This window comes from Enterococcus sp. AZ167 (assembly GCF_051714025.1).
GTDB lineage: Bacteria > Bacillota > Bacilli > Lactobacillales > Enterococcaceae > Enterococcus_D > Enterococcus_D casseliflavus.
The window spans coordinates 2,324,114-2,381,784 of sequence record NZ_JBIORB010000001.1 but is presented as its reverse complement, the minus strand read 5'-3'; the positions used below and the strand labels follow the sequence as shown (position 1 = coordinate 2,381,784).

Annotated in this window: 58 protein-coding genes, 2 pseudogenes and 1 other annotated feature (1 of these 61 cut by a window edge); of the genes and pseudogenes, 42 read left to right on the top strand and 18 right to left on the bottom strand. The window is 44.2% G+C overall.

All coding sequences use genetic code 11. The features are described from left to right. Window positions 1-286: 286 nt before the first annotated feature. The 4 genes from IGJ05_RS11190 to IGJ05_RS11175 are packed head-to-tail and all read right to left on the bottom strand — an operon-like array spanning window position 287 to window position 2,782. Window positions 287-1,057, bottom strand: coding sequence for an Asp23/Gls24 family envelope stress response protein (locus IGJ05_RS11190; protein ID WP_010748461.1), 771 nt, complete (start codon window positions 1,055-1,057; stop codon window positions 287-289). 25 nt (window positions 1,058-1,082) lie between these two features. After that, on the bottom strand, window positions 1,083-1,274 hold the full coding sequence (locus IGJ05_RS11185) for a DUF2273 domain-containing protein (RefSeq protein ID WP_005226258.1): 192 nt from the start codon (window positions 1,272-1,274) through the stop codon (window positions 1,083-1,085). A gap of 7 nt (window positions 1,275-1,281) precedes the next feature. Further along, entirely contained in the window at window positions 1,282-1,851 is a 570-nt protein-coding gene (gene amaP / locus IGJ05_RS11180) for an alkaline shock response membrane anchor protein AmaP (protein WP_005226259.1), read from the bottom strand. 37 nt (window positions 1,852-1,888) lie between these two features. Then, the gene (locus tag IGJ05_RS11175; protein ID WP_005226260.1) at window positions 1,889-2,782 is read right to left on the bottom strand and encodes an SDR family oxidoreductase; all 894 of its coding nucleotides are present in this window, start codon (window positions 2,780-2,782) and stop codon (window positions 1,889-1,891) included. A gap of 256 nt (window positions 2,783-3,038) precedes the next feature. Here IGJ05_RS11175 and IGJ05_RS11170 point away from each other — a divergent pair, with 256 nt between their 5' ends. The 5 genes from IGJ05_RS11170 to IGJ05_RS11150 all read left to right on the top strand — a co-directional run bounded on the left by IGJ05_RS11170 (window position 3,039) and on the right by IGJ05_RS11150 (window position 5,804). Further along, window positions 3,039-3,491: a DUF2188 domain-containing protein gene (locus IGJ05_RS11170; protein ID WP_151196092.1), complete on the top strand. Its 453-nt coding sequence runs from the start codon at window positions 3,039-3,041 to the stop codon at window positions 3,489-3,491. 350 nt (window positions 3,492-3,841) lie between these two features. Further along, the gene (locus IGJ05_RS11165) at window positions 3,842-4,309 is read left to right on the top strand and encodes a DUF5626 family protein (RefSeq protein WP_005226262.1); all 468 of its coding nucleotides are present in this window, start codon (window positions 3,842-3,844) and stop codon (window positions 4,307-4,309) included. A 16-nt stretch (window positions 4,310-4,325) separates the two neighbouring features. Continuing rightward, window positions 4,326-4,844, top strand: a complete 519-nt coding sequence (locus IGJ05_RS11160) for a helix-turn-helix domain-containing protein (RefSeq protein WP_005226263.1) — start codon at window positions 4,326-4,328, stop codon at window positions 4,842-4,844. 395 nt (window positions 4,845-5,239) lie between these two features. Beyond that, a complete protein-coding gene (locus IGJ05_RS11155) occupies window positions 5,240-5,479 on the top strand; it encodes an ATP-binding cassette domain-containing protein (RefSeq protein ID WP_143348747.1) in 240 nt (79 codons plus the stop codon). 19 nt (window positions 5,480-5,498) lie between these two features. Beyond that, window positions 5,499-5,804, top strand: coding sequence for a hypothetical protein (locus IGJ05_RS11150; protein ID WP_081116714.1), 306 nt, complete (start codon window positions 5,499-5,501; stop codon window positions 5,802-5,804). Between the two features lie 385 nt (window positions 5,805-6,189). On the opposite strand, the gene mnmG is transcribed toward IGJ05_RS11150, so the two are convergent. Continuing rightward, the gene (gene mnmG / locus IGJ05_RS11145) at window positions 6,190-8,082 is read right to left on the bottom strand and encodes a tRNA uridine-5-carboxymethylaminomethyl(34) synthesis enzyme MnmG (protein WP_081116713.1); all 1,893 of its coding nucleotides are present in this window, start codon (window positions 8,080-8,082) and stop codon (window positions 6,190-6,192) included. Between the two features lie 33 nt (window positions 8,083-8,115). Then, window positions 8,116-9,513 carry a tRNA uridine-5-carboxymethylaminomethyl(34) synthesis GTPase MnmE gene (gene mnmE, locus IGJ05_RS11140; protein ID WP_081116712.1) on the bottom strand — a complete coding sequence of 466 codons (1,398 nt, stop codon included), beginning with the start codon at window positions 9,511-9,513 and terminating at the stop codon, window positions 8,116-8,118. A 238-nt stretch (window positions 9,514-9,751) separates the two neighbouring features. On the opposite strand from mnmE, the gene IGJ05_RS11135 reads away from it, so the two are divergent. Then, window positions 9,752-10,081 carry a heavy metal-binding domain-containing protein gene (locus IGJ05_RS11135; protein WP_016608917.1) on the top strand — a complete coding sequence of 110 codons (330 nt, stop codon included), beginning with the start codon at window positions 9,752-9,754 and terminating at the stop codon, window positions 10,079-10,081. A 203-nt stretch (window positions 10,082-10,284) separates the two neighbouring features. Here IGJ05_RS11135 and jag read toward each other — a convergent pair whose 3' ends face one another. The 4 genes from jag to rpmH form a co-directional block, all read right to left on the bottom strand. Further along, on the bottom strand, window positions 10,285-11,043 hold the full coding sequence (gene jag / locus IGJ05_RS11130) for an RNA-binding cell elongation regulator Jag/EloR (RefSeq protein WP_081116711.1): 759 nt from the start codon (window positions 11,041-11,043) through the stop codon (window positions 10,285-10,287). A 17-nt stretch (window positions 11,044-11,060) separates the two neighbouring features. Then, the gene (locus IGJ05_RS11125) at window positions 11,061-11,885 is read right to left on the bottom strand and encodes a YidC/Oxa1 family membrane protein insertase (protein WP_010748469.1); all 825 of its coding nucleotides are present in this window, start codon (window positions 11,883-11,885) and stop codon (window positions 11,061-11,063) included. 18 nt (window positions 11,886-11,903) lie between these two features. Further along, the gene (rnpA, locus tag IGJ05_RS11120; protein ID WP_015510644.1) at window positions 11,904-12,239 is read right to left on the bottom strand and encodes a ribonuclease P protein component; all 336 of its coding nucleotides are present in this window, start codon (window positions 12,237-12,239) and stop codon (window positions 11,904-11,906) included. Between the two features lie 147 nt (window positions 12,240-12,386). Further along, entirely contained in the window at window positions 12,387-12,521 is a 135-nt protein-coding gene (gene rpmH, locus IGJ05_RS11115; protein ID WP_002356012.1) for a 50S ribosomal protein L34, read from the bottom strand. A 511-nt stretch (window positions 12,522-13,032) separates the two neighbouring features. On the opposite strand from rpmH, the gene dnaA reads away from it, so the two are divergent. The 14 genes from dnaA (at window position 13,033) to IGJ05_RS11045 (ending at window position 29,308) form a co-directional block, all read left to right on the top strand. Continuing rightward, window positions 13,033-14,370, top strand: a complete 1,338-nt coding sequence (gene dnaA / locus IGJ05_RS11110; RefSeq protein ID WP_015508676.1) for a chromosomal replication initiator protein DnaA — start codon at window positions 13,033-13,035, stop codon at window positions 14,368-14,370. Between the two features lie 159 nt (window positions 14,371-14,529). Next, window positions 14,530-15,660, top strand: a complete 1,131-nt coding sequence (gene dnaN / locus IGJ05_RS11105; RefSeq protein ID WP_081116710.1) for a DNA polymerase III subunit beta — start codon at window positions 14,530-14,532, stop codon at window positions 15,658-15,660. Between the two features lie 222 nt (window positions 15,661-15,882). Continuing rightward, window positions 15,883-16,122 carry a S4 domain-containing protein YaaA gene (gene yaaA, locus IGJ05_RS11100; RefSeq protein WP_015508677.1) on the top strand — a complete coding sequence of 80 codons (240 nt, stop codon included), beginning with the start codon at window positions 15,883-15,885 and terminating at the stop codon, window positions 16,120-16,122. After that, complete coding sequence (gene recF, locus IGJ05_RS11095; RefSeq protein ID WP_010748471.1) at window positions 16,109-17,221, top strand: DNA replication/repair protein RecF; 1,113 nt, start codon at window positions 16,109-16,111, stop codon at window positions 17,219-17,221. The genes yaaA and recF overlap by 14 nt, the downstream gene beginning before the upstream one ends. A gap of 5 nt (window positions 17,222-17,226) precedes the next feature. Further along, window positions 17,227-19,176: a DNA topoisomerase (ATP-hydrolyzing) subunit B gene (gene gyrB / locus IGJ05_RS11090; protein WP_015508678.1), complete on the top strand. Its 1,950-nt coding sequence runs from the start codon at window positions 17,227-17,229 to the stop codon at window positions 19,174-19,176. Between the two features lie 23 nt (window positions 19,177-19,199). Beyond that, window positions 19,200-21,725: a DNA gyrase subunit A gene (gyrA, locus tag IGJ05_RS11085; protein ID WP_016608933.1), complete on the top strand. Its 2,526-nt coding sequence runs from the start codon at window positions 19,200-19,202 to the stop codon at window positions 21,723-21,725. Between the two features lie 263 nt (window positions 21,726-21,988). Beyond that, on the top strand, window positions 21,989-22,288 hold the full coding sequence (gene rpsF, locus IGJ05_RS11080) for a 30S ribosomal protein S6 (RefSeq protein WP_005226363.1): 300 nt from the start codon (window positions 21,989-21,991) through the stop codon (window positions 22,286-22,288). A 43-nt stretch (window positions 22,289-22,331) separates the two neighbouring features. Further along, entirely contained in the window at window positions 22,332-22,856 is a 525-nt protein-coding gene (gene ssb / locus IGJ05_RS11075; protein ID WP_005226365.1) for a single-stranded DNA-binding protein, read from the top strand. A gap of 23 nt (window positions 22,857-22,879) precedes the next feature. Then, the gene (gene rpsR / locus IGJ05_RS11070) at window positions 22,880-23,116 is read left to right on the top strand and encodes a 30S ribosomal protein S18 (RefSeq protein ID WP_005226367.1); all 237 of its coding nucleotides are present in this window, start codon (window positions 22,880-22,882) and stop codon (window positions 23,114-23,116) included. Window positions 23,117-23,356: 240 nt separating this feature from the next. Then, the gene (locus tag IGJ05_RS11065; RefSeq protein WP_015508681.1) at window positions 23,357-24,805 is read left to right on the top strand and encodes a DHH family phosphoesterase; all 1,449 of its coding nucleotides are present in this window, start codon (window positions 23,357-23,359) and stop codon (window positions 24,803-24,805) included. Between the two features lie 15 nt (window positions 24,806-24,820). Beyond that, window positions 24,821-25,273 (top strand): 50S ribosomal protein L9, encoded by a 453-nt coding sequence (rplI, locus tag IGJ05_RS11060; RefSeq protein WP_005226371.1) that lies wholly within the window; start codon window positions 24,821-24,823, stop codon window positions 25,271-25,273. A 108-nt stretch (window positions 25,274-25,381) separates the two neighbouring features. Continuing rightward, window positions 25,382-26,752 carry a replicative DNA helicase gene (dnaB, locus tag IGJ05_RS11055; protein ID WP_005226374.1) on the top strand — a complete coding sequence of 457 codons (1,371 nt, stop codon included), beginning with the start codon at window positions 25,382-25,384 and terminating at the stop codon, window positions 26,750-26,752. A gap of 247 nt (window positions 26,753-26,999) precedes the next feature. Further along, a complete protein-coding gene (locus IGJ05_RS11050; protein ID WP_005232916.1) occupies window positions 27,000-28,292 on the top strand; it encodes an adenylosuccinate synthase in 1,293 nt (430 codons plus the stop codon). Window positions 28,293-28,432: 140 nt separating this feature from the next. Then, complete coding sequence (locus tag IGJ05_RS11045; RefSeq protein ID WP_081116709.1) at window positions 28,433-29,308, top strand: DegV family protein; 876 nt, start codon at window positions 28,433-28,435, stop codon at window positions 29,306-29,308. A gap of 101 nt (window positions 29,309-29,409) precedes the next feature. On the opposite strand, the gene IGJ05_RS11040 is transcribed toward IGJ05_RS11045, so the two are convergent. Beyond that, complete coding sequence (locus IGJ05_RS11040; RefSeq protein ID WP_005226380.1) at window positions 29,410-31,032, bottom strand: ABC-F family ATP-binding cassette domain-containing protein; 1,623 nt, start codon at window positions 31,030-31,032, stop codon at window positions 29,410-29,412. A 208-nt stretch (window positions 31,033-31,240) separates the two neighbouring features. On the opposite strand from IGJ05_RS11040, the gene IGJ05_RS11035 reads away from it, so the two are divergent. After that, window positions 31,241-32,059, top strand: coding sequence for a ZIP family metal transporter (locus tag IGJ05_RS11035; protein ID WP_005232914.1), 819 nt, complete (start codon window positions 31,241-31,243; stop codon window positions 32,057-32,059). Window positions 32,060-32,114: 55 nt separating this feature from the next. Here the strand turns inward: IGJ05_RS11035 and IGJ05_RS11030 are convergent, their stop codons facing one another. Then, on the bottom strand, window positions 32,115-32,318 hold the full coding sequence (locus IGJ05_RS11030; RefSeq protein ID WP_010748476.1) for a hypothetical protein: 204 nt from the start codon (window positions 32,316-32,318) through the stop codon (window positions 32,115-32,117). A gap of 150 nt (window positions 32,319-32,468) precedes the next feature. On the opposite strand from IGJ05_RS11030, the gene IGJ05_RS11025 reads away from it, so the two are divergent. Next, window positions 32,469-32,870 (top strand): DUF4809 family protein, encoded by a 402-nt coding sequence (locus IGJ05_RS11025; RefSeq protein WP_015508682.1) that lies wholly within the window; start codon window positions 32,469-32,471, stop codon window positions 32,868-32,870. A gap of 102 nt (window positions 32,871-32,972) precedes the next feature. Here the strand turns inward: IGJ05_RS11025 and IGJ05_RS11020 are convergent, their stop codons facing one another. Then, window positions 32,973-34,217, bottom strand: a complete 1,245-nt coding sequence (locus IGJ05_RS11020) for a glutamate-5-semialdehyde dehydrogenase (RefSeq protein ID WP_081116708.1) — start codon at window positions 34,215-34,217, stop codon at window positions 32,973-32,975. Beyond that, a complete protein-coding gene (gene proB, locus IGJ05_RS11015) occupies window positions 34,214-35,029 on the bottom strand; it encodes a glutamate 5-kinase (protein ID WP_005226390.1) in 816 nt (271 codons plus the stop codon). The genes IGJ05_RS11020 and proB overlap by 4 nt, the downstream gene beginning before the upstream one ends. A 189-nt stretch (window positions 35,030-35,218) precedes the next feature. Between proB and IGJ05_RS11010 the strand changes: the two genes are divergently transcribed. The 13 genes and pseudogenes from IGJ05_RS11010 to IGJ05_RS10950 all read left to right on the top strand — a co-directional run. Then, window positions 35,219-35,728, top strand: coding sequence for a hypothetical protein (locus IGJ05_RS11010; protein ID WP_010748479.1), 510 nt, complete (start codon window positions 35,219-35,221; stop codon window positions 35,726-35,728). 44 nt (window positions 35,729-35,772) lie between these two features. Next, window positions 35,773-37,143: a DNA repair protein RadA gene (gene radA, locus IGJ05_RS11005; RefSeq protein WP_081116707.1), complete on the top strand. Its 1,371-nt coding sequence runs from the start codon at window positions 35,773-35,775 to the stop codon at window positions 37,141-37,143. 168 nt (window positions 37,144-37,311) lie between these two features. Beyond that, entirely contained in the window at window positions 37,312-38,451 is a 1,140-nt protein-coding gene (locus IGJ05_RS11000; RefSeq protein ID WP_005226396.1) for a PIN/TRAM domain-containing protein, read from the top strand. Window positions 38,452-38,620: 169 nt separating this feature from the next. Beyond that, window positions 38,621-40,078: a glutamate--tRNA ligase gene (gene gltX / locus IGJ05_RS10995; protein WP_016608945.1), complete on the top strand. Its 1,458-nt coding sequence runs from the start codon at window positions 38,621-38,623 to the stop codon at window positions 40,076-40,078. Next, window positions 40,075-40,273, top strand: a binding site (T-box leader). Its footprint overlaps the gene before it by 4 nt. Before the next feature lie 65 nt (window positions 40,274-40,338). Next, on the top strand, window positions 40,339-40,875 hold the full coding sequence (epsC, locus tag IGJ05_RS10990; protein WP_026008130.1) for a serine O-acetyltransferase EpsC: 537 nt from the start codon (window positions 40,339-40,341) through the stop codon (window positions 40,873-40,875). Then, window positions 40,868-42,280 (top strand): cysteine--tRNA ligase, encoded by a 1,413-nt coding sequence (gene cysS, locus IGJ05_RS10985; protein ID WP_015508686.1) that lies wholly within the window; start codon window positions 40,868-40,870, stop codon window positions 42,278-42,280. The genes epsC and cysS overlap by 8 nt, the downstream gene beginning before the upstream one ends. Continuing rightward, window positions 42,277-42,699, top strand: coding sequence for a Mini-ribonuclease 3 (locus IGJ05_RS10980; protein WP_015508687.1), 423 nt, complete (start codon window positions 42,277-42,279; stop codon window positions 42,697-42,699). The genes cysS and IGJ05_RS10980 overlap by 4 nt, the downstream gene beginning before the upstream one ends. Continuing rightward, window positions 42,665-43,504, top strand: a complete 840-nt coding sequence (gene rlmB / locus IGJ05_RS10975; protein WP_081116706.1) for a 23S rRNA (guanosine(2251)-2'-O)-methyltransferase RlmB — start codon at window positions 42,665-42,667, stop codon at window positions 43,502-43,504. The genes IGJ05_RS10980 and rlmB overlap by 35 nt, the downstream gene beginning before the upstream one ends. Then, a complete protein-coding gene (locus IGJ05_RS10970; RefSeq protein ID WP_005226413.1) occupies window positions 43,501-44,019 on the top strand; it encodes an NYN domain-containing protein in 519 nt (172 codons plus the stop codon). The genes rlmB and IGJ05_RS10970 overlap by 4 nt, the downstream gene beginning before the upstream one ends. A 95-nt stretch (window positions 44,020-44,114) precedes the next feature. Continuing rightward, window positions 44,115-44,677 (top strand): annotated as a pseudogene (locus IGJ05_RS10965) (sigma-70 family RNA polymerase sigma factor). A gap of 87 nt (window positions 44,678-44,764) precedes the next feature. Then, window positions 44,765-45,010 carry a Veg family protein gene (locus tag IGJ05_RS10960; protein ID WP_005226417.1) on the top strand — a complete coding sequence of 82 codons (246 nt, stop codon included), beginning with the start codon at window positions 44,765-44,767 and terminating at the stop codon, window positions 45,008-45,010. A gap of 61 nt (window positions 45,011-45,071) precedes the next feature. Further along, complete coding sequence (locus IGJ05_RS10955; RefSeq protein WP_225000675.1) at window positions 45,072-45,314, top strand: GNAT family N-acetyltransferase; 243 nt, start codon at window positions 45,072-45,074, stop codon at window positions 45,312-45,314. 12 nt (window positions 45,315-45,326) lie between these two features. Next, window positions 45,327-45,524: pseudogene (locus tag IGJ05_RS10950) on the top strand (GNAT family N-acetyltransferase); the annotation flags it as partial. 95 nt (window positions 45,525-45,619) lie between these two features. Here IGJ05_RS10950 and mscL read toward each other — a convergent pair. Further along, the gene (gene mscL, locus IGJ05_RS10945) at window positions 45,620-46,066 is read right to left on the bottom strand and encodes a large conductance mechanosensitive channel protein MscL (RefSeq protein ID WP_005226421.1); all 447 of its coding nucleotides are present in this window, start codon (window positions 46,064-46,066) and stop codon (window positions 45,620-45,622) included. Between the two features lie 161 nt (window positions 46,067-46,227). Between mscL and yfmF the strand changes: the two genes are divergently transcribed. From yfmF to rny, 7 genes are all read left to right on the top strand, one after another. Then, a complete protein-coding gene (gene yfmF, locus IGJ05_RS10940) occupies window positions 46,228-47,496 on the top strand; it encodes an EF-P 5-aminopentanol modification-associated protein YfmF (protein ID WP_081116705.1) in 1,269 nt (422 codons plus the stop codon). Continuing rightward, window positions 47,489-48,787 carry an EF-P 5-aminopentanol modification-associated protein YfmH gene (gene yfmH, locus IGJ05_RS10935; RefSeq protein ID WP_074934338.1) on the top strand — a complete coding sequence of 433 codons (1,299 nt, stop codon included), beginning with the start codon at window positions 47,489-47,491 and terminating at the stop codon, window positions 48,785-48,787. Before yfmF ends, yfmH begins: the two co-directional genes overlap by 8 nt. A gap of 464 nt (window positions 48,788-49,251) precedes the next feature. Continuing rightward, the gene (locus IGJ05_RS10930; protein WP_016608952.1) at window positions 49,252-50,154 is read left to right on the top strand and encodes a helix-turn-helix domain-containing protein; all 903 of its coding nucleotides are present in this window, start codon (window positions 49,252-49,254) and stop codon (window positions 50,152-50,154) included. 132 nt (window positions 50,155-50,286) lie between these two features. Then, on the top strand, window positions 50,287-50,868 hold the full coding sequence (gene pgsA, locus IGJ05_RS10925; protein WP_005226440.1) for a CDP-diacylglycerol--glycerol-3-phosphate 3-phosphatidyltransferase: 582 nt from the start codon (window positions 50,287-50,289) through the stop codon (window positions 50,866-50,868). Between the two features lie 127 nt (window positions 50,869-50,995). Continuing rightward, window positions 50,996-52,234, top strand: coding sequence for a competence/damage-inducible protein A (locus IGJ05_RS10920; protein WP_266166290.1), 1,239 nt, complete (start codon window positions 50,996-50,998; stop codon window positions 52,232-52,234). Window positions 52,235-52,336: 102 nt separating this feature from the next. Beyond that, window positions 52,337-53,380, top strand: coding sequence for a recombinase RecA (gene recA, locus IGJ05_RS10915; protein WP_005226448.1), 1,044 nt, complete (start codon window positions 52,337-52,339; stop codon window positions 53,378-53,380). Window positions 53,381-53,622: 242 nt separating this feature from the next. Continuing rightward, a complete protein-coding gene (gene rny / locus IGJ05_RS10910; RefSeq protein ID WP_005232891.1) occupies window positions 53,623-55,197 on the top strand; it encodes a ribonuclease Y in 1,575 nt (524 codons plus the stop codon). A gap of 298 nt (window positions 55,198-55,495) precedes the next feature. Here rny and treR read toward each other — a convergent pair whose 3' ends face one another. The 3 genes in view from treR to IGJ05_RS10895 are tightly spaced (at most 54 nt apart) and all read right to left on the bottom strand, a layout consistent with a single transcriptional unit that may run on beyond the window. Next, window positions 55,496-56,212, bottom strand: a complete 717-nt coding sequence (gene treR / locus IGJ05_RS10905; protein ID WP_005226457.1) for a trehalose operon repressor — start codon at window positions 56,210-56,212, stop codon at window positions 55,496-55,498. A 54-nt stretch (window positions 56,213-56,266) separates the two neighbouring features. Beyond that, window positions 56,267-56,917: a beta-phosphoglucomutase gene (gene pgmB, locus IGJ05_RS10900; RefSeq protein WP_015508694.1), complete on the bottom strand. Its 651-nt coding sequence runs from the start codon at window positions 56,915-56,917 to the stop codon at window positions 56,267-56,269. Window positions 56,918-56,931: 14 nt separating this feature from the next. Continuing rightward, window positions 56,932-57,671, bottom strand: the 3' portion of a protein-coding gene (locus IGJ05_RS10895; RefSeq protein ID WP_081116702.1) for a glycoside hydrolase family 65 protein. The gene runs 1,888 nt beyond the window's last position; the window shows 740 of its 2,628 coding nt (coding positions 1,889-2,628); the start codon falls outside the window, past its right edge; its stop codon occupies window positions 56,932-56,934.

Sequence of the window (57,671 nt, the reverse complement as noted above, 5' to 3'; positions counted from 1 at the left end):
TCTATTTTGTGAAACAGAAAAATGTTTCACAGACTAGTTCCTACTTTAACGCAAAAAGCAATGTGATGCAATAGCCAGACATTGCTTTCTAGGAGAATTTACCATTTTTTAACTGGGGCTTTAAGGTTGGTTTAAGGCAGAGGAATTATACTCATTTCAATCCAAAAAACTTTTTTCATTTTTCCTTGACCAGCGAGGCTGCCAACCCTCCTGGTCAGCTTTTTTCTCAAAGAAACAAGCATTGATCACAGGATCAATGCTTGTTTTTGTTTCATATGAAACTTTTTTATTTCACCCGGGGCTCGTTGTATTCTTCGATACGATCAGACGCGCGGGAAGCCGCATGTTTGGCTTTGTTGGTTTGACGTGAAGCAAAGTCGCCGGTTTTAGATGCAGCTGACGATACTTTGTCTTGAACCGTTTCTTGTTCCTCTTCGTATTCAGCGATCGTTTTTACATCTACAACATTGATGTTGACTTCGATAACTTCTAATTGGGTCATTGTCGTTACTTCTTTTTGGATGACTTCTTTGACTTGGTCAGCGATTTCTGGGATGTTGCGGTCGTATTCAACCACGATATCTAAATCAACGGCTACTTGTTTTTTCCCTACTTCGGTATTGATACCCGCAGTCACATTGTCTGTATTGACTAATTTTTCCGCAATGTTAGAGAAGAAACCACCATCGACCGTCAACAGACCATCCACGTGTTCTAATGCGATCCCGATGATTTTTTGGATCACTTTGTCATCATAGGTCAATGAACCATGAACAGGTGCGTCGCCAGTTGGTCCTTCAAAATCGTTGTGACCAGGTTTTGGCGGTGCTGGATGATGTCCTGCTGGATTTGGATTTCCTGGTGCTGGATGATCCCCTGGTTTTGGTCCGTTTTGTTGTCCTGCTACTGCTTTTTCAGCATTTGGTACCACTGGATCTGGTGCTTCAGTCATTGGAATCGCATTTTCATTTGCTTGATGATTGGTGTTAGGAACCACTGGATCTGGATGTGCGCTGACTTTTTTATCATTGTTTAATTCGTTTTTATCGTTATTCATTAAAAATTCCTCCTATTAAAATGCGTTATTGTTGGTTAAAAAATTCGTCGATGATACCGGTACGTTGGAGATACAATCCTAACGCAAAACCCAAACCTGTTAGGAGTAGAATCAGCAATGTTTTGAAAAAACCGATCGTTACAAACAACACAGCCAGAACAAGGCCGATTGCTCCAAAAATCAATGGGATTTTGTATTGTTGTAGTTCGTTCATCATAGCCCTCCTATTCTACTCGCGGGTTTTCCGGAGTCTCATTTTGTTCAAAATTCGCGTAGTTGACTTCGACTTTGACTTTCTCACTTGAACCAAGCACTCGTTGGACATCTTGTTGGATTTCCGCCATTAAGTTTTCGGTTTTGCCGACTAAGGCAGACGTCCGTTTCAAGCGTCCTTTGATTTTAATCAAAATTCGATTTTTGGTCGCCTTGACATGAACTTTTGGTCCTTCAACAAATTCTTTTTCATTTACTTTCGTACGTACAAGTCCTTCGATTGCTTTCTTATCGATCGTCAATGCGCCCTTATCCTCTTTCAAAACAAAGGTCGTTTTGGTTTTTGGATAAAAAAGCACGACTAAGATCACAATCAAGAATAAGGCGATCAAGACAACAGCTACCCAAAACATATATTGACGCATAAACAAGTTGTCAAAGAAATACGTGACGACATTGCCTCTGCTGTCCAAACCAAATGGCAGCTGCATATAAGGATTACTCATTAATACGATTGGTAATAAGACAGTGATAAAGATCAACGAAACGATGATTGATACGATTTTCCACCCTTTACTCATAGGACACCTCCTCCTTTTTCTCCAATTTTCGATAAGCTTACAAGTTGATGGCTTCTCCGCCGGTAACACCATAAATCTGTGCTGTCACATAGCTAGCTTTATTCGAAGCTAAAAAGACATAGACAGGTGCCAGCTCAGCTGGTTGTCCTGCCCGCTCAAGTAACGCTTGCTGACCAAATTCAGGCAGCTGGTCTTGCGGTTGGCCATGATCTAACTGTAATGGTGTCCAGATCGGTCCTGGGGCTACCCCATTGACGCGAATTCCTTTTTCAGCAAATTGTTTCGCCAAGCTGACTGTAAAACTGGCGATCGCCGATTTGGTTGCCGCATAATCCATTAAATGGGCACTTGGACTAAAGGCTTGGACAGAAGTCGTTGTCACGATCGCTCCTCCAGCCGGTAAGTGCGGCTCAGCAGCTTTGACTAATGCAAACATGGAGATAATGTTTACCATAAAGGTATCTTTCACTTGTTCAATCGGTAATTCTGCAATCGATGGCCGCGTGATTTGCTGTGCTGCGTTCAATACTAATGTATCTAACCCACCTAATGCTGCCACCGCTTTGTCAACGATCTCTTGTGGTGCCGCTTCGTCTCGCAGGTCATAGGGGAGCAAGATCACTTTGCGCCCAGCTTCTTTGATGTACCCTGCAACTTCTTCGGCATCTTCTTCTTCTCCTGGGAAAAAGTGTAGGGCAATGTCTGCTCCTTCACGGGCGAAGGCAATCGCTGCTGCTCGTCCGATCCCAGAATCCCCACCGGTGATCAGTACTCGCCGGTTTTCTAACTGCTGACTTCCCTCATAAGATTCTTCACCACAATCAGGTTTTGGTCGCATTTCTTCTTGTAAAGCAGGCGTATCTTGTTCCTGTTTGCTGTATTTACCCGTGTGATAAAGTTCCCGTGGATCAGTCAAAATAGGTTCACTCATTCTTACGTCCTCCTTTTCTCTATAATAAAATTCTAAACCATTCATTTTTTTTTGGGAAATATAACGCTTTGTTAACAAAAATAAATCTACGTTTATTAGAAAATGAAAAAAGAAAGTGCCCTCATTTTTGACCAGAAATCAAATAATTTCCCTTTTTTATAGAAGGGGGTAAACTAATAAGTAGTAACTGGTAGTACCTGTAAAAGGGAACCCCTAAGAAAATGACCTTGGATCAAGAAAAAGGAGGAAACAAAGAATGCCTTGGAATGTCCGTGATTATCCTGCGTCAATGAAGAATCTAGACCCCTTAGTTCGTAAAAAAGCGATCGATATCGCCAATGCCCTGCTAGCCGATGGCTATTCGGATGATCGGGCAATCCCGATCGCCACGAGTCAAGCAGAAAAATGGTATGACAATGCAGATGAAGAGGAGAAGAAAGCTTTTCAGAAAGAGAAAAATCCGCAAAAAGACGATGCCCATCAAACCAATAAGAATGCGGAAAAATTAATGGATGCGGATGTAGAAGTTGTGTATGAAGACGACCAATGGCAAGTCCGTTCCAAAGGAGCGAAACGTGCCAGTGACCATTTCGACAAGAAAGCAGATGCCATCGCCCGTGCCAAAGAAATCGCCGAAAACAAAGAATCCGTGGTGAACGTTTATAAGAAAGACGGCGACCATCAAAAGGATATTGATTTGAGAGAATAAAATTGGCTGCAAAAAAGCGGAAGGATGTCTTACCTTTGTCGTTTGAGCTGCGCGAAACGTTGCCTACTCTTTCGCTTTTTTGTTTCCTTTCACAGCTAGGTTTGATTAAAACTAAAGCAACCGTTTCTTTGACGTTTCTTTTAAAAAGCAGCGGTTCGTTGTCAGAAACCTAAAAAACGAAGACCTTTTGAATGAACCATCACTTTTAAAATTTCTCGACATCCTAAAAAATAAGCCTGTGAAATGCTGATCTAGCAACAGTTGTGAACCATCCGTTACCTCTGTAAACTAGCTTGTGCTTTCTTTAACTAAATAAACCTTGTATACTTGAATTATTAAAAGTACAAGGAGTGGTGTTTGTGAAAAAATTATTTTTTGTGCCGTTTATTTTTCTTTGTTTCCTCTTTGCTCTCCCAGCTGCCGCCCAGACAGTGGAAGAACCTGAACTCGTTTATGACTTAGCATCAGATAGTCCCTATGAGCAGCTGATCACGGTAGATGAAGAAGGCAACGAGGTGATTTTGACCATTGAAAAATTGCCGTCATTCCGAGCAAATCTGGCAGCGGGAACGTATCGTGTGTCAAAAACATCCGCAGGTAATTGGACCGCTAGTTATAATGTAACGGTCAATAGCCGCAATCAATTTACAGGCACTTCGAATTTAAGTTTAGTTGCTCACAGAGGAAGTATCACTTCTAGTTCATTAACTCACACGTCCACCAAAGCCACCTGTACGTTTAAGCAAAAAGCAGGTATAATCACTACCAATGGGAGTGTCGTAACCACGATCTCAAATGGGAAGCTAGTTGTTAAATAGCAGATAGGAGCATACATTGGCTTTAGCAGAACAATTAAAAAGCTGTCGCGAGTCTTCAGGATTGTCGCAAACAGCAGTCGCAGAAAAATTACAGATTTCACGCCAGTCGATTTCAAAATGGGAAAATGGGCGCGGCTATCCAGATATTGAGAATTTGATTTTGTTGAGCGATCTCTACCAAGTCTCGATCGATGAGCTTTTACGTGAGAACGAAGCCTTAAAAGAGCGGATCGAAACCAACAATCAAGAAATCAACGACAAGAAAGAAAAATTGTCGTTACTCCAAAGAACGATGGCAGCAGATAAAGATGAAAGTCTGCTCTTGCTACTGTTAGCTGGAATCGGCTCCTTTCTTTTTCCTTTAGGACTGATCTTAGATGGCTTTGTTTTATGGCGTAACAAAAAAGCCAATAATTTTTATGTATTGATCTATATCGTCTGTGCCTTCTCGATTTTCTTGAATTTGTACGATGGCTATGTCCATCTCAGCAACATCATGAATTGGGGAACCACTACGATTGAAAAAGTGGAATAACTTTAAACTCTGAACAAAACCATCCCTATGTGATTCGTCTCATAGGGATGGTTTATTATATAGTTTTCTGTCAAATTCAATACAGAATTCAAGCAATCGAATGAATGTTTTTATGGTTCAACTGAAAACCAAGAAATTTTTTATCTTCTTAATAAAAAAGAAAAAAAACCTTGATATCAAGCCTTTCTGAAGCTTTTGCAATTTTCCCTTGCTCGATGGTACTATTGAATAGTGGAAGATCATCAGTTGGCACATTGATTAATCTGGTGGGAGAGTATCAAGATTGCTCAGTAAGTATAAATAGGTTCAAAATTTTAACAAAGACTGGCAAATCTATACAGAGGATTTAAAAATTCGCAATATTGAACCCATAGCGTTTTTAATGTTGATGAAGAATTGACCAAGAAAAATATCCAGGTATACCTGGTGGGGAAAAACAAAAAATTGATCTATTGAGAGCTTTTGTAAGGGATAGGAAAGTAATTATTTTAGATGAGCCTACATCTGGTTTGGATCAGAAAGCTATCAAAAAATTATTAGAATACCTTTCCGAAACTAAACATGACAAAATACACTTTTTAATTACACATGAGTATAATTTTGATCATTTAGCAAATAAGGTGATCCAATTATAAATTCAGTAGAGGTGATAACATGCTTTTTATGTTACTTATAGGGATACTACTTATAAGCGTAGGCATCCAATTTAGACGGGGAAAATGGTACCGTTTAATTGCTGGAAATACTTTTAACGACAAACCTATAAAAATTCAGAAAAATGCTGCAAAAGGTGCATCGAATATTGCATTTATTGTGGGAGCCCTTCAGATTTTCTTTTTTATTTTTATTAAAATGAAACTTAACACTAGATTATTAATAATTGTCGTTGTGATACCTCTTGTTTTATACGCCTTTTATATGATTTTTCATTTTCTCAAAGACTTTATCAAAAATGGCTGATAGGTACACTAAGCACCTTTACTCGATATATAGCTTTTTTGGTTATCCTTGAATGCTATGGTTTAGAAGTCATGTAGCTAGAAAACTTTTTCCTGTTTTATCTTTTGGGTGTCGCTAACCATAATATATCGATAAAAATTTTAGTTGATTTGTGTCCCAGCCGTTGTGATACCTTATTAAACAAATAACATTTTCGAAAATAAAGAAGCCCTTTTTCTTAGACCGTAACTTTCATGATTTACGTTTTAGAAAAGAGCTTCTTTATTTTTGTCCAAATTAGATTGTCGATGTTCTAGAAGTATTTTAAAATTTTCTAACGAATAAGCATTTAACAAATTATAGCCTTTTGGTGTTAAACACCAAAAGGCTATAATCCTGGCTTTTATTAGTTAACCTTGGCAATCTTCCCTTGCTCGATATACACCATCAAAATACTGATATCAGCTGGGTTTACTCCGCTGATACGGCTCGCTTGGGCGATGGTTTCGGGTTGGATTTTTTGCAGTTTTTGTTTGGCTTCTGTTGCCAAGCCATTGATAGCGGCATAGTCGATGTTTTCAGGAATGCGTTTGGCTTCCATCCGTTTGAGTTTCTCCACTTTTTCGAGAGCTTTTTTGATATAGCCTTCGTATTTGATTTGGATCTCGACTTGTTCGATCTCTTTTGGCTTCAATGCTTCATTGGCTTCGATAAATTGTAGCATTTCGGCATACGTCACTTCAGGCCGACGCAAGAATTCATTTGCTAAAACGCCATCTTTCAAGGTAGCCGTCCCTTTAGCAGTCAAATACGCTTGTACTTCTGGCGTTGGTTTGATGCGGATCTTAGATAAACGTTTAATTTCTGCTTCAACAGCTTCTTTTTTCGCTACATACGCTTCGTATTGTGCTTCTGGGACGAGCCCGATTTGATGTCCCACTTCGGTCAAACGCAGATCCGCATTATCATGACGCAGCAATAAGCGGTATTCGGCACGAGAGGTCAATAAGCGGTAAGGTTCATTGGTTCCTTTGGTCACCAAATCATCGATCATCACACCGATATAACCGTCGCTGCGTTTCATAATGAAGGGCTCTTTGCTTTGAATTTTCAAAGCGGCATTGATGCCTGCGATCAAGCCTTGACCGGCCGCTTCTTCATAGCCACTGGTTCCGTTGGTTTGTCCTGCCGTAAAGAGGTTTTCGATGACTTTGGTTTCTAATGTTGGACGCAATTGATGAGGCACCACGACATCATATTCAATGGCGTAGCCCGTCCGCATCATTTCCGCTTTTTCTAAACCTGCGATGGAATGCAGCATTTGGACTTGGACATCTTCTGGCATAGAAGTAGAAAGCCCTTGAACATACACTTCTTCGGTGTTCAACCCTTCTGGTTCCAAGAACAATTGGTGACGAGATTTGTCTGCAAAACGCACGATTTTGTCTTCGATAGATGGGCAATAACGAGCACCTACTCCTTCGACGATCCCTGTAAACATCGGCGCCCGGTGTAAATTCTGGTTGATGATTTGGTGCGTCCCTTCGTTCGTATAGGTCAACCAGCAAGGTTCTTGGTTTTGATTGTAGGCTTCATCGGGTGTGCTGTAACTAAAGTGATTCGGTTGTTCATCGCCAGGCTGGATCTCCGTTACCTCATAGTTGATGGTGCTGGATTTCACCCGCGGTGGTGTACCGGTTTTAAAACGAGCGATCTCTAGGCCAAGCTCTTTCAAATGATCGGCTAGTCCAATCGATGGCTGGGAGTTGTTTGGTCCAGAAGAATACTTCAACTCTCCAATGATGATCTCTCCTCGCAACGCTGTTCCCGCAGTGATCACTACAGCTTGGGCTTGGTAACGAGCGCCTGTAGAGGTCACGACGCCACGGCATTCGCCTTCTTCAACGATCAGCTTTTCAACGATTCCTTGGCGCAGTGTCAGATTGGCTTCTTTTTCGATCGTTCGTTTCATTTCAGCCGCATAAGCATGTTTATCGGCTTGCGCCCGCAAGGCCCGCACAGCGGGACCTTTTCCTGTATTGAGCATCCGCATTTGGATGTAGGTTTTGTCGATATTTTTGCCCATTTCTCCGCCTAAAGCATCGATTTCGCGCACCACGACGCCTTTTGCTGGTCCGCCGACGGAGGGATTACAAGGCATGAATGCGACCATGTCTAAGTTGATGGTCAGCAAGAGGGTTTTTGCTCCCATTCGGCTGGCTGCCAAGGCAGCTTCTGATCCGGCATGGCCGGCACCAACAACGATCACGTCATAACTTTCTGCTTGATATTCTTGCATGGTGTTCTCCTTTTTGCGCCAGTGGCGCATTCTTTATTTTCCTAAACAAAACTGACTGAACAATTGGGTGATCAACTCATCTTGGACACTGTCGCCGACAACTTCTCCTAGATAGTCCCAGCAGCGTGTCATATCGATTTGAACCAAGTCGACAGGCATTCCTGCTTCGATCCCTTGGATGACCTCAGACAACGACTGAACGGCATTTTCTAATAAGGCAATGTGGCGAGTATTAGAAAGATAGGAAGCATCCTTATCGGTGGTCTTGCCCCCAAAGAATAGATCGGCAATGGCTTGTTCCAGTTGGTCTAAGCCTTCGTTGGTCAACACAGAGACAGAAAAAATCGGTTCATCTGCTGCGTACTGCGCTAGCTCAGCGGGTGCTAATTTTGGCTCAAGGTCGGTCTTATTCAATAAGATGATCCGACGGCTGCCAGCAGTCAGCTCCAGCAATTGTTTGTCTTCCTGGGTCAATCCTTCGCTTTGGTTGAGAACCAGCAAAATCAACTCCGCTTCTGCCAATGCTTTGCGGCTGCGTTCGACCCCGATTTTCTCAACGACATCTTCTGTTTCGCGGATACCAGCCGTATCGATCAGTTTCAACGGTACCCCGCGAACATTGACATACTCTTCAATGACATCTCGAGTCGTACCAGCAATGTCTGTCACGATGGCTTTTTCTTCCCTTAATAAATGGTTCAATAAGCTGGATTTACCGACATTCGGCCGACCGATGATCGCGGTACTCAAACCTTCTCGCAAAATTTTTCCTTGTTGGGCAGTCGCTAATAAGGCTTGGATCTGCCCTTTGACCATCGTGGCTTTTTCTAGCAATAAGCGGGTCGTCAATTCTTCCACATCATCGTATTCAGGGTAATCGATATTCACTTCAACTTGCGCCAGCGTCTCTAAGATCTCTTGGCGTAAGATCCGAATCAAGTGGGAAAGATTGCCATCCAGCTGATTGACTGCGAGATTCATCGCCTTATCGGTCTTGGCACGAATCAGGTCCATCACCGCCTCGGCTTGAGAAAGGTCAACCCGTCCGTTTAAAAAGGCCCGCTTCGTGAATTCTCCCGGCTCAGCCAACCGTGCGCCTTGTCGTAAAACCAGCTGCAAGAGTTGATTGACGACAACAATCCCGCCGTGGCAGTTGATCTCGACGACATCTTCTCGGGTAAAGGTCCGCGGCTTTTTCATCACTGATAGCATCACTTCATCCATCAAACGGTTTTCTTCTGGGTCCACGATATGACCATAATGGATCGTATGACTAGGGACTTGGGCGAGGGTTTTAGTGCCTGCTTGAAAAATCCGATCCGCAATTGCGATCGCTTCTTCCCCGCTTAATCGCACAATACTGATGGCCCCTTCGCCTGGCGGGGTGGAAATCGCGGCAATCGTATCAAATTCTTGCGTTATATTCGCCATGTTGCTTGCTCCTCCTATTTTTTCACATAAAAAAAGTGCCCACTCCACCCGTCAAATTGATCGAAAATCAATAAAAACGAGTAGACTTAGCACTTTGACTGCTTGTCAATTAAATTCTGGAAATAGATTAGCACATTTTTGCGTGAGTCGCAAGCTTCCTTCAAAAACTTTTAAATTTTGCATCTGTCCGCAAAAACCTTTAAAATAAAAGCAAAGAATAAGAAAAGAGGGATCTATTATGGAAACCATCAAATCATCAAACAGCGCTGCTCGCATTAAAGAAATCATTTTATCGACAGGAAACGTGAATCGGCCTTACGTCGTGCGGGATATCGTCTTTGCGGCAGACAAAATCGAAGTAGATCTATTTGATACATCTGTGAATTTGAACGACCTGTTGGCAGATGTGACCTATCGCTTAAAAGAAACCGCCCACAGCTACGGAGCGAATGCAGTGATCAACTGTCATTTCGAACATGACCGCATCGTCGAAGGCGACAAAACCTTCCTTGAGATCTTTGCCTATGGTACAGTGGTTCAATTTACTCAATCAACCATCGGCGGCTAATTGCCTCTATCATCAAAGAAAAATACAAAAAAGAGTCCGCGGCATACGGACTCTTTTTTGATACCAAAGGCTGACCTACGTAACGTATGTTGACTTTGATAAGAATGATTTCTAGTCAAGGATACTTGGTTTTAAATTTGTTGTCAATCGCTTTTTCCCATCAAAAAAGGGAAAGGCTTGTCAGACCGCCTTTCCCTTTTTCATTAAATTCGTTTGTCCGCAGGTTCCACTACTAAGTAGCGATACGGTTCATCCCCTTCAGAATGAGTTTGAACATACGCATCTTTACTCAAAACTGAATGGATCTGCTTTCTTTCAAACGCCGGCATCGGTTCTAAAAAGACTGGGCGGCCTGTTCGTTTGACTTTTTCAGCAGTACGGCTAGCCAAACGTTCTAAGATCGCTTGACGTTTTTCACGGTAATCTCCGACATTCACTACAATCGACAATTTGTTTTTCGCGATGCGGTGAATATACACTTGCGCCAAATATTGCAGTGCATTCAAGGTTTTGCCGTGCTTCCCAATCAAAATGCCTTGTTTTTGCGTTTCTAAATGAAAGACGATCACGCCGTCTTGACGAGCGGTTTTTACTAAGGCGGGTGCATTCAATGCTTTTGAAATATTTGTCAGATAGAGTCCCAGCTGAGCCAGCGCTTCCTCATCTGAAAGATCCGTCAGCAAAACAGGTTCGCTCGCTGCTGCTTCCATCACACTGCTTGCATCCTCTGTCGTCACAGGATCTGGTTCTACCAGCGGTTTTGCTGGTACTTCTTCAACGGGTGCCGGTTCTTCAACGATTCGTTTTTCAATGGAGACCCGTGCTTGTTTTTTTCCTAGACCCAAGAAGCCTTTTTTTCCTTCATCCAGGACTTCGATTACTGCTTGATCTTTGGTGATACCAAGGACTTGCAATCCCTCTTGAATTGCTTCATCTACTGTCAGATTTTCATAAATCGGCATTGCAGTGCAACCTCCTCTTATTTTTTCCGTTTCTTTTTAGGACTCATTGCTTTTTTCAGCGCACGTTCACGCTCGCGTTCTTTGCGGGCAGCTTCTTCTCTTTCTTGGCGAATCTTGAATGGGTTATTTAAGATCATTGTTTGCACAACTTGGAATGCATTGGAAACGACCCAGTACAAGGAAAGACCGCTGGCAATGTTGATCCCCATCAGTAAGATCATCATCGGCATAGCGAAATTCATGATTTTCAGACTCGCATTTGATTCCACTTGGCTCATACTTGATAAGTAGGTACTTGCAAAAGTAAAGAGCGCCGCTAAAATCGGCAAGATGAAGTATGGGTCACGATCACCCAGCTGCAGCCATAAGAATTTTCCTTCTTGCAGAGCAGGAACCCGTGAGATCGATTGCCACAAGGCCATCAAAATCGGCATTTGTACCAATAATGGCAGACAGCCGGCATAAGGATTGACATTGTTTTCCGCATACAAACGTTGTGTTTCTTCTTTTAACTTGCTTTGTGTTTCTGTATCTTTTGACGCATATTGCTGTTGCAGCGCTTTTAACTTCGGTTGTAATTCTTGCGTTTTGCGCATGCTTTTGGTTTGGAAGTGCATCAACGGCATCAAAATGACCCGAATGATCAATGTAAAGAGGATGATCCCGATCCCGGCATTGCCGAAGGAGAGGGCTTTGATCGCCTCTGCAAAATAATAAACGATGTAACGGTCCCATAGACCAGTACTTTGTGCATTTACTTCACCTGTTGCACCGCAGGCAGATAAGACAACTACTAATGAGAGAACTCCCAAAAATAGTAAGACGCGTTTCCCTTTTTTCACGTAACTAATTCCTTTCCATTAATGAATAATTTTGGCAAGTTTTAAGACATGCTCTAAATTCGAGTAGATTTCCTTTGAGGAACAAGTGGCGATACTTGGACGGGCGATCACGATGAAATCGACCGCTGGTTCGATTCGCGGCTTCATTTCCGTTAAACTTGCACGGATCTTGCGCTTGATCTCATTTCGCTTCACTGCATTACCGACTTTTTTCCCTACAGATAAACCAACTCGAAAATGTGATTGCTCTTTAGGTAAGACATACACCACGAACTTCCGATTTGCAAAAGAATTTCCTGCCTGAAAAACTTTTTGAAAATCTTGCTCTGTTTTTACTCGATAGGATTTTCTCATCTTCGGTTCCTTCACTTCTTTCAATTAAGCTTCGCGAAACGGATTGAATCCGTAACCACTCACCTGTCAATAATACCATATTTGCCAAAAGTCAGACACTATATTCCGCAAAAACGGCATAAAAAAAAACCACTGGCATTCAGTGGCTTACGCAGAAATAACCTTTCTGCCTTTACGACGACGGCTAGCTAAAACACGACGTCCATTTTTTGTACTCATACGTTTACGGAATCCGTGAACTTTTTGACGTTTACGTTTATTTGGTTGATACGTTCTTTTCATTTATTTCCACCTCCATCAGGATAATGCTTATGCGCACAGACATACTTTGATAGTATAACGAGTCAAGTACTAGTTTGTCAATAAGAAGTTTGCTCAAAATCAGGCATTCTTTATCCACAATCCCTTTGATTTGTGTGGGTTTGCTGTTTATAGCCAATTTTTGTGGATAACTTTTTCCCCAGAGTTATTTTGGCTTTTTCCACAAACAAACAGCCTGTAGAAAAGTTTTCCACAATCACTTTTTTAGCTGTTGATAACTACCCCGAAACCTAGTGTTACCAAGGTGTGATCTTCACATCGATCTGTGGATAAAGGAGATTGTTTTACAGTTATGCACATTCTTTTTCTACCTGTGGATAGTCGGATTTCGAACATGTGCATTTCCATTTTTCTTTTATCCCGTTTTGTGGAAAAGTATTTTTTTCTAACCTTTTTTATCGTAATCTGTGGAAAACTTTTTCAATCCGTGCTATTTTAGTTATATCTATTCTTAGTTATAGGAGGACAATTTATGCCATCTGCTGATTCTATTTGGCAAGATCTTCAACGTTCCTTTAAAGAAGAGCTGAATCCGGCCAGTTATAGTGCTTGGATCGAGACTGCCAATGTCTTGTCGTTTGAAAAAAATCAGCTGCTGATCGAAGTACCCAGCGATCTTCATAAATCTTATTGGGAAAAAAATCTAGCTGCCAAAATTGTTGAAATGGGATTTATGAAAACTGGTGAAGAATTGATTCCTAGTTTTGTGACTGTCGAAGAAGCAGAAGCTTTAAAAACAGCCCCTTCTACTATTCAAACAGCTGCAGAAGAAAACGAGCGGCCGCCAAAATCGATCTTAAATGAAAAATACACATTTGATACCTTTGTCATCGGGAAAGGCAATCAGATGGCCCACGCTGCTGCTTTAGTTGTTGCAGAAGATCCTGGGTCTATTTATAATCCGCTGTTCTTCTATGGTGGCGTTGGTTTAGGGAAAACCCACTTGATGCACGCGATCGGTCATCAAATGTTGCTGAAACGTCCCAATGCCAAAATCAAGTATGTTAGTAGTGAAAATTTCACCAATGATTTCATTACTTCTATTCAAAAGAACAAAATGGAAGATTTTCGAAACGAATACCGCAATGTTGATCTTTTGCTGGTGGATGATATTCAATTCTTAGTCAATAAAGAAGGAACCCAAGAAGAATTCTTTAATACCTTCGAAGAACTGTATCGCAATAATAAACAGATCGTCCTGACAAGTGATCGTTTGCCAAATGAGATCCCGACTTTGCCGGAACGTTTGGTTTCCCGTTTTGCTTGGGGCTTATCCGTTGATATCACCCCGCCGGATCTAGAGACGCGGACTGCGATTTTGCGGAAAAAAGCCGAAGCCGAACGCTTGGAGATCCCCGACGATACCTTAAGTTATATCGCTGGGCAGATCGATTCGAATATCCGAGAACTTGAAGGAGCACTCGTGCGGGTGCAAGCTTTTGCTACGATGCAAAACTCAGACATTACAACGAGCTTGGCAGCTGAAGCCATCAAAGCCTTAAAATCAAGCCATGGCTCGACCCAAGTTTCGATTTTGCAAATCCAAGAAGAAGTCGCAAAATACTATCACATTCATGTCAATGATCTAAAAGGGAAAAAACGGGTCAAAGGCATCGTGGTCCCACGGCAGATCGCGATGTATCTCTCTCGAGAACTGACCGATAGTTCTTTACCAAAAATCGGCGGCGAATTTGGCGGCAAAGACCATACAACGGTCATTCATGCCCATGAAAAAATTCAGCATTTAGTCGAAACAGATCCCACGATCAAAAATGAGATCGCTGAAATCAAACAAATCCTCTTCAGCTGATCTGTGGATAAGAAAAGAAGAACCAAAAAAGTTGTCCACAAGTTATTCACAGGCATTTTCGTTAGTCTAATCACTCTTTTCTCGAGTTATCCACATTACTAACAAGCCTATTACTACTATTACTTTTATTTAATAACTATAAATTAAAGGAGTATCGCTATGAAGCTAACTTTAAACCGAACAGAGTTCATGCAAGAATTACAAACTGTCCAACGGGCGATTTCAACCAAAACCACCATCCCGATCTTAACTGGAGTAAAATTATCTCTTTCCGAAAAAGGATTGACCATGACTGGGAGCAACGCCGATATTTCCATTGAAACTTTTTTAAGTGTGGAAAACGAAAAAGCGCAAATGCAAATCGAAAAAACAGGAGCGATCGTTTTACAAGCACGTTTCTTCAGCGAAATTGTTCGTCGTTTGCCTGAAAGTACCTTAACGTTAGAAGTTTTAGACAATAATCAAGTAGCGATCACTTCTGGAAAAGCCAACTTTACCGTCAACGGCTTGGATGCCGATAGTTATCCACATTTACCAGTTGTCGAAAGTCAAGATTCGATCGAAATTCCAGCGCACGTATTGAACAAGGTCGTTGGTGAAACAGTCTTTGCGGTTTCGCAACACGAAAGCCGTCCGATCTTGACTGGGGTACACTTTGTCTTAGAAAATCAAAAATTATTAGCTGTTGCGACGGACTCACACCGTTTGAGCCAACGGGTGATTCCATTGGAAAGCGGAGAAACAGCCTTCAACATCGTAATTCCTGGCAAAAGCTTAACGGAACTTTCTCGTTCCTTAACAGATGAAGAAGAAGCGATCCAAATCAGCATTATGGATAACCAAGTGTTGTTCCAAACGAAAACCATGAAATTCTATTCTCGTTTATTGGAAGGAACTTACCCAGATACCAACCGTCTGATTCCTTCAAGCTTCAATACTGAGATTGAATTTTCTGTCCCAGAATTGTTACAAGCCATCGAACGGGCGTCATTGCTTTCTCATGAAGGCCGTAACAACATCGTTCGTTTGGCGATCTCCGAAGAAGCCGTTGTCTTATATGGAAACTCACCAGAAATCGGGAAAGTCGAAGAAGATCTTTCTTTTGAAAAAGTGACCGGCGACCCATTAGAGATCTCTTTCAACCCTGACTATATGAAAGCAGCACTCCGAGCCTTTGGTGACACCAGCATCGTGATCCGCTTTATCTCAGCGATCCGTCCCTTTACATTGGAACCGACAGAGAGCAAAGGCAGCTTTATCCAGCTGATCACACCGGTGCGAACCAACTAGTTTTTCATGTCTTTTGAAAAAAGTTGAAACAACCATCTGAAAATGAATAAATGAGTTAAAAGGGCTTAAAATCGTTTTTAAGCCCTTTTTTCTATTTTGGCTTCTTTTTTGTCTAAAAGCAGTAAGTCTTCTGAGAATGAAAAATATGCCGATGAATTTGTTTTCTTGGCAAAAAAAGAGTATAATAGAGCTAAACGCTCTTTGATAGAATTGAGGGGAATTATGAAAATGCAAATACCGTTAGAAACGGAATACATGACACTTGGACAAATGCTCAAAGAAGTCAGTGTGATCAGCAGCGGCGGCCAAGCGAAATGGTACCTTGCAGAGCACACCGTTTTTGTCGACGGCGAGCCAGAAAATCGACGAGGGCGCAAATTGTATGCGGGAATGCGTGTTGAGCTACCTGATGAAGGTACTTTTTTTATGGTGAAGAAGGAAGACGCCGATGCGCCTGAATGAGTTGCATTTAAGCAATTATCGGAACTATGATTCGCTGACACTGACTTTTGAGAAAGGTCTGGTCATTTTTTTAGGCGAAAACGCGCAAGGAAAAACCAATATTTTAGAAAGCATCTATGTATTGGCGATGACCAAAAGCCACCGCACCTCCAGCGAGCAAGAGCTTATCCGCTGGGACACAGAAGGGGCGCGGATCTCTGGCAGTGTCAGTCGGGGACGCTCAACGATCCCGTTAGAACTGTTTTTGTCAAAAAAAGGACGAAAAACGAAAGTAAACCACATTGAGCAAAAAAAGCTCAGTAGTTACATAGGGCAGTTGAATGTCATTTTATTTGCTCCAGAAGACCTCTCCCTTGTAAAAGGAAGTCCCCAAGTCCGCCGCAAATTTCTCGATATGGAAATAGGGCAGATCGATCCAATCTATCTTTATGATCTCGTTCAATACCAATCCGTTTTGAAACAGCGCAATCAATACTTAAAACAGCTGAATGAAAAAAAACAGACCGATGAGATCTATTTAGATGTTTTGACGGAACAGCTGGTGGCTTTCGGCAGTAAAATCATTTTAGCCAGACAACGATTTGTTCAGCGCTTGGCGTATTGGGCAAATCAGCTGCACCAAAAGATCAGCCAAGGAAAAGAAACCTTGCAGATCGACTACTTATCGAATGTGCCTGGTGAGGCGAGTACGCTGGAAGAGATCCAACAGCAATTTGTCAAAGCCTTGGCACTAGTCAAAGACCGTGAACGATTTCGGCAAGTCACGTTGGCAGGTCCCCATCGAGACGATCTGGATTTTTTGATCAATGAGAAAAATGTTCAGACCTTTGGTTCGCAAGGACAGCAGCGAACGACAGCCTTAAGTGTTAAATTGGCAGAAATCGATTTGATGAAAGAAGAAACGGGGGAATATCCCGTCCTTTTATTAGATGACGTCATGAGTGAGCTGGATGATTCCCGACAACTGCATTTATTGGAGACCATTGAAGGAAAAGTTCAGACCTTTCTGACAACGACGACATTAGAACATGTGAAAGACAAAATGTCTGTGGAAGCAGAGATTTTTTATGTAGAGCAAGGACATATTAAAGGAGAATAGACTGAATGACAGAAGAAGAAAAAAGCTTAGTTGAACGTGCAAAAGCCTATGATGCCAGTCAGATCCAAGTGTTGGAAGGACTAGAAGCCGTCCGCAAACGACCTGGGATGTACATTGGTTCTACCAGTTCAGAAGGTTTGCACCACTTAGTATGGGAAATCGTCGATAACTCGATCGATGAAGCACTAGCAGGCTTTGCCTCAAGTATTCAAGTGATCATTGAACCAGATAATAGTATTACGGTCGTCGATGACGGTCGGGGGATCCCCGTTGATATCCAAGCCAAAACAGGCCGTCCAGCGGTAGAAACCGTCTTTACGATCCTGCATGCCGGCGGGAAATTCGGCGGTGGCGGCTACAAAGTATCTGGTGGACTGCACGGGGTAGGGTCCTCCGTCGTTAATGCGTTATCCACGACTTTAGACGTAAAAGTCTATAAAGAAGGCAAAGTGTATTATCAAGAATACCATCGTGGGGCAGTCGTTGATGATTTGAAAGTGATCGATGAAACCGACCGCCACGGAACGACCGTCCACTTTGTTCCAGATCCAGAGATCTTTACGGAAACAACCGTATTCAATTTTGATAAATTAGCGACACGGGTTCGGGAATTAGCCTTCTTGAACCGTGGCTTAAAAATCTCGATCGAAGACAAACGGGAAGAAAAACCCGTCTTGAAAGAATATCATTACGACGGCGGGATCAAGAGCTATGTGGAGCATTTGAATGCAAGTAAGACAGTGATTTTCCCAGATCCGATCTACTTAGAAGGAGAACAACAAGGAATCACGGTTGAAGTTTCCATGCAATATACCGATAGCTACCACAGCAATCTGTTGAGTTTTGCCAACAATATCCATACCTATGAAGGCGGAACCCATGAATTCGGGTTTAAGACTGCCTTGACACGGGTGATCAACGATTACGCCCGCAAGTCAAAATTGATGAAAGAAAACGACGAAAACCTGACCGGAGAAGATGTTCGGGAAGGATTGACGGCAGTTATCTCTATCAAGCATCCAGATCCTCAGTTTGAGGGACAAACGAAAACCAAATTAGGAAATTCCGAAGTGCGGACAGTCACTGATCGTCTTTTTTCCGAACATTTCACGAAATTCTTGATGGAAAACCCGAATGTGGGTCGTCAAGTCGTGGAAAAAGGACTTTTGGCATCAAAAGCCCGTCAAGCAGCCAAACGTGCGCGGGAAATGACTCGCCGAAAAGGTGCGTTAGAAATCAGTAACTTACCTGGGAAATTAGCCGACTGTTCCAGTAATGATCCAGAAAAATGCGAATTGTTTATCGTCGAAGGAGATTCTGCCGGCGGTTCAGCAAAACAAGGCCGCAGTCGCGAATTCCAAGCGATCTTACCGATCCGTGGGAAGATCTTGAATGTCGAAAAAGCCAGCATGGACAAAATCTTAGCAAACGAAGAGATCCGTTCATTGTTTACGGCAATGGGAACTGGGTTTGGTGCTGATTTTGATGTAGCAAAAGCCCGTTACCACAAGCTAGTTATCATGACCGATGCCGATGTCGATGGTGCCCATATCCGGACCCTGCTTTTGACGCTGTTCTATCGTTATATGCGTCCAATCGTTGAAGCTGGTTATGTCTATATCGCACAACCGCCATTGTACGGTGTCAAACAAGGGAAAAATATCCACTATATCCAACCCGGCAAGAATGCCGAACAAGATTTGAAAAATACGATTGAATCACTGCCTGCGACACCAAAACCATCTGTTCAACGCTACAAAGGTCTAGGGGAAATGGATGACCACCAGTTATGGGAAACCACGATGGACCCTGAAAACCGGATGATGCTGCGGGTCAGCGTAGATGATGCCATAGAAGCCGATCAAATTTTTGAAATGCTGATGGGGGATCGCGTCGAACCAAGACGGGCCTTTATCGAAGAAAACGCGCACTACGTGAAAAATCTTGACATCTAGCCAATCGTAGAGGAGGAAACAGCTTGAGTGAAGAAGCAAAACAAAATATTCATGACGTCAATCTGACCAGTGAAATGCGCGAGTCCTTTATCGATTATGCAATGAGTGTAATTGTTGCTAGGGCTTTACCAGATGTGCGGGATGGCTTAAAGCCGGTTCACCGCCGAATTTTATATGGAATGAATGAATTAGGGGTCACACCAGACAAGCCCCATAAAAAATCAGCCCGGATCGTCGGCGATGTCATGGGGAAATACCATCCCCATGGGGACAGTGCGATCTATGAATCAATGGTGCGGATGGCACAGCCCTTTAGCTATCGCTACATGCTAGTCGATGGCCACGGAAACTTTGGTTCAGTCGATGGTGACGGTGCCGCTGCGATGCGGTATACCGAAGCCCGCATGAGTAAACTGGCGATGGAGATGCTGCGGGACATCAACAAAGATACCGTTGATTTCCAAAGCAACTATGATGATACAGAACGAGAACCAGCGGTATTACCTGCCCGCTTCCCGAACCTTTTGGTCAACGGGACGACTGGGATCGCTGTTGGGATGGCGACCAATATCCCGCCTCATAACTTGAATGAAGTCATTGCAGCCATCGATCTATTGATGGAAAATCCAGAAGTCACAACGAGTGAATTGATGGAAGTCCTACCAGGACCAGACTTCCCAACTGGCGGGATCGTGATGGGAAAATCCGGTATTCGCCGTGCCTATGAAACAGGGAAAGGGTCGATCACTGTTCGCGGAAAAGTCGAAGTGACTGAAATGCCCAACGGCAAAGAACGGATCTTAGTGACTGAATTGCCATATATGGTCAATAAAGCGAAGTTGATCGAACGGATCTCTGAGCTGCACCGTGACAAACGGATCGAAGGAATCACCGATCTGCGGGATGAATCGTCTCGTGAAGGCATGCGGATCGTGATCGACGTTCGTCGCGACGTCAGTGCGTCGGTGATCTTAAATAATCTCTACAAAATGACAGCACTGCAATCTTCTTTTGGCTTTAATATGTTAGCCATTGAAAAAGGCGTGCCGAAGATTTTGAGCTTGAAACGAATTTTAGAAAACTACATCGAGCACCAACAAGAAGTGGTGACTCGTCGGACACAGTTTGATAAAAACAAAGCAGAAGCTCGTGCCCACATCTTGGAAGGATTACGGATCGCATTGGATCATATCGATGAGATCATTGCTTTGATCCGGGCATCAAATTCTGATGATGAAGCAAAAAATAGCATGATGGAGCGCTTCAAATTGTCCGATCGCCAAGCGCAAGCGATTTTAGATATGCGTTTACGTCGCTTAACTGGTTTGGAACGCGACAAGATCGAAAACGAGTACCAAGGCTTGTTAGAATTTATCGCTGATTTGACAGACATTTTAGCAAATCCACAACGGGTCCTAGAAATCATCCAAACGGAGTTGCAAGAATTAGGCCAACGCTTTGGCGATGATCGCCGGACTGAATTATTGGTTGGGGAAGTCTTAAGTCTTGAAGATGAAGATTTGATCGAAGAAGAAGAAATCGTCATTACCTTGACGAACAATGGGTACATCAAACGAGTAGCTAAGTCTGAATTCCGTGCACAACGCCGCGGCGGACGTGGCGTTCAAGGAATGGGGATCCACGATGAAGACTTCGTGAAGACGTTGGTTTCTTGTTCGACTCATGACACATTACTGTTCTTCACCAATAAAGGGAAAGTTTACAAAGCCAAAGGCTATGAAATTCCTGAGTATGGTCGAGCAGCCAAAGGGATCCCTGTGATCAATCTCCTAGGGATCGATTCTAGCGAACGGATCGAAGCGATCATTTCGGCTTCTGGTGGGCCTCAAGAAGGACGCTACTTGTTCTTCACGACGCGTCTAGGTGTGGTCAAACGGACCTCAGTGACGGCCTTTTCAAATATCCGTGCCAATGGTCTGATTGCGATCGGTCTTCGGGAAAATGATGAGTTGGTCAATGTAATTGAAACCCACGGCGAAGATGTCGTGATCATCGGAACCCACGATGGCTACTCTGTGACCTTCAAAGAAGCGCTTGTTCGGGATATGGGCCGAACAGCTGCTGGTGTGCGAGGCATTCGTCTAAGAGACGGAGACTACGTGGTAGGCGCTGCAGTGATCACAGAAGACAGTGAAGTCTTGGTCATCACTGAGAACGGCTACGGCAAGCGTACCAAAGGCTCTGAATACCCAATCAAAGGTCGTGGCGGAAAAGGGATCAAAACAGCCAACATTACGGCGAAAAACGGTCCATTAGCCGGCTTGACGACGGTCAGCGGTGAGGAAGACATCATGGTGATCACCGATAAAGGCGTCTTGATTCGTTTCAATGTAGCGACTGTTTCCCAAACTGGTCGGGCAACCTTAGGGGTTCGTTTGATGAAGATGGAAAACAATGCCAAAGTAGTGACGATGGCAACGGTTGAACCAGAAGTCGAAGAAGAACTAGCGACTGCTGAAGAAACAGCGGTACAAGACGTACCAGATGTGGAAGAAACAACGGAAGACACCACGGATACACAAGAATAAGCAATACGTTTTCTAGGAAGACAGCAACCTGCGAACCTGCAGCTTGCTGTCTTCTATTCTTTTTTCAAAAAATCGGCAGCAGCTGACGTATTTATCAGTGTAAGCGATTGTTTGCGGTGATGGGTAGATGCAGGGACGCAAAAAAACAGCTTGCAGTAAGGACGAAAAAAGTGTATAATAATTATTTGTGAGTAGTCTAATTAGACCACTCTCTCTGCTCCTAGAAAACTAGGGGCCAAAGTCCACAGGGAGGTGAAAAATCAATGGAAAACACGAAATATGAGATTTTATATATCATTCGTCCAAACATTGATGAAGAAGCAAAAGCCGCATTGATCGCTCGTTTTGACTCAATCTTAACTGATAACGGCGCTGAAGTTATCGAATCAAAAGATTGGCAAAAACGCCGTCTAGCGTATGAAATGGATGGATTCCGTGAGGGTATCTATCACATCGTTAAAGTTTCTTCTTCAACAACTGCAAGTGCAATCAACGAGTTTGACCGTCTTGCGAAAATCAATGATGACATTATCCGTCACATGATTGTCAAAGAAGAAGCATAATATTGTTTCACATGAAACAAAAGCGATGAGGAGATGATGAACTTTGATTAATAATGTTGTACTAGTAGGAAGACTAACCAAAGATCCTGATTTACGTTACACTTCTAATGGCACTGGTGTCGCAACCTTTACCTTGGCGGTAAACCGCAATTTTACCAACCAAAGTGGAGAGCGCGAAGCTGATTTCATCAACTGTGTTATTTGGAGAAAACCAGCGGAAACATTAGCAAACTATGCACGCAAAGGAACTTTATTAGGGGTTACTGGACGTATTCAAACCCGTTCATACGACAACCAACAAGGCCAACGTGTTTATGTAACAGAAGTCGTTGCTGACAACTTCCAATTATTAGAGTCGCGGAATGCTTCCGAGCAAAGACGCACAACTGATAGCGGATCTGGCAGTAACAATACGTATAACTCAAACAGTTCTTCTGGATTTGGTAACAATAACTCAAATCAAACTCAATCCTCTCAACCATCAGGAATGCCTAATTTTGATCGAGACAACTCCGATCCATTCGGAAACTCATCAATCGACATTTCAGACGATGATTTACCATTCTAAGAAATTGATAGGAGGGAAATAGGATGGCACAACAAAGAAGAGGCGGACGCAAACGTCGTAAAGTAGACTACATTGCTGCAAACCATATTGAACATATCGATTATAAAGATATTGAATTACTAAAACGTTTCATTTCAGAACGCGGTAAAATCTTACCACGTCGTGTAACTGGTACTGGTGCGAAAAACCAACGCAAACTTACCATTGCAATCAAACGTGCGCGTATCATGGGATTACTTCCATTCGTAGGCGAAGAATAAATCGAATGATTTTTATTGACAAGTTTCTTTTGAAGCTTGTCAATTTTTTTATCCATCGAAGAGTAACTTGTTATTTTATATATAGATAGAATAACGAATGATAGAAATTTTTTCCTGGTTGGTTCACCAAAAAAGTTTCACGTGGAACTTTTTTGCATCAATCGCCTATTTGATTGTTTTGTGGTAAAATAAGGAACAAAGCTTCAAAAAAATGGGATGATACATTGAGGGGTAAAAAAGATGGCAGCAATTGGGTTGATTTCAATTGATAATTACGATGATTTGATTGAGAAAAAAGACGACAAACAAGTTTCTTATTTGAACTCGCTGATCACGACATTGATTTCTGATTGGGCAAGTGAGAATCATGTTTTTTACAAACGAATCAATTCCGAGCGGTTTCTTTTCGTCGCGAAGTATTCAGATATTGAGCGGATGAAGGAAGAAAAATTCCAATTTTTGACTAGAGTACGGCAAGTTGCGGAAAAAAATGATCTGCCATTAACGATCAGTATGGGGATCTCCTATGGGGAAGAGTCTTTTGAAGAGATCGGGGAAGTGGCACAAAACAATCTCGACATTGCGTTAGTTCGCGGCGGTGATCAAGTCGTTTTAAAAGAAGCCAAAGAAGAAGCGAAACCGCAATTCTTTGGTGGCAATACAGACGGCACACCTAAGAGAACGCGTGTTCGTTCTCGTGCCATGAGTACGGCGTTAAGAAAGATTTTTGCTGAAAACCAGCGGATCTTTATCATGGGTCATCGTTACCCAGACATGGATGCCTTAGGTTCGGCTTTTGGGGTGGCATACATGGCGATGATGAGCGACAAAGAATGCTACATCATTTTAAATCCAAAAGAGATCACCGCAGACATTCAGCGGGCATTGGAAGAATTGAAAAAATACCCCGAGCTGGAACGATTTGTGATCACTGGGGAAGAAGCAGTTAATTTATCAAATGAAGAAAGTGTGCTAGTGATGGTAGATTACCATAAGCCATCGATGTCGATCTCGCAAGCGGTCTATGATGAATTTGACAAAATCGCAGTGATCGATCACCATCGTCGCGGGGATGAGTTTCCCGATAAGCCACTATTGACGTATATTGAATCTTCCGCGTCTTCGGCATCGGAACTGGTAGCAGAATTGATCCAGTATCGTGCTTCTCGCAGATCGCAAGTCCCGAAATTTATTACGACTTCTTTATTAGCGGGTATCTACGTGGATACGAAGAACTTCACGGTGCGAACCACTGGTCGGACCTTTGATATTGCGGGTTATTTGAAAAACCAAGGCGCAGATACGTCATTGGTTCAATACATGTTGAGTACGGATCTCGATTCCTATTTGATGATCAGTGAACTGGTTTCTCGCAGCCAGCATTTCCGAGAAGATATCGTGATTGCTGCAGCGGATGAAGATCGGGTGTACGATAGTGTCACCGTTGCGAAAGCGGCCGATACTCTGCTATCGATCAATGGGATCCATGCCGCATTTGTCATTACGAAACAACCAGGAGATTTGATCGGTATCAGTGCTAGAAGCACTGGTAAAGTCAATGTACAAACCTTGATGGAGGCATTAGGCGGCGGCGGACATTTTACCAACGCAGCCACTCAAATAAAGAACAGCAGCATTGGTGATGTAGAAAACCAGCTGCGAGCGGAATTAACGAAAAATGAACAATAACAAGGAGTGACCAAGATGAAAGTTATTTTCTTACAAGATGTCAAAGGAAAAGGCAAAAAAGGCGATATCAAGGAAGTCCCTAATGGCTACGCACAAAACTTTCTGATCAAAAACAACTTAGCCAAACCTGCCAACAATGAAAGCATGGCAGAATTAAAAGGCAAACAAAAAGCCAAAGAAAAACAAGACGCAGAAGTCTTAGCAGAAGCGAAAGAGTTAAAAGCACTTCTTGAAAAAGAAGAAACCGTTGTGAAGATCAATGCCAAAGCAGGGGAAGATGGCCGCTTGTTCGGTTCGATCCCATCAAAACAAATCGCAGATGCCTTGAACAAGCAATACAAAATCAAGATCGACAAACGCAAAATCGAATTGGATCAGCCGATCCGTGCATTAGGCTTTACGCAAGTACCTGTAAAATTGCACCCACAAGTAACAGCAACGATCAATGTTCATACCATCCAAGAATAAGCATTACTCCCAACAGTCACATGTTGGGGTTTTTTTCGGCAAACGTCCAAGCAATCTTGTACTTTGGATGGGAATCTTGTAGAATGAATGGACGAAGGAGCGAATGGCATGAATGAAGTTTGGCAAAATCAAGTTCCCCCACAAGATATTGAAGCGGAACAAGCGGTCCTAGGGGCAGTCTTTTTAGATGCCGATGCGATCATCGATGCAATGGAAGTAATCGCCCCAGAAGATTTTTATCGCCGCAGCCATCAAATAATTTTTCAAGCAATGATCCAGTTGAACGACCGTAGTGAATCGATCGACTTGATTACGTTGAAAGCAGAAATTGAAAAAAGCAACAGTCTTGAAGATGTTGGCGGCCTGACGTATCTGACTGAATTGAGTCAAGCTTCACCATCAGCAGCAAGTATTGCTTATTATGCGAAGATCGTTGACGACAAAGCCACGTTACGCAATCTGATCCAAACAGCGAGCCGCATCGTAACCAAAGGCTTTGAACAAGATGAAGATGTGCAATCGATCATTGATCAAGCAGAAAAAAGTATTTTAGAAGTATCCGAAAAGCGCAACAGCAATGGCTTCCAATCGATAGCGGAAGTCTTGAATCGAACGATCGAAACGATCGATCAGCTGGCGCAAAACAATGAAGAAATCACCGGATTACCTACGGGTTATGCGGCTTTAGACAAAATGACGGCGGGGCTGCAAAAAGAAGAGTTGATTATTCTCGCTGCCCGCCCCGCGGTAGGGAAAACCGCGTTTGCCTTGAATATAGCGCAAAATGTCGGAACGAAAACCGATCGTTCCGTAGCGATCTTTAGTCTGGAAATGGGGGCTGAATCATTGGTCAACCGGATGCTTTGTGCGGAAGGCTCGATTGAGGCCAGTCACTTGCGGACGGGGCAGCTCTCAGAAGAAGAGTGGCGCAATTTGATCGTTGCCATGGGCAGTCTTTCTAACGCCAATATCTATATCGATGATACCCCTGGGATCAAGATCTCTGAGATTCGGGCACGTTGTCGGAAACTGGCGCAAGAAAAAGGCAATCTCGGCTTGATTTTGATCGACTACTTGCAGCTGATTGAAGGAACGGGTCGCGAAAACCGCCAACAAGAAGTCTCTGAGATCTCTCGCCAATTAAAGAAACTGGCGAAGGAATTAAAAGTGCCAGTGATCGCACTGTCTCAGCTTTCTCGGGGTGTGGAACAACGACAAGACAAGCGTCCTGTTTTAAGTGATATTCGGGAATCAGGATCGATCGAGCAGGATGCCGATATCGTTGCTTTCTTGTACCGAGATGACTACTACCGCAGCGAAGGCGACGATGACGATGAACCAGAAGAACAACAAAACAACAATGTGATCGAAGTCATTATCGAGAAAAACCGGAGTGGTGCCCGAGGGACCGTCGAACTTCTATTTATCAAAGAATACAATAAGTTCTCCTCGGTCTCGCCGCGAGAAGAGTTCGGGTAAGACACCAACGATGTGAGAAACTCAGGCTCCTGCTGCCGTCTGCATTGCGCTGATGGCAGCAGGGCTTTTTTTATGTGCCGACTTTATTCGTTTTTACGTGTATAAATAATTATTGAGAAGAAAATAGTTCGTTTTTTACCCCTGAAAAATGAGAATTTAAAACGATTATTCGATTTTAGATTGAAAGAGCTTGCGAATCTTGTTACAATACTTAAGGAATGCACTAATTAAAGAAAGAGGTCATTATATGTCATCTGTAGTAGTAGTAGGTACACAATGGGGCGATGAAGGTAAAGGAAAGATTACGGACTTTTTGAGTGAAAACGCGGAAGTCATTGCACGTTATCAAGGTGGAGACAATGCCGGCCATACGATTAAATTTGACGGTGTGACCTATAAACTGCATTTGATTCCTTCTGGGATCTTTTATGCAGATAAAATCAGTGTCATTGGAAACGGGGTCGTTGTGAACCCGAAATCATTAGTTAAAGAATTAGCATACTTGAAAGAAAACAATATAATAACAGAAAACTTAAAGATCTCTGATCGTGCTCATGTTATTTTACCTTACCACATCCATTTGGATCAGCTGCAAGAAGATGCCAAAGGTGACAACAAGATCGGTACGACGATCAAAGGGATCGGACCAGCCTATATGGATAAAGCTGCCAGAGTCGGCATTCGGATCGCTGATCTTTTAGACAAAGAAATTTTTGAAGAACGTCTGCGTATCAACTTAGAAGAAAAAAATCGTCAATTCGTGAAAATGTTTGACGCAGAGCCAATCGCTTTTGAAGACATTTTTGAAGAGTATTACGAATATGGCCAACAAATCAAAAAATATGTGACGGATACTTCGGTGATCCTTAACGATGCCTTAGATGAAGGCAAACGGGTTTTATTTGAAGGAGCACAAGGCGTGATGCTGGATATCGACCAAGGAACCTATCCTTTCGTGACATCATCCAACCCCGTTGCTGGAGGTGTTACCATCGGTAGTGGTGTGGGCCCTTCAAAAATCAACAAAGTCGTTGGTGTCTGCAAAGCTTACACCTCTCGGGTAGGAGATGGTCCTTTCCCAACGGAACTGTTTGATGAAACAGGTGAACAAATTCGTAAGATCGGTCGTGAATACGGAACAACGACAGGACGTCCTCGCCGTGTGGGCTGGTTTGATACCGTCGTGATGCGCCATTCAAAACGTGTTTCAGGGATCACGAACCTATCCCTTAACTCGATCGATGTCTTGAGCGGCTTAGAAACCGTGAAGATCTGTACGGCTTATGAACTAGACGGCGAATTGATCTATCATTACCCAGCAAGCTTGAAAGAGTTGAACCGCTGCAAACCAGTCTACGAAGAACTTCCTGGCTGGTCTGAAGACATTACTGGCTGCAAAACATTAGCAGATCTGCCAGAAAATGCACGCAATTACGTTCACCGCATCTCTGAATTAGTCGGTGTCCGCATTTCGACCTTCTCGGTAGGACCAGACCGCAGCCAAACCAACATTTTAGAAAGTGTTTGGGCGCAAATCTAATCTGACGCAAAAGCTTCAGAACAAGACGAAGAACTCCTGTGTCAAAAGCAGTCAACGATAAGTTTGGCTGCTTTTGATGAGAATTTCTTCTGTCTTGTTCTTTTTTTGCTATAATAGGGGGTAACGAGAGGGGTGAAACCATGTTTCAAATCATGACAGATTCCTGCTGTGATTTACCAGCAGCAAGGTTAGCGGAGCTAGATGTTGCGTATATTCCGATGCTGATCGAATTAGACGGCAAAGAATATATCGATGATATGGGCAAAGAATTTGATACGGAATGGTTTTTAGGAAAACTAAAAGAACATGCGCAGCCGACAACTTCTCAAATCAATGTCGGACGTTATATGGAGTATTTTCGGCCGTATGTCGAAGCGGGCACACCGATCCTTTATTTAGGTTTTTCTTCAGGAATGAGCGGCTCATTCCAAAGTGCCGTCCAAGCCGTAGCCTTACTAAAAGAAGAATACAAAGAAGTTGCGATCACCTTGATCGATACGCGCTCTGCGAGTTTAGGCGAAGGCTTCTTAGTGGCTGAAGCAGCCCAACAAAAAGCCCAAGGACGTTCGTTGCTGGAAGTCAGCCAATGGGTAGAAGAAAACAAACTGCGTTTAGATTCATGGGTCACCGTCGACGATTTAAAACAATTGGAACGCGGCGGCAGAATCTCAAAAACGGCGGCAGCGATCGGCGGATTGCTGAACGTGAAACCAATCATTACCGTCGATACTGCGGGAAAATTACGCAGCGTTGATCGAGTGCGGGGACGCAACAAAGCGATCCAAAAAATCGTGGATCAAACCATCGCCAATCTTCACGAATCAAAAACCAATACGGTTTATTTTGCCAATGCTGGCGATCCCGAAGCAGCAGAGAAAGTCATCAAACGTTTGACCGAAAAAGTTCCTGACATTATTATTCATCATTATCCATTAGGTCCAACGATCTCCAGTCATACCGGCTATGGCTGCTTGGCGCTGTTTTCATTCGGCAAAGCCCGTTTAGAACAAGCGTAACCTGCCAAAAAGCGCCCGAAGCACCTAGGCAAAATAAAAGAAACGCTCCAGTTGCAGCCTTGGTGGCGAGCAACTGGAGCGTTCTTTTTTTCAAAAGCAGCTTATTGATTCATTTCTGCTACGCGTTTTTGCACATCTTTGTTTTCTAAGAATTCATCGTAGGTCGTTTCGGCACGATCCACCACGCCTTTGCTAGAGACCGCAATGATACGGTTCGCAAGGGTTTGAATAAATTGGTGGTCATGAGAAGCAAACAACAATGAGCCGGTGAAGGCCATCAAGCCATCGTTTAATGCGGTGATCGATTCTAAGTCCAAGTGATTGGTTGGATCATCCAATACCAATACGTTGGCTTTTGAAAGCATCATTTTCGACAACATGCAGCGAACTTTTTCGCCCCCGGAAAGAACGTTGACGGGTTTTAATACTTCGTCACCAGAGAACAACATGCGACCTAGGAAGCTGCGCAAGAAGGTATTGTCGTCTTCTTCTTTGCTTGCGTATTGGCGCAGCCAATCAACGATCGGGGTATCCGTATCAAATTCGCTGGTCGTATCTTTTGGCAAGTAGGCATGCTGCGTGGTCACGCCCCAACGAACACTACCTGTATCAGGAGTGATTTCCCCCATGATGACTTTGAATAGCGTCGTGGTGGTGATATCGCTATTGGCAACAAAAGCGACTTTATCGTCTTTGTTCAAGGTGAAAGAGATATTGTCTAAAATCTTTTTGCCGTCGATCGTCACACTGACATTGTCGACTTGCAGCAAGTCATTCCCGATTTCACGTTCTGGTTTAAAACCGACAAACGGGTAGCGGCGAGACGAAGGTTGAATATCATCAAGGGTGATTTTATCCAACATTTTTTTCCGAGATGTTGCTTGTTTGGATTTTGATGCATTGGCACTAAAGCGTGCGATAAAGTCTTGCAGTTCTTTGATCTGCTCTTCTTTTTTGGCATTTGATTGGGATTGTAATTTCGCAGCTAATTGGCTTGATTCCAACCAGAAATCATAGTTGCCGACAAACAATTTGATTTTGCCGAAGTCTAGATCGGCCATATGGGTACAAACTTTATTTAAGAAGTGGCGGTCATGGGAAACAACAATGACGGTGTTGTCAAAGTTGATCAGAAACTCTTCTAACCAGTTGATAGATTGGATATCCAATCCGTTGGTAGGCTCATCTAGGAGCAAGACGTCTGGCTTACCGAAAAGGGCTTGTGCCAGTAAGACTTTCACCCGTTGACCAGCAGTTAGATCTTTCATCAAGACATGATGCAATTCATCGGGAATGTTCAAGCCTTGCAAAAGAACAGCTGCTTCGGGCTCTGCTTCCCAGCCATCAAGTTCCGCAAATTCGCCTTCTAGTTCGGCGGCACGAATCCCATCTTCATCAGAAAAGTCTTCCTTCATGTAGATCGCGTCTTTTTCTTTCATCACTTCGTAGAGACGTTTATGGCCCATGATGACCGTTTCGATCACTGGAAACTCTTCGTAATCATAGTGGTTCTGCTTCAAGACAGCCATCCGTTCATCAGGACCTAAAGACACATTCCCGGTTGAAGGTTGGATCTCACCAGATAAAATTTTTAAAAAAGTTGATTTACCAGCACCATTTGCACCAATCAAACCATAACAATTACCAGGCGTAAACTTAATATTAACATCATCAAACAGTTTGCGGTCTGAAAAATGCAAACTTACATCACTTACTGTAATCAATTCTTTTCCTCACTTTATATAAATTGACATGGAGTCTCCTAGCATTATAGCGATGAATGTTGAAACTTTCAAGTAAAGCCGAGGATTTCATCAGGAAAGGCTTAGGGCTGGTGAAAGAAAAATTTTGGCTGCTGCTGCCTTCCTAGTAGAACCTGACGGCTTCCTATGCTAGAGTATTGGTAGAATAGTTAGACAAAGGAGCAGACGAATGGTGGATTGGTTGGTTGGATTGTCGCCATGGCAGCAAGCGTTGGCGGGGACGATCTTTACGTATGGTATGACGGCGCTTGGGGCAGCGCTAGTCTTTTTCTTCAAAGAAATCAATAAAAATGTCCTGAATACGATGCTGGGGTTTGCCTCTGGCGTGATGATCGCTGCTAGTTTCTGGTCGTTATTAGATCCTGCGATCGCACGAGCCGAAGAAAATGGCGACATTCCGTGGCTTGTGGTCAGCATCGGGTTTGGTTTGGGTGGTTTGTTTCTATATGCAGCAGATAAGACGCTCCCGCATATGCATTTTGGTCCGAATCATGAAACAGAAGGTTTGCCCAGTCATTTGAAGCGAACGATCTTGCTGGTCTTTTCCATCACGCTGCATAATATCCCAGAAGGCTTGGCGGTAGGGGTAGCGTTTGGGGCGGCGGCTAGTGCCGATGATCCGCGAGCAGCGATCTTAGCGGCGCTTTCGGTAGCGATCGGGATCGGGATCCAAAATTTTCCAGAAGGCGCAGCCGTTTCGATCCCCTTGCGCCAAGAAGGGTTAAGCCGAACCAAAGCCTTTATGTACGGGCAAGCGTCAGGGATCGTAGAACCGATCGCCGGTGTGATCGGAGCTTTGCTAGTAACGAGTATGTCCGCTGTCTTGCCGTATGCGTTGGCTTTTGCAGCGGGTGCTATGATCTATGTAGTGGTGGAAGAATTGATTCCAGAAGCGCAGCAAACCTTGACGAGTCGTCGCCATTTTGCGGTCTTTGGCGTCATGCTAGGCTTTATCTTAATGATGGTTTTAGATGTAGCATTAGGCTGATCGATAAAAAAACACCTGACTTTCCAAACGTCAGGTGTTTTTGATTTACTTGTAATTAACGATAATATTTTCTTGGCTTTTGGCGAATCGATGTTAACCAGCGAACGATCAAAACGGCTAGCAGCAAAGGAATCCCGAAACGGAAGACCAATCCGATCAACCCACCAATAATGCCTAATACAACGGATAAAACAAGGGATGCTGCGATTAAAACTGCCACGACAGTAACGATTCTTCCTAATAAACTTTCTGTATTCATTGTGACTCCTCCTAGACTTTTTTTCTTATCCCTAGCATAACAAGAAAGAAAAAGAAACACATCCAACTTAAGACGGAATAATTGCTCCGCCGTGCGCCATAGGTTTGTGATAAACTAAACATGAATGAATCATGAAAGGAGTCAAAAAGAATGAATGCAGAAATTCTCACGAGCCAAGTCATCACAGAAGGAGGGTGCAATGCCTGCTTGCCTTATGAACTCAATACCTTCACGCTGCAGCTGCCGGATGGTCGTAGTTTTTCGTTAGAAAACTTGGATGTTGCTGCATTGGTGATGCCAATTGCCCAGATCAATCAGTGGCAGACGCGCTTATTATTAGAAGAAGACGAAGGATTGATCTATCAAAAAGGAACGCAAGAAGTAATTTTCGTAGAGGGCAGCCGTCAGGATACGTTTTCCAGCAAAGGACAGACGATTTCTTGTCCGAAAAAGAGTTGCGAAGCTGACGTTTTTGCCACAACCAATCGAGTGCTGACAGAATTGTTTGGCATCGAACCGATTTCTTTCGTTCTGCGGGCTGCACAAGCATAAGAGGACGAAAAAAAGCCGCTTGCGCATGTACCGACCTTTTAAAGTTAGCTTTTAGTCTAACTATTGGGAGTCATGACAGCAAGTGGCTGTTTTTTCGTATCGTTACTTACGGATCTGGCCTTCGCCATAAATAATGTATTTGGTAGAAGTCAGTGCTTCTAACCCCATTGGCCCACGGGCATGGAGTTTTTGCGTCGAGATGCCGATCTCGGCACCAAAGCCAAACATAAAGCCATCCGTGAAACGGGTCGAGGCATTGACGTAAACCGCCGCCGCATCAACTTCTTTCAAGAAGCGTTGGGAAGCGAAATAATCATCGGTGATGATCGCTTCGGAGTGCTTCGTATTGTAGCGATTGATGTGAGCAATGGCTTCTTCTAGCGAAGCCACCACTTTGATCGCTAAGATATAGTCTAAAAACTCGGTTGCCCAGTCCTCTTCAGTGGCAAGCTGTGCATTGTTCAAAAACGCCAATGCTTTTTGATCCCCTCGCAATTCGACTTGCTCGGCAAACTGCTTTTCTACCATAGGCAAAAACTCCGCTGCCACTGCTTCATGGACGAGGATCGTTTCGATGGCATTGCAGACAGAAGGACGTTGAGTCTTTGCATTCGTGACGATCGCCAGTGCCATCGGCAGCTGGGCTGCTTGGTCGATGTAGATATGATTGTTGCCGGTGCCGGTTTCGATCACTGGTACCGTGGCGGTCTCTTTGACACGACGAATCAAGCCGGCGCCTCCCCGAGGGATCAAAACATCCAAGTAATCTGTCAGCCGCATCAGCTCAGCCGCTGTTTCGTGGCTCGTGTCTTCGATAAACTGGATCGCATGGCGGGAGTGTCCATTGGCAGCTAATGCCTCTTGTAAAATAGTCACGAGGACTTGATTGGAGTGGAAGGCTTCCTTTCCACCACGCAAAATCACGGCATTTCCTGATTTGAAACACAGACTAGCTGCGTCAGTGGTGACATTAGGGCGGGCTTCGTAGATGATGCCGATGACCCCTAAAGGCACTCGTTGTTGACCAATCAAAAGATCGTCAGCATTGCGCCACATTTTATCCACGGCACCGATTGGGTCGGGCAATTGGGCGACTTCTCGGATGCCGTTAGCCATCTCGGTGATCCGTTGTTCTGTCAGCAACAGTCGATCCAGCATCGTCTGGCTGGTTCCTTTGGCTTTTGCGGCGGCTAGATCTTGTTGATTAGCAGCTAAAATCGTCTCGGTAGCTTTTTCTAAAGCATCGGCCATCGCTGCCAGTAGGTGGTTTTTTTCGCTGGCACTCAGTAAGCTTAATGTCTGGGCGCTTGCTTGAGCTTGTTGACCGATCGTTTGCAAGTTGCTCATTGCTCATCCTCCGTTCGTTGATAAAAGTGGGTGCCGACAGGTTCCCCTGCGAGCAAGTCAAAAATAATTTTCGGCTGCTTGCCGTTAGCCAGCAGCATGTGACTGTTCAAGTCTAAGATACGTTGAGCGGCTTTTAGTTTACTGGTCATACCGCCGGTTCCATAAGGACTGCCTTTTCCCGTAGCTTGTTCTAAAAGTTCTGGGGTGATTTCATTGATCTCGGAATACAAGACGGCCTCAGGATCATTCAGCGGATTGGCGGAATAAAAGCCGTCGATATCAGAAAGCATGATCAAAAGCTCGGCTTTCGTCAACTGAGCGACGATCGCTGACAGCTGGTCATTGTCGCCAAATTTGGTGAGATGATCCAATTCATCCACTGCTACCGTGTCGTTTTCATTAATGATCGGGATGATCCCCATCGTAAGTAATTGCTCCAAGGTGTTGCTAACGTTTTGACGGCTTTGGGGAAATTCGATGATGTCTCTGGTCAGCAGGATCTGTGCAGTCTGCTGGCTATAGCTTTGAAAACGCTGGTTGTAGATCGTCATCAGTTCCGATTGACCAACGGCTGCCACGGCTTGCTGCTGCGGGATCTCCACGGGTCGTTCTTTCAAATTCAACTTGTTCATGCCAACACCGATCGCACCAGAAGAAACTAAGATGATTTCTTTGCCTTGGTTTTGCAAAGCTGCTAAGACAAAGGCTAATTCATCGATGCCAGCTAGATTGATGGCACCATTGGGATAAATCAACGAGCTGGTGCCGATTTTTACAACGATTCGGTTTTTGTTTGAAAGATCTGCGCGCATATGCCACCGCCTATTTTTTGATATTTTTTCTATTGTACTCGCAAACGGGCGTTTCGTCATGTCCTTTTTTCTTTTTGGTCTATTTTTAAACGAAGAAATTGTAAAGACTTTTCGATAATTGTGTTTTCCATGAAGAAAATAGTTCTTCCTATGCTAAAATAGCTATATGTTTTATTATTGGAGGAACCCATGAAATTACGAGGATTTGAAATTATTACAGCATATAAAGAAAAAAGCATCACCTTGCCTCAACGTGCCACCCATCATGCGGCTGGTTACGACTTTGAAGCAGCGGAAGAAATCGTGGTGCCAAGCATTTGGAAAGCGGGCGTGATCGACGGGGTCAAAGCGCTTTTTGCGAAAGAGACCGCAAAACAGTTGAAGCCAACCTTGATTCCCACGGGGATCAAAGCCTATATGGGGGAAGACGAGTATTTGCAGCTGACAAATCGTTCCAGCAATCCTTTGAAACGTTTCTTAGTCTTGACGAATGGTGTCGGCGTCATCGACAGCGATTACTATGACAATCCAGATAATGAAGGGCATATCATGTTTCAGTTTACCAATTTCGGCCCCACAGATGTCGTCATTAAAAAAGGCGAACGGATCGGCCAAGGAATTTTCTTGCCGTTCTTAAAAGCTGATCAAGATACAACCACTGCCAGCCGAACCGGCGGCTTTGGCTCCTCGAATCAGTAAATCCTGCCTGGGGGTCTGTTTGATAGAAGTAGTGGAGGAGATCAATGGCAAAAAAAGCAAAAAGTCAATTTGTCTGTCAAAATTGCGGGTATAGTTCCCCTAAATATTTAGGGAAATGCCCCAATTGCGGCAGCTGGAATTCAATGGTGGAAGAAGTGATCCAAGAAACCGCCGATCGTCGAGTACGTACGACATTGACGGGGCAAAAGATGCAGCCGACGAAAATCGCCGATGTCGTACCGAAAAAAGAACCGCGGGTCCAAACGAAACTCGCTGAGTTGAATCGCGTCTTAGGTGGCGGCGTGGTCCCAGGCTCCTTGATTTTGATCGGTGGGGATCCAGGGATCGGAAAATCGACGCTGCTCTTGCAAGTTTCCCAGCAATTAGCAGCGATCGGCGGGACGGTCTTGTATGTGTCAGGAGAAGAAAGTGCCGAGCAGATCAAAATGCGGGCGCAGCGCTTAGGCGCCATCGACACAGAATTTTATCTCTATGGGGAAACGGACATGTCAGAGATCAGTAAAGCGATCGAAAACATCCGCCCAGATTATGTGATCATCGATTCGATCCAAACCATGACCCAACCGGATATCACCAGCGTGGCAGGCAGTGTCAGCCAAGTGCGAGAAACGACCGCAGAATTGCTGAAAATCGCCAAAACCAATGGCATCGCCATCTTTATCGTTGGCCACGTGACGAAGGAAGGCTCGATCGCAGGACCGCGGATGCTGGAGCATATGGTGGATACCGTCTTGTATTTCGAAGGCGAAAAGCACCACAGTTTTCGAATTTTGCGGGCCGTCAAAAACCGCTTTGGGTCCACCAATGAGATCGGGATTTTTGAAATGGAAGAAGGCGGGTTGAAAGAAGTCGCCAATCCGTCACAAGTCTTTTTGGAAGAACGCTTAGAAGGCGCAACTGGATCGGCGATCGTAGTAGCAATGGAAGGCAGTCGGCCAATCTTGGTGGAGATCCAAGCACTGGTCACGCCAACGATGTTCGGCAATGCCAAACGCACGACGACGGGGCTAGACTTCAACCGCGTCTCGCTGATCATGGCGGTTTTAGAAAAACGGGCAGGCTTGCTGCTGCAAAATCAAGATGCCTACTTAAAAGCAGCCGGCGGGGTCAAATTAAATGAACCTGCGATCGATTTAGCGATCGCTGTTAGTATCGCGTCTAGCTACAAAGAAAAAGGCACCAGCCCGACGGAGTGTTTTATCGGTGAAATTGGCTTGACGGGTGAGATTCGCCGAGTCAACGCGATCGAGCAACGGGTCAAAGAGGTGCAAAAACTAGGTTTTACGAAAGTTTATTTGCCTAAAAATAATCTGACTGGCTGGCAGTCGCCCAAAGGCATCGAAGTCGAAGGCGTGTCTACCTTAGCCGAAACCTTGCGGAAAGTCTTCCGTTAAAGTGGAGTCAATGCAAGAGCAAGGGGCAATCGCCTCTCCTCTTGCCCTGACGCTGCTGATTCATTCGTTTGAACCAACCGACCGACAGCCGCTGACTGGCGGAAGGAGCCTGTCTGGCAGCACGGATTTTTGAACAAAAGAAACCTACTGGAGTATGGAGGAACATGTATGCAGAAACGAGTCATTACCGCACTAATGGTACTTGCCGGAGCAAGTCTGGGGATCTCACTGATGCCTATCGCATGGCAAGCCATTGGGCAAACCCAAAATGAATGGCTGAATAATAACATCACTAATAGTTTGCTTGGAGCCCTTATTTTCTTTTTATTATCTTTACTATTAGCGAAATATATTGCAGCCGGTATTCGCAAAATTGAAGAAAAACTAAGTGAATTGAGCTTAACGTATCTCTTGTTTGGCGCAATTGGTTCGATCATCGGTCTGATGATCGGTGTGATCGTGTCGATTCCTTTTTACAATTGGGATATTCCTTTTATCAACGGGATCGCCCCAATCTTAGTGATGGTCCTGTTAGGGTATCTCGGTTTTCAGATCGGGACGACACGGATCGATGAATGGAAAAAAGTCTTTGCCCCAAAAAACAAAAAGGCAGAGCCCCAAGAGCAAGATGAACAGCAGATGCTGGAAAGAAAAATCGCGGACCATTTCCACAAATACAAAATTTTGGATACCAGCGTGATCATTGATGGTCGGATCTATGACATTGCTAAAACGGGCTTTTTAGAAGGCGTCTTGCTGATCCCGAATTTTGTCTTGTATGAATTGCAATACATCGCAGATTCTGGCGATAGTTTGAAACGGGTTCGGGGTCGCCGCGGCTTGGATATTTTGAATGCTTTGCAAAAAGAAGAAGGCATCGCAGTTGAGATGTATGAAGGCGATTTTGAAGACATCTCCGAAGTCGATAGCAAGCTGATCAAGTTAGCGAAGATGCTGGATGGTGTCGTCGTGACCAATGATTACAATTTAAACAAAGTTTCTGAATTTCAAAATGTGCCTGTCTTGAATATCAATGCGTTGGCCAATGCGGTCAAACCAGTGGTGATTCCAGGAGAAAGCATGCACGTCTTAGTGGTGAAAGCTGGCACGGAGCGCCAGCAAGGGGTCGCTTATCTAGATGACGGGACGATGGTCGTGGTGGAAGATGGCCAGCATTACATGAATGAACACATCGAAGTGATCGTCACCAGCGCCTTGCAAACGGCAGCTGGGCGGATGATTTTTGCCAAACCAGCCCATTCTGGTCGCGGCATCGACAACAAAGAAGGATCGAAATCAGAGAAATAATCCTAGGCAGCTGGCGTAAAATATGCCAGCTGCCTTTACTAATTGGGTTATTGATTGTACAATTCAACTTGAGGGTTCTGTTTTTTACGCGGGTCTTTCCCACTAAACTGAACAATAAGCCCCAAGCAGCTTGGCTGGCTTGGAAATCAGATGAAGGAAGAGGAAAACAATGACAAAAGTACGTGTACGTTACGCGCCAAGTCCAACAGGACATTTACACATCGGGAATGCTCGGACGGCTTTATTCAATTATTTGTTTGCTCGTCACAATGACGGTGAATTTATTATCCGAATCGAAGACACCGATCAAAAAAGAAACATTGAAGATGGTGAAAAAAGCCAGCTTGAAAACTTGCAATGGTTAGGAATGGATTGGGACGAATCACCTGAAAATCCAGGAGAATACGGTCCGTATCGTCAATCAGAACGCGGCGATATCTACCAACCACTGATCGATCAATTGCTTGCAAGCAATCGTGCGTATAAGTGTTATTGTACGGAAGAAGAACTGGAAGCCGAACGTGAAGGCCAAAGAGCTCGTGGCGAAATGCCCCATTATGCAGGGAAATGTGCCAACTTAACACCAGAAGAGCAAGCCGAAAAAGAAGCACAAGGCTTGAAACCAGTGATTCGTTTCCGTGTCTCTCGCAATACTGAATACAAATTCCACGACATGGTCAAAGGCGAGATCGTTTTTGAATCAGATAATGTCGGTGGCGATTTTGTCATCCAAAAACGTGACGGTATGCCGACTTACAACTTTGCAGTAGCAGTCGATGACCATCATATGAAAATCACCCATGTGCTGCGTGGAGATGACCACATCGCCAACACACCAAAACAGTTGATGATCTATGAAGCATTTGGCTGGCAAGCACCAGAATTCGGGCATATGACGTTGATCATCAATAGCGAAACCGGGAAAAAATTAAGCAAACGGGACGAATCGATTCTCCAATTCATCGAGCAATACCGTGAGTTGGGTTATCTACCAGACGCTATGTTCAACTTCATTGCACTTTTAGGCTGGTCACCAGTAGGGGAAGAAGAAATCTTCTCTCAAGAAGAATTGATCAAAATCTTTGATCCTGAACGGTTGAGCAAATCACCAGCTGCCTTCGATGCCAAGAAGTTGGAATGGGTCAATAACCAATACATGAAACAAATGGATCTGGATGAATTGACGGCAATGTGCGTCCCTTACTTGGTAAAAGCCGGTCGCATCGAAGAAACATTGACCGAAGAAAAAGCTGCCTGGTTGAAAAAAATCGTTTCCCTGTATCAACCGCAAATGAGTTTTGCGGCACAAATCGTCGACCTTTCGGAATTGTTCTTCGAAGAACACCCTGAATTAGATGATGCAGCCAAAGAAGTCTTAGCAGGAGAAACTGTACCGACGGTTTTGACAGCCTTTAAAGAAAAATTACAGGCGATGCCAGTCGTTGAGGCTGCGGCAGTCAAAGCAGCCATCAAAGAGATCCAAAAAGAAACAGGCATCAAAGGCAAGAATTTATTCATGCCGATCCGCGTGGCGGTCTCAGGCCAAACCCACGGACCAGAACTACCAGATACCGTTGAATTATTAGGGAAAGAAAAAGCCCTTGATCATTTGAATAACGTGTTATAAACACAGCGAATAGACGAAGTACTAGCCGATTTTTTTCAGAGAGACCACGGAAGGTGAGAGTGGTCAAAAAAGGCTAGGAAATGCACCTAGGAGTGGCTTTGGCGCAAGTCAAAGACGAAGCAGCGGACGTTACCCGCTTGAAGGCAGTGCCGAACTGCGAACAAAAGTGGGACCACGCAAAAAAGCGTCTTTTGAATAAGGAAACTTATTTGAAAGACGCTTTTTTCGTATCAAGAAGTTTGGATAAAGTAGGTGAGAAGATGACTTGGTTCAAAAAAGCAATTGCGGCAACAAAAAAACATGATCCATCGGTACGATCAACGTTGGAGATCATCATCACATACCCAGGATTTCATGCCTTGTTTTGGCATCGTTGGTCGCATTTTTTGTTTCAGCATCGCTGGTATTTTTTGGCAAAACTGACGGCCCAGTTTTGGCGTTTCTTGACTGGGATCGAGATTCATCCTGGTGCGCAGATCGGCCAAGGGGTCTTTATCGATCATGGGATGGGCGTCGTGATCGGAGAAACGGCGATCATTGAAGATGATGTCGTCTTGTTTCACGGGGTCACCTTAGGGGGAACCGGTAAAGAGCGGGGCAAGCGTCATCCCACGGTTAAAACCGGTGCGTTTCTCTCAGCCCATGCGCAGATCTTAGGCCCTGTCACGATCGGTGAGCGTGCAAAGATCGGCGCCAATGCAGTGGTTTTGAAGGATATCCCCGCAGAAGCAACTGCTGTCGGAATCCCAGCAAAGATCGTTCGAATCAAAGGAAAGAAGGTTACCCACGATGATTAAAATCTATAATACGCTGACACGGGAAAAAGAAGTGTTTCAGCCATTAGAAGAAAAAAAAGTAAAAATGTATGTTTGCGGACCCACCGTCTATAACTACATCCATATCGGGAATGGCCGCAGTACTGTGTCGTTTGATACCGTACGCCGTTATTTTGAATACCGCGGCTATACAGTGGACTATTTGATGAATTTTACCGATGTCGATGATAAAATCATTCGTGCGGCAAAAGAATTAGGCACGACGGCCCCAGAAGTGGCAGAGCGTTTTATCAACGCCTTCAATGAAGATACCGCAGCGCTGAACGTCAAACCTGCTACGATGAATCCTCGTGTGATGGATCATATCGAAGACATCATTGCCTTTATTGCTGCTCTTGTAGAAAAAGGCTATGCCTATCCAGTCAATGGCGATGTTTATTACCGTACCCGTAAATTTGCTCACTATGGGCAATTAAGCGACCAATCCATCGATGAGCTGGAAGTCGGCGCAAGCCAGCGGACCGGTGAAGAACAAAAAATCAAGGAAGATCCGTTGGATTTTGCTTTGTGGAAAGCGGCAAAAGGCGATGAGATTGCTTGGGAATCTCCTTGGGGAGCCGGTCGTCCTGGCTGGCATATCGAATGCTCGGTGATGGCGACCAAACACCTAGGCGAGACCATCGATATTCATGGAGGCGGACAAGACTTGACCTTCCCGCATCATGAAAATGAGATCGCCCAAAGCGAGGCGAAAACTGGCAAGACCTTTGCCAACTATTGGATGCATAACGGCTATGTGACGATCGGTGAAGACGAAGAAAAAATGAGTAAGTCACTGGGCAACTTCGTCACAGTGCATGAGATGGTCAAAAAAGTTGATCCGCAGGTGCTGCGTTTCTTTTTGGCAACGACCCAGTACCGCCGACCAATCAAATACAGTGAGACTACCTTGCATGAAGCACAAACCAACCTGCAAAAATTGCGGACGACCTATGAAAATGCCAAATTCCGCTTGAATAGCAGTCATTATCAAGCCAGCGATGAGGAAGTCAATGCAGCGGTTCTGGAAGAATTTGAAGAACGTTTCGTCAAAGAAATGGACGACGATTTCAATGCGGCTAACGGGATCACTGTGGTCTATGAATTGGCGAAGTGGCTGAACTTAGCTAGCGAAGACCCAGAAACAGATTTGGCTTTATTAGCGGCTGGATTAGCCAAATTCAGCGAATGGCTGACGATTTTCGGGATTTATTTTGTATCCGAAGAATTGCTGGATGAAGAAATCGAACAGCTGATCAATGAACGGATCGCCGCCCGCAAAGCCAAAGATTTTGCCCGCAGCGACCAAATCCGTGATGAGTTGAAAGAACAAGGGATCATCTTAGAAGATACCCCGCAAGGAACCCGATGGAGACGAGAAGCATGAGAGATTATAAACAATTGAATGGTTTGGCATTGGCCTATGTGGGGGATGCGGTCTATGAAGTCTATATTCGCGATTATTTAGTCGCCCAAGGCCAAACCCGCCCGAACCAACTGCACCATATGGCGACCCACTATGTGTCGGCCAAAGCCCAAGCGGCATTGATCCAAAAGATGTTGGATGAAGAGATCCTGACCGAAGAAGAACATGATTTTTACCGCCGCGGCCGCAATAGTAAAAGCCATACGGGCGCCAAAAATGCCGATGTCACGACGTATCGTATCGCTACTGGCTTTGAATCGCTGATCGGGTATTTGCACCTCACGCAACAAAAAGAACGCTTAGACGAGCTAATAGACTGGTGTATAAAGAAAGTAGGAGAAGAAGATGCGAGAAAAACCGCAAAGAAAGCGTCCAAATAAAAAAACAGCTGGCCGATCAGAAGCCAGACAAGAAAATAGACCGGATCGCCGCAAAGAAGCCGCTGGAGAAGCCATCGAAGATAATTTTGTCTTCGGCTATCATGCGGTTGCTGAAGCCTTGAAAGAAGGGCGAGGCAACAAGCTGTTTCTTTCCGAAGAAGCACGGGGAGAAAAAATCGATCGTTTGAAAGAAATGGCGCGGGAACAGGCAGTTCCAGTCAAATGGGTGCCAAAACAAAAGCTGGATACGATGAGTGACCAAGGGGTCCATCAAGGCATGATCTTGGCGATCACCCCTTATCAGTATTTGACCTTGGATGAATTGTTGGCCCAAACGAAAGAACAGCCGCTGTATCTGATTTTAGATAATCTAGAAGATCCCCATAATTTCGGCTCCATCATGCGAACCGCTGATGCCAGCGGCGTAGACGGGATCATCATTCCAAAACACCGTGCGGTGGGGATCACGCCGATAGTGGTGAAAACGTCGACCGGCGCAGTGGAACATATCCCTGTGGCCCGCGTGACCAACTTGACCCAAGCAGTCCAGCAGCTGAAAAAAGCTGGTTTTTGGATCTTCGGTACTGATATGAGTGGCAGTGATTACCGCACATGGAATGCCAAAGGGGCGGTCGGTTTGATCATCGGCAACGAAGGTCGTGGCATGGGGGAAGGTTTGAAAAAAGAAGTGGATCAAATGCTGACGATCCCAATGACTGGGCACGTGCAGAGCTTAAATGCCAGTGTGGCGGCGGGCTTGTTGATGTATCAGGCCTTTACTAGCCGAAATGGGGCGTCCCAATGAAAACCCCTTTGCTGATCGTGGATGGCTACAATATGATTGGCGCTTGGCCGGAGCTGGTTCTTTTGAAAAATCAAGACCGTTTAGAAGATGCCCGAGAAGCCTTACTGAATCGGCTGTCGAATTATGCAAAATATGAAGGGTTGAAAATCATCGTTGTTTTTGATGCCCAACTGGTGCCTGGTGTGACCCAAAGTTACACCAAATATCAGCTAGAAGTTATTTTTACTGAAGAAGGAGAGACCGCCGACAGCTACATCGAACGAATCGCTGGTGAATTAAACAATCGATTGACCCAAGTCACCGTCGCTACCAGCGATTTAGCCGAACAGTGGGTGATCTTCTCTCAAGGTGCTTTGCGAACTTCGGCACGGGAATTGTACAAAAGCGTGGAAAAAACGGAAAAAGACATCCACGAGCATCAAACCGACTTGCGATTTGAAAATTTCCGCCGCAATTCCCCTTGGTCACCTGAACAATTAGCCGAACTTGAAAAGAAATTGCGCGACCTTAGTTAGGGACAAAGTTGGTCTGGTAAATTAGAAGATGTCCCAGCCATTTATGATACGCTCCTTTTGTAGCAAATGAAGCAAAAACAAAAGGAGTGATCTCGATGCGCACAAAGGAAAGACAAGTATCGCACCGTTCAGATAGATTTGAAGAGTTGTTCAGAAAATATCGACCGATCGTTGAGATTTTGCATAAAAAATATTATCTGCGGGATTATGACTTAGACGATTGGCTGCAAGAAGGCAGGATCGTTTTTAATAAGTGTCTAAAGACTTACGATAAGGACAAAGGAACGACCATCGGTATCTTGTTTAAGCGTTCCTTTGAGAACCGTATCTGCAGCCTGTTGCGGGCGCAGCATGCCCAAAAACGCAAAGCCCAAGTCGATGCCTGCTCGCTGGAAGAAAAGCTTTTACAAGAAGGCAATCGGTTTTTGACCGATCATAATCGCTGTGCGGAAACTGCAGAGACCTACTTGTTCGTTAATGAATCGTTGGCAGAGTATCCGAAAAGTTTATCGTCTTTAGAACGAATGGTTATAATGAATTATTTAAAAGGATTAGAACTTGATCAGATTGCCGCTCAAGAAAAGCTGCCTTATGAAAAAATAAAAGCGCTTTCAGTCGCGTTCGGACAAAGTTGATAGCGCTTATCAAGGGTGTTTAACAAAAATCTTATTGAAAGTAGAATTATTTTATGGTAAACTTGAAATTTTCTGCTTTTCGTGGTATGATGATGCTCGAGGTGAATGCGATGCCAACAACTTTAGCTACGATCAAGAAAGATTTAGAAGGCCGTATCGGTAGTGAGATTATGCTAGTTGCTCAGACTGGACGTAAGCGTCAAACTGAACGTCGCGGCGTTTTGACAGAAACTTATCCTTCAGTTTTTGTTGTAGATTTGGATCCAAATGAGAATTCATTCGAGCGGGTTTCTTATAGTTATTCAGATATTTTAACTAGAACTGTTGAGATTGAATTTTTATCAGAAGCTGTTTGAAACAAGAAGAGTTGACACTTTGTTGACTCTTTTTTGGTTCAATAAGATAAGGAGTGATGGGATGGCGTTTTTTCTAAAAGAGTTAGGGGAAATGACTGGGGTGGAGTTTTATCAGCTTGCCCGTTTGCGTACAGCGGTTTTTGTGGTGGAACAAGCGTGTGCGTATCAAGAGATCGATGCGATCGATGCACAAGCCAAACATTTATGGGCCCTTGATGAGGAAGGGCAGATCGTTTCGTACGCCCGTATTTTCCAGCAGGAACAAACGGTGCATTTTGGTCGGGTCATTGTGGCACCAGCATAACGGGGGCAAAAAGAAGGCCATCGTCTAATCAAAGAAGTTTTGCATCGCATTGAGCAGTGTTATCCAGCTTTGCCTATTGAGATCGAAGCACAAGCCCACTTAGAAAAATTCTACGGCCAGTATGGCTTTAAAACCATTACACCGCCTTTTTATGAAGACGGGATCCTGCATGTCGGGATGAAAAAAGAAGCAAGCACAGCGACTCTCTAGCGAGGTTCGCGTGCTTGCTTCTTTTAGCGCTATGATTGATGGATCGGATGAATCCGAATCGCTTCTTTCGACCTTATTGACTAAGAGCCGTTTTTTTATCGGATCGTATCATCCAATGATGTTGGACGTGGATCCACAGTGTTGGCAGGAGGCGTTTGCGCTTTTAGAAGGTCACGAATCTCTTCTAAATAATCCTCTGCAGTGACTTCTGGTACTTCTTCTTCCTCAGGTTGTTGTTTCAGATTGCGTAGTTTGTTGACTGCTTTGACAATCAAGAACAAGACAAATGCGGTAATCAAGAACGTAATAATGGCAGTAATTACGCGGCCGAAATCAAAGACCACATTTTTGGCTGGTTCAAAGACCAAGCCAGAAAAGGCATCTGCGTTACCAAAGAGTGATAAGATCCATGAAACCAATGGTGTCAGCAATCCTTCAACTAAACTAGTGACGATTGCGGTGAAGGCACTCCCGATCACGACCCCGATCGCCAAGTCAATGACGTTTCCTCGTAAAATAAATTCTTTAAATTCTTTAATCATCCTGTATCCTCCCTTCTAAATCTTACTGACAGTATAGCGAAAAACGCGGGATTTATAAAAAAAAACGCTCGCTGCAACAGGTTTGATCAGCGAGCCGAGGAGAAAGTTTGTCAGCTATGCTATAATTGAAGAGATAATTTTGCTTCTAGAAGGGGTGTCACATGTCTATTGAATTAAAAAAAGGTGTTCGGTTAACGGTGCTACCGACCAAAAAGTATAAAACGATCCGTTTTTTCGTTCGGTTTACTGCACCATTGCAGGCTGGAATGACCGCCAAACGGACCTTATTGACCAGTTTATTAGAAACGACTAGTTTGGCTTATCCGACACAGACCGCATTTAGCAGTCAGCTGGCAGAGCTTTACGGTGCCAGCTTTGGTATGAATGTCAACAAACGGGGCAATCTGCATCAAATCAATGCAGCGATGTCCTTTGTCAACGGGAAGTACGTGTCAGATGAAGCAGTGTTGCCGCAAGCAGCCGCTTTTTTAGCAGAAGTTTTGTTCCATCCGAATGCCCACGAGGAACAGTTTGAAGAAAAGAACTTCACCATCGAAAAGCACAACTTGATCGCCTATATGAACAGCGTGGCAGAAGATAAGCAAGCATTGGCTTCTTTAGGGCTGCAAGAGTTGTATTTCGAAAACGATCAGAATCAGAAGTATCCGAGCTTTGGCCGTCCCCAAGACTTAGAAGCTGTGACCGCAAAAGAGCTTTACCAAACCTATCGCTCAATGATGGACAATGATCAAATCGATATTTTCGTGATCGGCGATGTGGTTGAAGCAGAAGTTGCGGCGCTCTTCCAAAACATGGCCTTTACCGATCGGCCAGACCAAGCAATGCCGGTCTTTTATCAGCAAGCGGCGGAAAATATCATTCGCGAGAAAATCTTGCGGGAACCAATCATCCAAGCCAAATTGAACTTAGGCTATCATACTGGCGTGTATTATGACCAAGCCGAGCGGATCGCCTTTATGGTCTTCAACGGGTTGTTTGGCGGATTCCCTCATTCAAAACTGTTTATGAATGTCCGAGAGAAAGAAAGTTTGGCGTATTATGCTTCCAGCAGTATCGATACGTTTCGGGGGTATTTGTCGGTCCAAACAGGGATCGATGGCAAAAACCGCGACAAGGTTTTCAAATTGATCGAACAGCAGCTGCAAAGCTTGCAGCGTGGCGAAGTCACCGCGGAAGAACTGGCACAAACAAAAGCGATGTTGAAAAACCAGTACTTGCTTTCATTGGATAACCCACAAGCACTGATCGAAACAGCCTATCTGAATCAGTGGGTACCGAATACGAAAATGACGGAAGATGAATTTATGCAGAAATTGGCACAAGTGACCGTGGCAGATGTCCAAGCATTGGCTCAAAACGTGTCCTTGCAAGCTGTATTCTTCCTGGATAAGGAGACGACCCATGAATAAAAAAGTCTATCAGCAAATCAATGAGACCCTTTATGAAGAAGTATTGCCAAACGGCTTGAAAGTTTATTTGCTGCCAAAAGCCGATTTCCATAAAACTTACGGACTTTTCAGTACGAACTATGGCTCTGTCGACAATCATTTCGGGTTTTCACCCGAAGCATTGCATCAAGTCCCTGACGGCATTGCCCATTTTCTAGAGCACAAACTGTTTGAAAAAGAAGACGGCGATGTCTTTCAAACCTTTGGTCAGCAGGGGGCTTCTGCCAATGCCTTTACCAGTTTCACGAAAACCAGCTACCTTTTTTCGGCAACCGATCAAATCAAGCTGAACCTTGAAACGTTGATCGATTTCGTTCAAGCCCCGTATTTCACAGAAGAAACCGTCGAAAAAGAAAAAGGGATCATTGGTCAAGAAATCCAAATGTATGATGACGATCCGAACTGGCAGCAGTTTTTCGGCATCATCAAAAATCTGTATCCGAAGCACCCCTTGCATATCGATATCGCTGGTACGGTGGAAAGCATTGCGCAGATCACCGCAGAAGACTTGTATCTTTGCTACAATACCTTCTATCACCCAAGCAACATGACGCTTTTTGTGGTAGGCAATATCGATCCTGAAGAAACGATGGCGTGGATTCGGACCAATCAAGCGGCCAAGACCTTTCCAGAAACGCAGGCGATCATTCGCCAGTTTCCTGAAGAAACCTTTGCCGATATTCAAGCAGAATCAAGTCTTACCATGCCAGTGACACGTGCCAAAGGCGTATTAGGGATCAAAGGGGACTTGAACAAACTGCCGAAATCAGGAAGAGAGCTCTTACGCTTCAAAAATGCGTTGAATCTTTTCTGCCAATTGGTGTTAGGCAATACGTCCGCCAATTATTTGCGTTTGTATGATCAAGGCATCATCGACGACACATTTGGGTTTGAAGTGAACTTGGATCGCGGCTTTTACTTTGCCGACTTCTCGGGGGATTCTGAAGAGCCAGAAAAAATGTTGGCAGAGATCGAAGCGATCGTAATGAATTTCCAGCAAGATCCAGAGATCAATGAAGAAAACTTGACGTTATTGAAGAAGAAAATGCTAGGAAAATATTTCCAATCACTGAACTCACTGGAGTTTATCGCAAACCAGTTTACCCAAAGTTTATTCGGTGAAACGACGCTCTTTGATCTGCCAGAAGTGATCCAATCGATTACTTTGGAAGATGTCCAGCAAGCGGCTCGTTCCTTTATCGATCCCAAAGCGTTTAGTCGTTTTTACATGTATCCAACGGAAAAAGCCTAAGCGAAGGCTGGTTTTGTCAAACAGCTATCATCTAAGCGACACTGACTGATTCAAGGAGGAATGCCCAACAGAACAAGGGCTGGCCAACTCCTGAGTCATTCAGTGTTTTCTTTTTGCGTCAAAGGGTGGTTTTTTCTTGCAATTTGATGCCAATTTGGCGAAAAGTATTAAAATTTGTTTGCGAGTTGTCGTTAGGCTATCCTCAGACTTTTTCTTTTATGGTATTCTTTAATTATTGGAGCAAAATCTTTTTTTGTTTTTTTGCAAAAAATCACGGAAAAAATGTTATATTTAGTAGACGGCGTGTCCAAGTGGAAATCGGCGCGACGGAACTTTTTTATTGACGTATACAGGGAACCCCTGTTTTAAAATGATAGAGCAGCTTTGCTGACCTTACGACAAGCAGCGAAGCGATTTTAGGGCTTTTTTTTAAAGATGAATAAAAGACTGGAGTAGATGATCGAGTGGCCAACGAAACAACGATTGGAGCAAAATTACGGCAAGCCCGTTTAGATAAAAACATTTCATTGATTGAATTACAACAAATGACAAAGATCCAAAAACGCTATTTAGAAGCAATTGAAGCAGAGCGTTTTGATCAATTGCCAGGCACTTTTTATGTCCGTGCGTTTATTCGCCAATATGCAGCAGCGGTTGGAGAAGACGGCGACAAATTGGTAGCCGTTTTTGATGGCAAAGATACGTTAGACGCCCCCTTACCAAAAAGACCGCAGCCTGAAACCGTCAGCGGCTCACGAAAAGCACAGCACGTAGAAGAAAAAAGCGGCTCATTTGTCGTCCGCTATTTGCCGATGATTCTATTAGGTCTGGTGGCCATTACGATCGTGAGTATCGTGGGCTACATGGCTTGGCAAGACCGGAATACAACGCCGATGATCCAAGGAAGCTCTTCTCTTGTGGTAGAAAATTCAGCGTCTACCGCTTCCACCACGTCAAGTACGGAAGAAACCAGTACTTCGAGTGAAGCGACGGAGTCTTCAAGTACGACGGAATCCAGCGAAGCGAAAATGACGATGACTGCCAGTGATTCGACGCAATCGTCGATCACGATCACGATGAAAGATGCGGAAAATCCTATTGAATTAGCATTTACTGGGCTAGATGCTTCTTGTTGGGTCGGTGTACAAGTCGACAACGCTTATGTGTACCAATACACTGTTCAAGCGGGAGAAACGCAATCGATGACGCTGCCAGAAGGCGCCACGAATGCGACTTTGACCCTGGGCGCAAGTCAAAATATCTCCATCACTGCCAATGGTCAGGAGGTGGACTTTTCTGATCCGCAATTTGAATTGTTACAAAAGACGGTCCGTCTCGTGATTGAATACCAAGACGATGCGGCTTAAATCTGACAAATGTGCCTCATTGAGGTATCATTAGCTAAAAAGTTATCTGTTGCATCCGACCATTGAAAAGCAGAAGTAGTGGCATGATTTGCCGTTATTTCGTACAATAGTCGGCAGAGAGGAGTCTATTTCGTGAATTTACCCAATCAATTAACTGTATTACGGATCATTATGATCCCCATCTTTATTTTGGTCTTGGTTTTGCCAATCGATCTTGGCACGCTGACCGTTGGTACGACACAATTAGAAAACACGCACCTTATTGCAGCGATCCTTTTTGCGGCAGCCAGCATTACAGACTGGCTAGATGGCAAGATCGCTCGTTCCAGAGGCCTTGTTACCAACTTCGGGAAGTTTGCTGACCCGTTAGCAGATAAAATGCTCGTCATGACGGCTTTTATCATGCTGGTTGAATTAGACAAAGCCCCAGGCTGGGTAGTTTCGATCATCGTTTGCCGCGAGTTGGCAGTGACGGGTTTACGCTTGTTGTTAGTGGAACAAAGCGGGGAAGTCATGGCTGCTGCATGGCCAGGGAAAATCAAAACCGCGACACAAATGGTTGCGATCATTTTCTTGTTCTTGAACAACATTCCCTTTTCAATGATCGGTTTGCCTATCGATCAAATCATGTTGTATCTATGTTTGATCTTCACGATCTATTCCGGGGTCGATTATTTCATAAAAAATACGAATGTTTTTAAAGATTCTATGTAAAATTTCTAGATCTAGATAAAGAAGCGATAAAAACAAGGATACAAGTCACGAAAGTTCAGAAGTTTTCTGGACTTTTTTTGTCAATATGAAAGACTTTTACGTATCTGATAAATGAAGGAGTAAACGAATGAAAGCAGAAATTATTGCAGTCGGGACCGAATTACTTTTAGGACAGGTGGTGAATACGAACGCGACCTTCTTGTCAGAAGAACTGGCAAGTCTTGGGATCGATGTTTTTTATCATAGTGTTGTCGGGGACAACCCCAATCGCTTAGAAGAATTGCTGACGATCGCCGACAAACGCAGCGACTTGATCGTGCTGTGCGGCGGCCTAGGGCCCACCGACGATGACTTGACGAAACAAGTCACTGCCCGTCATGTGGGACAAGAGTTAGTCAGAGATGAACCAGGTTATCACCAATTGAAAGCCTTCTTTGAAAACAGTCAACGGAGAATGACGGAAAACAGTTTACGGCAGACCCTCGTTTTTAAAGATGGTGTGTCTTTGCCAAATCCCAATGGACTAGCGATCGGGATCTTTTATCAGACAGCCGCTACCAGTTATTTGCTGCTGCCGGGACCACCAAGTGAACTGCAGGCGATGTTTCTTACCCACGCAAAACCACTTCTATTAGAGCAGTTTCCCCAAGAAGAAGTCTTGCTTTCTCGCGTTTTGCGCTATTACGGGATCGGGGAATCGGCGTTGGTCACAGAATTGGCCGATTTGATCGAGAATCAAGTCAATCCCACCATCGCTCCTTATGCCAAACCCAATGAGGTCACGCTGCGTCTGACGGTCAAAACTGCAGACGAGGCGCAAGGAATCAAACAATTGGATGCCTTAGAAGAAACCGTCCAAGCACGGGTCGGTGCGTATTTCTATGGGTATGGGGAACAAAATTCGCTGGCAGAAACAGTCGTCGGGCTACTGATCGAGAATAAGAAAACCGTCACCGCAGCGGAAAGTTTGACCGCTGGTTTGTTCCAAGCGACCCTAGGAGGGATTCCTGGCGTCTCTGAGGTGTTTCCCGGTGGGTTCGTGACATATTCTGCTGCAACAAAAAGCAAGCTCTTAGGCATCGATCCAGAGCTTTTGGAAAGCTATGGGACTGTTAGTCAGGAATGTGCAGAAGCAATGGCCGTCTATGCCCGCAAACAAGCCGAGACTGATTATGCGGTGGCGTTTACGGGTGTTGCTGGTCCAGACGAGTTAGAAGGTCAGCCTAAAGGCACCGTTTGGATCGCCTTAGCTTCTGACAAAGGCGTCTCGAGCCAGCTGTATCACTTCAACCGCGACCGCGCCTATATTCGGCATAGTGCCGTCATGGCGGGCTTAAATCAAATACGTAAGGAATTATTAAATTAATGCGAATGTTTGTTCGTTTTTTCTTGCAATTTCCCGTCAGAAGGACTATTATTATCTTATGAACGACACACGAAAGTGATGAATATAAGGAGGATTATCCGTTTGGCAGATGATCGTAAAGCAGCCTTAGATGCTGCACTAAAGAAGATTGAAAAGAACTATGGTAAAGGTGCCATCATGAAGCTTGGCGAAAAAGTTGATCAACAAATTTCAACGATCCCAAGTGGTTCATTGGCCTTGGATGTTGCATTAGGTGTAGGTGGTTACCCACGAGGACGGATCGTAGAAGTTTACGGCCCAGAAAGTTCTGGTAAAACGACAGTTGCTTTACATGCCATTGCGGAAGTCCAAAAAAATGGCGGAACAGCAGCATTTATCGATGCCGAACATGCGTTAGATCCTCAATATGCGCAAAAATTAGGCGTAAATATCGATGATCTTTTGTTATCACAACCAGATACAGGAGAACAAGGATTAGAGATCGCTGACGCCTTAGTTTCAAGTGGTGCGGTTGATATCGTGGTCATTGACTCGGTAGCAGCTTTAGTCCCACGGGCGGAGATCGACGGTGAAATGGGTGATACCCACGTTGGTTTGCAAGCTCGTTTGATGTCACAAGCATTACGGAAACTTTCTGGTTCCATCAACAAAACGAAAACGATCGCGATCTTTATCAACCAAATTCGGGAAAAAGTTGGGATCATGTTCGGGAATCCAGAAACGACGCCTGGTGGCCGTGCGTTGAAATTCTATTCAACCATCCGTTTGGAAGTACGTCGTGCTGAGCAATTGAAATCCGGTACAGATATCATCGGGAACCGCACGAAGATCAAAGTAGTCAAAAACAAAGTAGCGCCACCATTTAAAGTAGCAGAAGTCGACATGATGTATGGTCAAGGGATTTCCCAAGAAGGCGAACTGCTGGATATGGCCGTGGAACAAGACATCGTCGATAAAAGCGGTGCGTGGTATGCCTATAAAGGGGATCGTATCGGTCAAGGTCGTGAAAACGCCAAAAACTATATGCGTGAACACCAAGAAATGATGCTAGAAGTTTCTGCTCGCGTCCGCGATGCTTACGGGATTGGAACAGGAGAGACCGTAACCCTTGAGGAAGCGCAAGAAGAATTACCATTAGACGACTAAGTCTTGAAAAAGCCAAACAACCTCGTTGTTTGGCTTTTTTGTGGTTTTTGCCAGATTCGTCCATTGTTGAAAAAACATCCGTAAAAAGGAAGGGTTGCGAAAGTTTACTTTATTATTTAAAGTTGACACTCTTGGGTTCAAACATTACAATAAACGTATGTGGATTTCCACATAAGAAGTAGCGAATTGATAATTTTGTTATCCTTTGTTAATCAAAATTACAAAATATTTAAAAAGATAGTATGGAGGTGGATTCATTGGAACTACTTTACATTCTCCTCGCTATCATCGGTTTAATTGTCGGTCTTGGATTAGGAGTTTATGTGACGAAATCTCGTCATGAGAAAGAAATCAACGGCGCCCAAAATTCTGCAGCTGGAATTATCGAAAGCGCTAAGAAAGAAGCAGAAACTCTTAAAAAAGAAGCATTGTTAGAAGCTAAGGAAGAAAATCAGAAGTATCGGTCAGAGATTGAAAGTGAGTTGAAAGAAAGCAAACTTGATTTAAAATCACAAGAAAATCGTTTACTCCAAAGAGAACAAGTTCTTGATCGTAAGGACGATTCTTTGGAAAAACGAGAACGCTCACTTGAAGATAAAGAAGGCAGACTTAGTGAGAAACAACAATTAATTGACGAGCGAGAAAAAGAAGTAGAAAACTTAATCGATGGACAACAGAAAGAATTAGAGCGCATCGCTGCGCTGTCTAGAGATGAAGCAAAAGAGTTGATCATGAAATCAACGGAAGAGGAATTGAACCATGAATTAACGATCATGGTCAAAGAATCTGAACAGCGTGCAAAGGAAGAAGCAGATCGAAAAGCAAAAAATCTCTTGTCCCTAGCAATCCAACGTTGTGCCGCAGACCAAGTGTCTGAAACCACGGTATCGGTCGTATCATTACCAAACGATGAGATGAAAGGTCGAATCATCGGAAGAGAAGGTCGGAACATTCGCACCCTTGAAACATTGACAGGGATCGATTTGATCATTGATGACACGCCAGAAGCAGTCGTCTTATCAGGATTTGATCCGATTCGCCGTGAAATTGCTCGTATGACCCTTGAAAAACTGATTCAAGACGGCCGGATCCATCCAGCTCGAATTGAAGAAATGGTCGAAAAATCTCGGAAAGAAATGGATGAGCATATTCGTGAATATGGGGAACAAGCAGCCTTTGAAGTCGGCGCCCACACCCTTCATCCAGACTTGATCAAGATTTTAGGTCGTTTGCGTTTCCGTACCAGCTACGGACAAAACGTCTTGAACCACTCGATCGAAGTCGCAAAACTAACCGGTGTTCTTGCCGCAGAATTAGGCGAAGATATCCAGTTAGCCAAACGTGCTGGACTCTTGCATGATATCGGGAAAGCCCTTGACCATGAAATTGAAGGCTCTCACGTTGAGATCGGGGCTGAGTTAGCTGCCAAATACAAAGAAAATGGTGTGGTGATCAATGCGATCGCTTCTCACCATGGAGATGTTGAAGCAACATCGGTTATCTCTGTTTTAGTTGCAGCCGCAGATGCCTTGTCAGCAGCCCGTCCAGGTGCCCGCAGCGAATCATTGGAAAATTATATTCGCCGCTTGCAAAACCTAGAAAATATCGCCAACGGCTTCAAAGGGGTCGATTCCAGTTTTGCAGTCCAAGCCGGACGTGAAGTCCGTGTAATGGTCAAACCAGAAGAGATTTCTGATTTGGATGCTGTACGATTGGTTCGCGACATCCGCAAGAAGATCGAAGACGATTTGGATTACCCAGGTCATATCAAAGTAACCGTTATTCGCGAGACCCGCGCAACGGATTACGCCAAATAGCAAGCAAAAGCAGTATCCTCTCAGAGGATACTGCTTTTTTGTGTAGCTGATTGTCAATAAGGACGGCTGAGTTGTGCAAAATCGACTCTATTTCATCAGTCCCATAAATGATCGTGCCTTTTTTATTCGTCGGCAACAGAACAACGAACAAGCAAAAGGATGGCTCGATAGCGACAGAGGCGAAAAATGGGAGGATCGATCCAGTATTATCGAGTGGGGGGCTAGTGAAAAACAAAACAGACCCAGGCTTCTCGGGGAAGTCCAGGTCTGTTTCATGTGTTTCACGTCTATACGTCCATCAAATCTTGCGTCGGCGGGCAAAGTCCACAAAGCGGAATTTATCCAGTCGGTGGATCGATTCGGTGTATTCAAAACAGCGCGTGTCTTCTAGATACACGAGGCTGCGAACCGTAACGACATGCTGATCTTCAGGACGCAGATCCATTAGATCCCGCAATTCTTTGTTGACGGGGTCAACAGTGATTTCTTTTTGTGCATAAGCGATCTCAAGGCCAAGATCATTTTCAAAGTAATCAAAAATCGATACTTTCGCTCGGTTTTCTGGCAACTCTTCGATGATAGAAGCATCAAGGTAATCTTTATCCAAAATCACCACTTCTCCATCGATTCTCCGCTGACGGATCAGTTTCCATGCCTCAGAAGCAACAGGCCAACCAGTGGTCTCGTGCAGCTTTGGCGAAACGGCGATCTTGCGGATCTCGACAACCTTAGTTTCACTAGGAATGCGTTGGGTATCTTGCAGCTCTCGAAAACTCGTCAAGCCAGAAATCGGGAAATCAAAGCGATTCAAGTCTAAAACGATCGAACCTTTCCCTTGTTTCTTTTGGATATAACCAGCATCCCGCAATAAATTCAATGCCTTACGGACAGTCTCGCGGGAGACACCATAAGTTTTGATCAATTGGTTTTCGCTAGGCAGCAAAGAATGCGGAGGGTATTCGTTTGCTAGAATTTTTTGTTCTAAATCTAAAAATATTTCTTTGAACTTGTTCATCGGATTGCCCCCTCTTTGGCTATTATAGCGAGGCCAATTTGGAAATGCAATCGACTATTTCGCCAAAAGTTCGTCAATGTTTAGGTCCGTTAATTTTTCAACGATCACATCTGCACCGTGTAATTCTTCTCCTGAATAAACACCTACCGCATACATACCAGCAGCATTGATGCCGTCGATCCCTGCTTGAGCATCTTCAAAGCCAACTGCTTCTGCCGGTTCAATGCCTAGTGCCAGCGCTGCTTGGATAAAGATTTCTGGATCTGGTTTGCCTTTTTTCAAGGTTGCTGGGTCAACGATCGTATCAAAGTCTTGCATGACCCCAAGTTTGTCCAAAATAAACGGTGCATTTTTGGATGCCGAAGCGATCGCACAAGGAATGTTTTTTGCTTTGGCTTCATCAAGGAATGTCTTCACCCCTGGCAATAGATCATCAGGAGTCAAGCTTTGTAACAATTGTACATAGTGGGTATTTTTCTTCGTCGCTAACGCTTCTTTTTCGACTTCTGTGTAGGCATCATTTTTGTTGCCTAGGGTTAAGATTCGCTCTAAAGAATCCATGCGGCTGATGCCTTTTAACTGCTCGTTGAACTTCAAATCGATCTCGATCCCGATCTCCGCAGCTAATTCTTTCCATGCAATGTAGTGGTATTTGGCCGTATCCGTGATAACGCCGTCTAAATCAAAAACAAATCCTTTTTTCATGTGTAACACTCCTTTTAGTAAGTAATCGTTGCTTCTTTCTTTGCTTCTAGAGAAACTTGTTGCCCATTCACTAAGATCGTGACTGGCTGATCAGCGGTAATCGTCAATGTTTCATGTGTAACATTCATTGCAAAGCGGGTGCCGCGAACTTCTAGCTGAAAGGCTAAGCTGTCCCAAGCTTTCGGCAAGTTTGGCGTGATCTGCAGCTGCTCTTCTCGAATATCGATCCCAGCAAAAGTGGTTAATGGAATAAACAACGTAGCAGCCATGACACCGGCGTGAATGCCTTCTGCTGTAGTCCCGCCTTGGATATCACGGTAATCAGAAGAGAGGGCTTCTTGGTATAATGACCAAGCCAACTCCTGATCATCTACCATTGCCGCCAACTGGGCATGAACGATGCGTGACAACGTCGAGCCGTGGGAGGTACGAGCCAAGTAATAATGGAGATTTTTTTCAATATAGTCTGTTGGCAGCTGGTAAGAAAGATCTGCCAAAATCTGATTGACTTGCTCTTTTGAGAAATTGTAGAAAATCATCAAACTATCCGCTTGTTTCGCGACTTTGTAGCTGTCAGCACTCTTGCCTTCAGCGTTCAAGATGCGGTCCATCCGATAGATGTTGCCATATTTCTCTTTGTAGTGAGCCCAATCCAGATCTTCCAGCTGGAAGTACCCTTCAAATTGTGCAATGATGCCTTCTGGATCGATCTCTAAGCCCAGCTTGGTACGAATATCTGCCATAGCAGCAATAT

Coding starts and splice junctions, on each gene's coding strand:
- IGJ05_RS10960 (WP_005226417.1), top strand. CDS start 44,765: ATGCCAACAACTTTAGCTACGATCAAGAAAGATTTAGAAGGCCGTATC.
- IGJ05_RS11065 (WP_015508681.1), top strand. CDS start 23,357: ATGGCAGCAATTGGGTTGATTTCAATTGATAATTACGATGATTTGATT.
- radA (WP_081116707.1), top strand. CDS start 35,773: ATGGCAAAAAAAGCAAAAAGTCAATTTGTCTGTCAAAATTGCGGGTAT.
- IGJ05_RS11170 (WP_151196092.1), top strand. CDS start 3,039: ATGCCTTGGAATGTCCGTGATTATCCTGCGTCAATGAAGAATCTAGAC.
- IGJ05_RS11010 (WP_010748479.1), top strand. CDS start 35,219: ATGAAATTACGAGGATTTGAAATTATTACAGCATATAAAGAAAAAAGC.
- IGJ05_RS10920 (WP_266166290.1), top strand. CDS start 50,996: ATGAAAGCAGAAATTATTGCAGTCGGGACCGAATTACTTTTAGGACAG.
- recF (WP_010748471.1), top strand. CDS start 16,109: ATGCGCCTGAATGAGTTGCATTTAAGCAATTATCGGAACTATGATTCG.
- IGJ05_RS11175 (WP_005226260.1), bottom strand. CDS start 2,782: ATGAGTGAACCTATTTTGACTGATCCACGGGAACTTTATCACACGGGT.
- IGJ05_RS11000 (WP_005226396.1), top strand. CDS start 37,312: ATGCAGAAACGAGTCATTACCGCACTAATGGTACTTGCCGGAGCAAGT.
- IGJ05_RS11150 (WP_081116714.1), top strand. CDS start 5,499: ATGCTTTTTATGTTACTTATAGGGATACTACTTATAAGCGTAGGCATC.
- dnaA (WP_015508676.1), top strand. CDS start 13,033: ATGCCATCTGCTGATTCTATTTGGCAAGATCTTCAACGTTCCTTTAAA.
- rlmB (WP_081116706.1), top strand. CDS start 42,665: ATGCGAGAAAAACCGCAAAGAAAGCGTCCAAATAAAAAAACAGCTGGC.
- pgmB (WP_015508694.1), bottom strand. CDS start 56,917: ATGAAAAAAGGATTTGTTTTTGATTTAGACGGCGTTATCACGGATACG.
- IGJ05_RS11185 (WP_005226258.1), bottom strand. CDS start 1,274: ATGATGAACGAACTACAACAATACAAAATCCCATTGATTTTTGGAGCA.
- yaaA (WP_015508677.1), top strand. CDS start 15,883: ATGAAAATGCAAATACCGTTAGAAACGGAATACATGACACTTGGACAA.
- treR (WP_005226457.1), bottom strand. CDS start 56,212: ATGAACAAGTTCAAAGAAATATTTTTAGATTTAGAACAAAAAATTCTA.
- amaP (WP_005226259.1), bottom strand. CDS start 1,851: ATGAGTAAAGGGTGGAAAATCGTATCAATCATCGTTTCGTTGATCTTT.
- rpsF (WP_005226363.1), top strand. CDS start 21,989: ATGGAAAACACGAAATATGAGATTTTATATATCATTCGTCCAAACATT.
- cysS (WP_015508686.1), top strand. CDS start 40,868: ATGATTAAAATCTATAATACGCTGACACGGGAAAAAGAAGTGTTTCAG.
- rpmH (WP_002356012.1), bottom strand. CDS start 12,521: ATGAAAAGAACGTATCAACCAAATAAACGTAAACGTCAAAAAGTTCAC.
- rplI (WP_005226371.1), top strand. CDS start 24,821: ATGAAAGTTATTTTCTTACAAGATGTCAAAGGAAAAGGCAAAAAAGGC.
- gltX (WP_016608945.1), top strand. CDS start 38,621: ATGACAAAAGTACGTGTACGTTACGCGCCAAGTCCAACAGGACATTTA.
- dnaB (WP_005226374.1), top strand. CDS start 25,382: ATGAATGAAGTTTGGCAAAATCAAGTTCCCCCACAAGATATTGAAGCG.
- proB (WP_005226390.1), bottom strand. CDS start 35,029: ATGCGCGCAGATCTTTCAAACAAAAACCGAATCGTTGTAAAAATCGGC.
- IGJ05_RS11190 (WP_010748461.1), bottom strand. CDS start 1,057: ATGAATAACGATAAAAACGAATTAAACAATGATAAAAAAGTCAGCGCA.
- IGJ05_RS10980 (WP_015508687.1), top strand. CDS start 42,277: ATGAGAGATTATAAACAATTGAATGGTTTGGCATTGGCCTATGTGGGG.
- IGJ05_RS10970 (WP_005226413.1), top strand. CDS start 43,501: ATGAAAACCCCTTTGCTGATCGTGGATGGCTACAATATGATTGGCGCT.
- epsC (WP_026008130.1), top strand. CDS start 40,339: ATGACTTGGTTCAAAAAAGCAATTGCGGCAACAAAAAAACATGATCCA.
- mscL (WP_005226421.1), bottom strand. CDS start 46,066: ATGATTAAAGAATTTAAAGAATTTATTTTACGAGGAAACGTCATTGAC.
- IGJ05_RS11035 (WP_005232914.1), top strand. CDS start 31,241: ATGGTGGATTGGTTGGTTGGATTGTCGCCATGGCAGCAAGCGTTGGCG.
- IGJ05_RS11025 (WP_015508682.1), top strand. CDS start 32,469: ATGAATGCAGAAATTCTCACGAGCCAAGTCATCACAGAAGGAGGGTGC.
- jag (WP_081116711.1), bottom strand. CDS start 11,043: ATGCCGATTTATGAAAATCTGACAGTAGATGAAGCAATTCAAGAGGGA.
- IGJ05_RS11135 (WP_016608917.1), top strand. CDS start 9,752: ATGGAAACCATCAAATCATCAAACAGCGCTGCTCGCATTAAAGAAATC.
- mnmG (WP_081116713.1), bottom strand. CDS start 8,082: ATGCAAGAATATCAAGCAGAAAGTTATGACGTGATCGTTGTTGGTGCC.
- IGJ05_RS11030 (WP_010748476.1), bottom strand. CDS start 32,318: ATGAATACAGAAAGTTTATTAGGAAGAATCGTTACTGTCGTGGCAGTT.
- IGJ05_RS11050 (WP_005232916.1), top strand. CDS start 27,000: ATGTCATCTGTAGTAGTAGTAGGTACACAATGGGGCGATGAAGGTAAA.
- rpsR (WP_005226367.1), top strand. CDS start 22,880: ATGGCACAACAAAGAAGAGGCGGACGCAAACGTCGTAAAGTAGACTAC.
- rny (WP_005232891.1), top strand. CDS start 53,623: ATGGAGGTGGATTCATTGGAACTACTTTACATTCTCCTCGCTATCATC.
- rnpA (WP_015510644.1), bottom strand. CDS start 12,239: ATGAGAAAATCCTATCGAGTAAAAACAGAGCAAGATTTTCAAAAAGTT.
- gyrB (WP_015508678.1), top strand. CDS start 17,227: ATGACAGAAGAAGAAAAAAGCTTAGTTGAACGTGCAAAAGCCTATGAT.
- yfmH (WP_074934338.1), top strand. CDS start 47,489: ATGAATAAAAAAGTCTATCAGCAAATCAATGAGACCCTTTATGAAGAA.
- mnmE (WP_081116712.1), bottom strand. CDS start 9,513: ATGGCGAATATAACGCAAGAATTTGATACGATTGCCGCGATTTCCACC.
- dnaN (WP_081116710.1), top strand. CDS start 14,530: ATGAAGCTAACTTTAAACCGAACAGAGTTCATGCAAGAATTACAAACT.
- IGJ05_RS11020 (WP_081116708.1), bottom strand. CDS start 34,217: ATGAGCAACTTGCAAACGATCGGTCAACAAGCTCAAGCAAGCGCCCAG.
- IGJ05_RS11045 (WP_081116709.1), top strand. CDS start 28,433: ATGTTTCAAATCATGACAGATTCCTGCTGTGATTTACCAGCAGCAAGG.
- IGJ05_RS10955 (WP_225000675.1), top strand. CDS start 45,072: ATGGCGTTTTTTCTAAAAGAGTTAGGGGAAATGACTGGGGTGGAGTTT.
- yfmF (WP_081116705.1), top strand. CDS start 46,228: ATGTCTATTGAATTAAAAAAAGGTGTTCGGTTAACGGTGCTACCGACC.